Origin of the sequence: Streptomyces sp. 11-1-2 (assembly GCF_003595545.1) — a bacterium.
Taxonomy (GTDB): domain Bacteria; phylum Actinomycetota; class Actinomycetes; order Streptomycetales; family Streptomycetaceae; genus Streptomyces; species Streptomyces hygroscopicus_B.
In genome coordinates this window covers 5,156,320-5,213,990 of the sequence record NZ_CP022545.1, presented here as the reverse complement: position 1 = coordinate 5,213,990, position 57,671 = coordinate 5,156,320, and the positions used below count along the sequence as shown (strand labels likewise).

Annotated in this window: 45 protein-coding genes, 1 pseudogene and 1 riboswitch (2 of these 47 only partly in view); of the genes and pseudogenes, 36 read left to right on the top strand and 10 right to left on the bottom strand. The window is 72.0% G+C overall.

Features of this window, described 5'->3' with window-relative positions:
• The 5 genes from guaA to CGL27_RS21760 form a co-directional block, all read left to right on the top strand.
• On the top strand, positions 1 to 449 hold the 3' end of the coding sequence (guaA, locus tag CGL27_RS21780) for a glutamine-hydrolyzing GMP synthase (protein ID WP_119989450.1). The gene continues 1,138 nt to the left of window position 1, outside the view; 449 of the gene's 1,587 nt are visible here — the last part of the coding sequence; its start codon lies off the left edge, out of view; the stop codon is at positions 447 to 449.
• Between the two features lie 129 nt (positions 450 to 578).
• On the top strand, positions 579 to 1,181 hold the full coding sequence (locus CGL27_RS21775; RefSeq protein WP_119989448.1) for a Uma2 family endonuclease: 603 nt from the start codon (positions 579 to 581) through the stop codon (positions 1,179 to 1,181).
• A 65-nt stretch (positions 1,182 to 1,246) separates the two neighbouring features.
• Positions 1,247 to 2,044: a class II aldolase/adducin family protein gene (locus CGL27_RS21770; protein WP_119989446.1), complete on the top strand. Its 798-nt coding sequence runs from the start codon at positions 1,247 to 1,249 to the stop codon at positions 2,042 to 2,044.
• A gap of 105 nt (positions 2,045 to 2,149) precedes the next feature.
• Positions 2,150 to 3,445, top strand: a complete 1,296-nt coding sequence (locus CGL27_RS21765; RefSeq protein ID WP_119994486.1) for a hypothetical protein — start codon at positions 2,150 to 2,152, stop codon at positions 3,443 to 3,445.
• A 77-nt stretch (positions 3,446 to 3,522) separates the two neighbouring features.
• Positions 3,523 to 4,104: a DoxX family protein gene (locus tag CGL27_RS21760; protein ID WP_205587729.1), complete on the top strand. Its 582-nt coding sequence runs from the start codon at positions 3,523 to 3,525 to the stop codon at positions 4,102 to 4,104.
• A 108-nt stretch (positions 4,105 to 4,212) separates the two neighbouring features.
• Here CGL27_RS21760 and CGL27_RS21755 read toward each other — a convergent pair whose 3' ends face one another.
• A complete protein-coding gene (locus CGL27_RS21755; protein WP_162953041.1) occupies positions 4,213 to 4,905 on the bottom strand; it encodes a hypothetical protein in 693 nt (230 codons plus the stop codon).
• Between the two features lie 395 nt (positions 4,906 to 5,300).
• A pseudogene (locus CGL27_RS21750) lies at positions 5,301 to 6,101 on the bottom strand (serine/threonine-protein kinase); the annotation flags it as partial.
• Between the two features lie 123 nt (positions 6,102 to 6,224).
• Here CGL27_RS21750 and CGL27_RS21745 point away from each other — a divergent pair.
• From CGL27_RS21745 to CGL27_RS21730, 4 genes are all read left to right on the top strand, one after another.
• A complete protein-coding gene (locus CGL27_RS21745; RefSeq protein WP_240450591.1) occupies positions 6,225 to 7,544 on the top strand; it encodes a PspC domain-containing protein in 1,320 nt (439 codons plus the stop codon).
• Positions 7,541 to 7,825 carry a hypothetical protein gene (locus CGL27_RS21740; protein ID WP_240450590.1) on the top strand — a complete coding sequence of 95 codons (285 nt, stop codon included), beginning with the start codon at positions 7,541 to 7,543 and terminating at the stop codon, positions 7,823 to 7,825. Before CGL27_RS21745 ends, CGL27_RS21740 begins: the two co-directional genes overlap by 4 nt.
• A gap of 261 nt (positions 7,826 to 8,086) precedes the next feature.
• Positions 8,087 to 9,364 (top strand): ATP-binding protein, encoded by a 1,278-nt coding sequence (locus tag CGL27_RS21735; protein ID WP_078642022.1) that lies wholly within the window; start codon positions 8,087 to 8,089, stop codon positions 9,362 to 9,364.
• A gap of 473 nt (positions 9,365 to 9,837) precedes the next feature.
• A complete protein-coding gene (locus CGL27_RS21730; protein ID WP_119989438.1) occupies positions 9,838 to 10,638 on the top strand; it encodes a response regulator transcription factor in 801 nt (266 codons plus the stop codon).
• A gap of 117 nt (positions 10,639 to 10,755) precedes the next feature.
• Here the strand turns inward: CGL27_RS21730 and CGL27_RS21725 are convergent, their stop codons facing one another.
• Positions 10,756 to 11,718, bottom strand: a complete 963-nt coding sequence (locus CGL27_RS21725; RefSeq protein WP_119989436.1) for an SDR family NAD(P)-dependent oxidoreductase — start codon at positions 11,716 to 11,718, stop codon at positions 10,756 to 10,758.
• 237 nt (positions 11,719 to 11,955) lie between these two features.
• On the bottom strand, positions 11,956 to 12,984 hold the full coding sequence (locus tag CGL27_RS21720; RefSeq protein WP_119989434.1) for a C40 family peptidase: 1,029 nt from the start codon (positions 12,982 to 12,984) through the stop codon (positions 11,956 to 11,958).
• Positions 12,985 to 13,318: 334 nt separating this feature from the next.
• Between CGL27_RS21720 and CGL27_RS21715 the strand changes: the two genes are divergently transcribed.
• Together CGL27_RS21715 and CGL27_RS21710 are read left to right on the top strand one after the other, a co-directional pair.
• Entirely contained in the window at positions 13,319 to 13,672 is a 354-nt protein-coding gene (locus CGL27_RS21715; RefSeq protein WP_119989432.1) for a hypothetical protein, read from the top strand.
• A gap of 121 nt (positions 13,673 to 13,793) precedes the next feature.
• A complete protein-coding gene (locus tag CGL27_RS21710) occupies positions 13,794 to 14,579 on the top strand; it encodes a L,D-transpeptidase (protein WP_119989430.1) in 786 nt (261 codons plus the stop codon).
• Positions 14,580 to 14,669: 90 nt separating this feature from the next.
• Here the strand turns inward: CGL27_RS21710 and CGL27_RS21705 are convergent, their stop codons facing one another.
• Positions 14,670 to 15,830, bottom strand: coding sequence for an NlpC/P60 family protein (locus tag CGL27_RS21705; protein ID WP_119989428.1), 1,161 nt, complete (start codon positions 15,828 to 15,830; stop codon positions 14,670 to 14,672).
• Positions 15,831 to 15,836: 6 nt separating this feature from the next.
• A riboswitch (cyclic di-AMP (ydaO/yuaA leader) is annotated at positions 15,837 to 16,008 on the bottom strand.
• Between the two features lie 173 nt (positions 16,009 to 16,181).
• On the opposite strand from CGL27_RS21705, the gene pcrA reads away from it, so the two are divergent.
• The gene (gene pcrA, locus CGL27_RS21700) at positions 16,182 to 18,656 is read left to right on the top strand and encodes a DNA helicase PcrA (RefSeq protein ID WP_119989426.1); all 2,475 of its coding nucleotides are present in this window, start codon (positions 16,182 to 16,184) and stop codon (positions 18,654 to 18,656) included.
• An 86-nt stretch (positions 18,657 to 18,742) separates the two neighbouring features.
• On the opposite strand, the gene CGL27_RS21695 is transcribed toward pcrA, so the two are convergent.
• Positions 18,743 to 20,497, bottom strand: coding sequence for a M23 family metallopeptidase (locus tag CGL27_RS21695; protein WP_162953040.1), 1,755 nt, complete (start codon positions 20,495 to 20,497; stop codon positions 18,743 to 18,745).
• 240 nt (positions 20,498 to 20,737) lie between these two features.
• Positions 20,738 to 21,532 (bottom strand): alpha/beta fold hydrolase, encoded by a 795-nt coding sequence (locus tag CGL27_RS21690; protein WP_078642014.1) that lies wholly within the window; start codon positions 21,530 to 21,532, stop codon positions 20,738 to 20,740.
• A gap of 518 nt (positions 21,533 to 22,050) precedes the next feature.
• Between CGL27_RS21690 and CGL27_RS21685 the strand changes: the two genes are divergently transcribed.
• Positions 22,051 to 22,461: a cobalamin B12-binding domain-containing protein gene (locus CGL27_RS21685; RefSeq protein WP_014061419.1), complete on the top strand. Its 411-nt coding sequence runs from the start codon at positions 22,051 to 22,053 to the stop codon at positions 22,459 to 22,461.
• Between the two features lie 533 nt (positions 22,462 to 22,994).
• Here the strand turns inward: CGL27_RS21685 and CGL27_RS21680 are convergent.
• Positions 22,995 to 24,686: a DUF5691 domain-containing protein gene (locus CGL27_RS21680; RefSeq protein WP_119989422.1), complete on the bottom strand. Its 1,692-nt coding sequence runs from the start codon at positions 24,684 to 24,686 to the stop codon at positions 22,995 to 22,997.
• The gene (locus CGL27_RS21675; RefSeq protein WP_162953039.1) at positions 24,683 to 26,122 is read right to left on the bottom strand and encodes an SWIM zinc finger family protein; all 1,440 of its coding nucleotides are present in this window, start codon (positions 26,120 to 26,122) and stop codon (positions 24,683 to 24,685) included. The genes CGL27_RS21680 and CGL27_RS21675 overlap by 4 nt, the downstream gene beginning before the upstream one ends.
• A gap of 137 nt (positions 26,123 to 26,259) precedes the next feature.
• On the opposite strand from CGL27_RS21675, the gene CGL27_RS21670 reads away from it, so the two are divergent.
• The 8 genes from CGL27_RS21670 to CGL27_RS53190 all read left to right on the top strand — a co-directional run bounded on the left by CGL27_RS21670 (position 26,260) and on the right by CGL27_RS53190 (position 38,502).
• On the top strand, positions 26,260 to 27,414 hold the full coding sequence (locus CGL27_RS21670; RefSeq protein ID WP_107439083.1) for an AAA family ATPase: 1,155 nt from the start codon (positions 26,260 to 26,262) through the stop codon (positions 27,412 to 27,414).
• On the top strand, positions 27,411 to 30,089 hold the full coding sequence (locus CGL27_RS21665) for a DUF5682 family protein (protein WP_119989418.1): 2,679 nt from the start codon (positions 27,411 to 27,413) through the stop codon (positions 30,087 to 30,089). Before CGL27_RS21670 ends, CGL27_RS21665 begins: the two co-directional genes overlap by 4 nt.
• Positions 30,086 to 31,378 (top strand): VWA domain-containing protein, encoded by a 1,293-nt coding sequence (locus CGL27_RS21660; protein WP_240450589.1) that lies wholly within the window; start codon positions 30,086 to 30,088, stop codon positions 31,376 to 31,378. Before CGL27_RS21665 ends, CGL27_RS21660 begins: the two co-directional genes overlap by 4 nt.
• A gap of 183 nt (positions 31,379 to 31,561) precedes the next feature.
• Positions 31,562 to 32,437 (top strand): hypothetical protein, encoded by an 876-nt coding sequence (locus CGL27_RS21655; RefSeq protein WP_119989416.1) that lies wholly within the window; start codon positions 31,562 to 31,564, stop codon positions 32,435 to 32,437.
• Between the two features lie 97 nt (positions 32,438 to 32,534).
• Positions 32,535 to 33,953, top strand: coding sequence for a hypothetical protein (locus CGL27_RS21650; protein ID WP_119989414.1), 1,419 nt, complete (start codon positions 32,535 to 32,537; stop codon positions 33,951 to 33,953).
• Between the two features lie 338 nt (positions 33,954 to 34,291).
• Complete coding sequence (sucC, locus tag CGL27_RS21645; protein ID WP_078642006.1) at positions 34,292 to 35,464, top strand: ADP-forming succinate--CoA ligase subunit beta; 1,173 nt, start codon at positions 34,292 to 34,294, stop codon at positions 35,462 to 35,464.
• A 21-nt stretch (positions 35,465 to 35,485) separates the two neighbouring features.
• Positions 35,486 to 36,370, top strand: coding sequence for a succinate--CoA ligase subunit alpha (sucD, locus tag CGL27_RS21640; protein ID WP_078642005.1), 885 nt, complete (start codon positions 35,486 to 35,488; stop codon positions 36,368 to 36,370).
• A 209-nt stretch (positions 36,371 to 36,579) separates the two neighbouring features.
• Positions 36,580 to 38,502, top strand: a complete 1,923-nt coding sequence (locus CGL27_RS53190) for a DUF6350 family protein (protein WP_162953038.1) — start codon at positions 36,580 to 36,582, stop codon at positions 38,500 to 38,502.
• Positions 38,503 to 38,527: 25 nt separating this feature from the next.
• On the opposite strand, the gene CGL27_RS21630 is transcribed toward CGL27_RS53190, so the two are convergent.
• The gene (locus CGL27_RS21630) at positions 38,528 to 39,298 is read right to left on the bottom strand and encodes a hypothetical protein (RefSeq protein ID WP_119989410.1); all 771 of its coding nucleotides are present in this window, start codon (positions 39,296 to 39,298) and stop codon (positions 38,528 to 38,530) included.
• A 342-nt stretch (positions 39,299 to 39,640) separates the two neighbouring features.
• Here CGL27_RS21630 and purN point away from each other — a divergent pair, with 342 nt between their 5' ends.
• The 15 genes from purN to CGL27_RS21555 form a co-directional block, all read left to right on the top strand.
• The gene (gene purN, locus CGL27_RS21625; protein ID WP_119989408.1) at positions 39,641 to 40,297 is read left to right on the top strand and encodes a phosphoribosylglycinamide formyltransferase; all 657 of its coding nucleotides are present in this window, start codon (positions 39,641 to 39,643) and stop codon (positions 40,295 to 40,297) included.
• Positions 40,294 to 41,883 (top strand): bifunctional phosphoribosylaminoimidazolecarboxamide formyltransferase/IMP cyclohydrolase, encoded by a 1,590-nt coding sequence (purH, locus tag CGL27_RS21620; RefSeq protein WP_119989406.1) that lies wholly within the window; start codon positions 40,294 to 40,296, stop codon positions 41,881 to 41,883. The genes purN and purH overlap by 4 nt, the downstream gene beginning before the upstream one ends.
• Positions 41,884 to 42,026: 143 nt before the next feature.
• On the top strand, positions 42,027 to 42,914 hold the full coding sequence (locus CGL27_RS21615) for a bifunctional methylenetetrahydrofolate dehydrogenase/methenyltetrahydrofolate cyclohydrolase (RefSeq protein WP_078642000.1): 888 nt from the start codon (positions 42,027 to 42,029) through the stop codon (positions 42,912 to 42,914).
• Complete coding sequence (locus tag CGL27_RS21610) at positions 42,904 to 43,374, top strand: DUF3017 domain-containing protein (RefSeq protein WP_240450588.1); 471 nt, start codon at positions 42,904 to 42,906, stop codon at positions 43,372 to 43,374. The genes CGL27_RS21615 and CGL27_RS21610 overlap by 11 nt, the downstream gene beginning before the upstream one ends.
• 403 nt (positions 43,375 to 43,777) lie before the next feature.
• On the top strand, positions 43,778 to 44,866 hold the full coding sequence (locus CGL27_RS21605) for an XRE family transcriptional regulator (protein ID WP_119989404.1): 1,089 nt from the start codon (positions 43,778 to 43,780) through the stop codon (positions 44,864 to 44,866).
• A 281-nt stretch (positions 44,867 to 45,147) separates the two neighbouring features.
• A complete protein-coding gene (locus CGL27_RS21600; protein WP_119989402.1) occupies positions 45,148 to 46,137 on the top strand; it encodes a malate dehydrogenase in 990 nt (329 codons plus the stop codon).
• Positions 46,138 to 46,272: 135 nt separating this feature from the next.
• Positions 46,273 to 48,102 carry a hypothetical protein gene (locus CGL27_RS21595; protein WP_119989400.1) on the top strand — a complete coding sequence of 610 codons (1,830 nt, stop codon included), beginning with the start codon at positions 46,273 to 46,275 and terminating at the stop codon, positions 48,100 to 48,102.
• Positions 48,089 to 48,553 carry a hypothetical protein gene (locus CGL27_RS21590; RefSeq protein WP_119989398.1) on the top strand — a complete coding sequence of 155 codons (465 nt, stop codon included), beginning with the start codon at positions 48,089 to 48,091 and terminating at the stop codon, positions 48,551 to 48,553. Before CGL27_RS21595 ends, CGL27_RS21590 begins: the two co-directional genes overlap by 14 nt.
• A gap of 1 nt (position 48,554) precedes the next feature.
• Complete coding sequence (locus CGL27_RS21585; protein WP_240450587.1) at positions 48,555 to 49,349, top strand: hypothetical protein; 795 nt, start codon at positions 48,555 to 48,557, stop codon at positions 49,347 to 49,349.
• Between the two features lie 251 nt (positions 49,350 to 49,600).
• Positions 49,601 to 50,383, top strand: coding sequence for a serine/arginine repetitive matrix protein 2 (locus CGL27_RS21580; RefSeq protein ID WP_240450586.1), 783 nt, complete (start codon positions 49,601 to 49,603; stop codon positions 50,381 to 50,383).
• Positions 50,384 to 50,643: 260 nt separating this feature from the next.
• The gene (locus CGL27_RS21575) at positions 50,644 to 52,146 is read left to right on the top strand and encodes an aldehyde dehydrogenase family protein (protein WP_078641993.1); all 1,503 of its coding nucleotides are present in this window, start codon (positions 50,644 to 50,646) and stop codon (positions 52,144 to 52,146) included.
• Positions 52,147 to 52,352: 206 nt separating this feature from the next.
• Positions 52,353 to 53,939: a GMC oxidoreductase gene (locus tag CGL27_RS21570; RefSeq protein ID WP_119989392.1), complete on the top strand. Its 1,587-nt coding sequence runs from the start codon at positions 52,353 to 52,355 to the stop codon at positions 53,937 to 53,939.
• Positions 53,939 to 55,039: a glycine betaine/L-proline ABC transporter ATP-binding protein gene (locus CGL27_RS21565; RefSeq protein ID WP_078641991.1), complete on the top strand. Its 1,101-nt coding sequence runs from the start codon at positions 53,939 to 53,941 to the stop codon at positions 55,037 to 55,039. Before CGL27_RS21570 ends, CGL27_RS21565 begins: the two co-directional genes overlap by 1 nt.
• A 46-nt stretch (positions 55,040 to 55,085) precedes the next feature.
• The gene (locus CGL27_RS21560) at positions 55,086 to 57,107 is read left to right on the top strand and encodes an ABC transporter permease subunit (protein ID WP_119989391.1); all 2,022 of its coding nucleotides are present in this window, start codon (positions 55,086 to 55,088) and stop codon (positions 57,105 to 57,107) included.
• Between the two features lies 1 nt (position 57,108).
• Positions 57,109 to 57,671, top strand: the 5' portion of a protein-coding gene (locus tag CGL27_RS21555) for an ABC transporter substrate-binding protein (protein ID WP_119989389.1). Its footprint extends 415 nt past the window's final position; only the first 563 of its 978 coding nucleotides appear in the window; its start codon is at positions 57,109 to 57,111; the stop codon falls past the right edge of the window.

Below are 57,671 nucleotides of genomic sequence, written 5' to 3'. Positions count from 1 at the left end.
GGCTGTTCAAGGACGAGGTGCGGATGGTCGGCCAGGAGCTCGGCCTCCCGGACGAGATCGTCCACCGCCAGCCCTTCCCGGGCCCGGGCCTGGGCATCCGCATCGTCGGCGAGGTCAACAAGGAGCGCCTGGACCTGCTGCGCGAGGCCGACGCCATCGCCCGCGAGGAGCTGACCGCCGCCGGCCTGGACCGCGACATCTGGCAGTGCCCGGTGGTCCTGCTCGCCGACGTCCGCTCGGTCGGCGTCCAGGGCGACGGCCGCACCTACGGCCACCCGATCGTGCTGCGCCCGGTCTCCTCGGAGGACGCGATGACGGCCGACTGGTCGCGGCTGCCGTACGACGTGCTGTCGCGGATCTCGACCCGCATCACGAACGAGGTCGACCAGATCAACCGGGTGGTGCTGGACATCACCAGCAAGCCGCCCGGCACCATCGAATGGGAGTGACCGCCCTCCCGCTGATCATCATCTGATCGTCAACGCCGACGCCGTCGCTCATTCGTTTGAGCGGCGGCGCTGGTGTTTGCGCTGGGTACTCTGTGCGCAGAGGCGAGACTCCGTCCCATGGGAGCAATCATGAGCGCCGCACACGAGTACGGGCTGGACGAGCAGTACGAGTGGGCCCGTCCGCCGGAGGGCGGCTGGACGGCGGACGATCTCGACCGGCTTCCGAATCTTCCTCCGCACACGGAGCTGATCGACGGGAGTCTCGTCCTCGTGAGTCCGCAGACCGCATTCCACTCACGTGCCATGCGACTGTTCGAGTTCGTCCTGCTGGACCAGGCACCGGATGCCTTGGACGTCATGCGGGAGATGACGGTCAAGCTGGACGACAAGAACCGCTTGGAACCCGATGTGCTGGTCCTTCGGGCCGGAGCGGACGCCGGGCCCCTCAACACCTGGTACAGGCCGGAGGACGTCGTGCTGGCCATCGAAGTGATGTCAGCGGACTCCAAGGAGCGCGACCGCGAGGTCAAGCCACGCAAATACGCGGGCGCCGGCATCCCGTATTTCTGGCGGGTGGAGGAGGACGGCGGCCTTCCCGTCGTCTACGTCTACGAACTCGACCCCGCCGTGAAGGCGTACCAACCCACTGGCATCTACCACGACAAGCTCACCCTGACCGTTCCGTTCCCCATCGAGATCGACCTCACCGCGATCAATCGCCGTAGGCCCTGACTCTGGCCTCCTGCGATACCCAGAGGTAGCTTCCGCTTCAGCACCCCCGAGGAGCGGAGCTGCCGATGACGAACCAGCCGCAGACCCCCACCCCGATACCGACCGATCAGCTGCGGTTCACCATGCCCCCGCAGCACACCTCCCCCCACGACGAGCGCCGCTATCGCAAGGAGCGGCTGGCGGCGGCGCTGCGCCTGTTCGGGCGGTTCGGGTATGAGGAGGGGGTCGCGGGGCACATCACCGTGCGGGATCCGGAATTCACCGACTGCTACTGGGTGAACCCTTTCGGCGTGCCCTTCGGTCATATCACCGTGAGCGATCTGCTCCTCGTCAATCAGGCGGGCCAGGTGGTGGAGGGGCGCTCCCACGTCAACCAGGCGGCCTTTGTCGTTCACTCTTCCGTGCATCAGGCGCGGCCGGACGTCGTGGCCGTCGCGCACAGCCGCTCGGTGCACGGCCGCGCGCTGGCCGCGCTCGGCGAGCCGCTGGAGCCGATCACCCAGGAGGTCTGCGCGTTCTTCGAGGACCACGCGGTCTACGGGGGCACCACGGGCGTCGTCGTGGACGAGGAGGAGGGGCGCGCGATCGCCGCCGCGCTCGGCGGGTACAAGGCCCTCATCCTGCGCAATCGCGGTCTGCTGACGGTCGGGGACTCGGTCGACGCGGCCGCGTGGTGGTTCATCACGATGGAGCGGGCCGCCCAGGTGCAGCTGACCGCGAAGGCTTCGGGCAGGCCGGTGCCCATCGACTACGGCGACGCGATGCGGACGCGCGAGCAACTGGGAAACGATCTTGTGGCGTGGATCAACTATCAACCTCTGTATCTGCAGATCACCCGCGATGAGCCGGACCTGCTGAGCTGACACCCTCCGCGGTGCGGCACAATCCCCTGTCAATACCTGTCAGTTGAGCGGTGCCGCGCGAACCCGCGGTCCCGTACGGAACGAGTGAACGACGGAGCGACCCGCGTGGCGGTGGAGACGGCGGAGAACGCCACGACGGCAGAAGGACAGCACCCCCATGGGCATCCCCACGGCCACACGGGCTGTGAATGCCCTCAGGGGGCCCGTGACGGCCATCGGCGGGCCGTGGCCGCGTTCGTGGCCCTGCGGGAGCGTTTCGCGGCCGGAGAGGGCCTTCCAGCGGCCCTCGTCCACTCGGCGGGGGCGTCCCGGCAGTGGGTCTCGGACGAGCTGTCCCAGGCGGCCCGTTCGGTCGCCGACAGCGGCCGGGCCGAGAACTCGGCATGGCGGTACCGGGTGTGGCGGCGCACCGTGTTCGTGGTGTGGGGCGCGATCGGGGTGCTGCTGATCGGCCAGTTGGCCACGGCGATCGGCACGGGTTGGTCGGTCGCGCGGACGGCCGGGCTCACCGCCGCCGTGGTCACCGCCGCGCTGCTGACCCTCACCGCCCGGCTGCACCTCGCGGACGGCGGCCCGCTCGCCCCGCTCGTCGGTGAGGACAACCGCCTCTCCACCTCCCGCGCCGTCGCCGCCGCCTGGCTGCTGATCGCGGTCTTCGCGGTGCTGGTGCTCGGCGTCGAGCTGGCCGTGGCCCCCGGCGACCGGCAGCGGCTGACCGACGGGCTGGCCCTGGACCATGCCGCCGGGCTCCTTACGGTCGCCGCGTTGACGTGTGTGACCGCGGTGCTGGCACGGCTCGTCGTGGCGGCCCGGGTTCGGGCGCAGCGGCTGCAGAAGGTGCGGGCCGTGCGCCCGCGCGCCGCCGATCTGCTGACCGACGACGCGGGCCGCGGCAGCTTCGCCGATGTGCAGTACATCGTCGTCCACACCGCGGCCCTCGCCTTCACCGCCGTCCGCCTCGGCCGCGAGCCGTGGCGGCTGCCCGACGTGCCGTGGGGCCTGGCGCTGCTGGCGGTCGTATCGGTGGTGATGTACCTGACCGGGAAGTACGCGGAGGGCGGCCGGCCGACCGTGCTGTCCGTCGTACGGGTCCGCCCCGAGGAGGGCGCCATCGACCGGGACGCCCCGATCCGCACCGGCGACGACATCGAGATCCGCGGCAGCGGCTTCGTCCCGCCGGGCGCCCAGGGCCCGGACCGGCTGGCCAAGTTGGTCGTCCGCATCGGCACGGTGCACGTCCATGTGCCGCTGGTTCCGGTCGCCGGAGGCTTCAGCAGCCCGACGGACACCGCACTCACGGTGCCGGTCCCGGTGGACGTGGAGCCGGGCCGGGTGGATGTACAGGTCGTGACGGCCTCGGGCGCGGAGACCAACCCCTATCCCATCGATGTTATGGACTGAGTCGTTCCGGCCTGCCGCTCCGTATGGTTTTGTCGAACGCGCAACGAAATAGCGGCGCGACGGGAGAGGCGGGCGGCATGAGACACGCGGATCGTATGGCCGGTTCGGGCACGGCGGGCAGCGGCGGCAGCGTGCACGGCGTGAGCAGCGTGAACGGCATAGGCGGGCAGCAGCCCGTGGGAGTTCGGGCCACGGCCGCCCGTTACGCGCTGCTGCCCCTGCGGATCTTCCTCGGCGTCACCTTCGTCTACGCCGGGATCGACAAACTCACCGACTCGGCCTTCCTGTCCGACTCGGGCACCGGCTCGATCGGCGAGCTGATGCGTCAGGTGCGGGACACCTCGGCCCTGCCGTGGATGGTCGACCAGGCGCTCAAGGACCCCACCGCCTTCGGCTACGTCATGGCCTACGGCGAACTGGCCGTCGGCCTCGGCATCCTGGTGGGCCTCCTCTCCCGCCTGGCCGCCTTCGGCGGCGCGCTGATCTCGCTGAGCCTGTGGCTCACGGTCAGCTGGCAGTCGGACCCCTACTACTACGGCAACGACCTGGCCTATCTGATGGCGTGGCTGCCGCTGGTGCTGGCGGGGGCGCCGTATCTCTCCCTGGACGTCGTCATCTCCAAGCGCCGGCGCAGGCAGGGCTCGCAGCTTTTCACGTAGGACGTGACTCTTCGCGCAGGATGTGACGCTTTACGCAGGACGTGCAGGACGTGCAGGACGTGTGACGCGTCGCGCAGGGCGTGGCCGGGGGCCCCGGGCCCCGGCCCGTCAGCTGAGGATGCGGAAGCCGTTCCGGACCTCGTCGAAGATCGGCCGGTAGGTGCCCCAGTCCGCGTCCGGGCCGCTCAGGTAGATCGCGTATTCCTTCTCGCCCTCCTTGCCGAAGCCGAGGTCGATCGCGCGGTACATCCGGACCTCGCCGCGGAACTTGAACTCCCAGATGGCGGCGGGCAAGCCCTGGTACTTCGTCTCCTGCAGCCGCAACCGCTCGTAGATCGGGTACGCCTTCTTGTCCTTGAACCCGACCTCGAGGTCCTCGAAGTGCTGGACCTGGTCACCGGAGGCGAAGTCCAGGACGTTGATCCTCAGACCGACCAGCCCGTTGGGGGCGAGGTAGCGGACCTCCTGGGTGCGGTCGACCGTGTTGCCGTCGGGGTCGGACTGCTCCTGGCGGGACCAGCCGTCGGGGATGGGGAGGGAGAAGCCGAACTTCTTCTCGGTGACGATGTGGTAGCCGGACGGCGGGGTGTACGGCTTGTTCGCGGGGGCCGACGGCTTGTCCGTGGCGGAGGACTGCCCTCCGCCGTTCTTCTGGCCGTTGTCGTGGTCGAAGCCGAACAGATAGACGCCGCCCGCCACGGTCACGACCGCCAGGGAAGCCGCCACGGCCGTCCGCACCGCCTTACGGCTCTTGCGCACCGGAGCGGGGGCGGGCGGGGACGCCGGTGTCTGCGTCGTCATGGACGGCGTCGACGCGGTGAACGGCGTGGACGTGGGCGGGGTGTGCTGCTGCCCGGGGATGTTCCCGGTGCCCGGCGTGTTCCCGGTGCCCGGCGTGTTCCCGGTGCGCGGGGTGTTCCCCGTGCCCGGGGGTGGTGCGGAAGCCGTGGGTCCGACGGGTACGGAGTGCTCGGTGTGTGCTGGGCGTTCGGCGCGCTCGGTGTGTGCGGCGTGCTCGGTGTGTGGGCCGTGTGGGAATACGGGGTCGATGTCGTGGGCGGGTTCGGCGAGGCGTTGGATGTGGTGCTCGTGGTCCCGCCGGTGGCCGCGCCGGGCTCCCGTCGCGTCGACAGATTCATGGTCGCGTCGAGCGGCGGCGTCGACAGCGATGTCGTCTCGGCCTCCGCCGCGGGCAGCCGCAGCGCCCGTTCGGTTTCCTCCGCCGAGGGCCGCAGCTCCGGCTCCTTCGCCAGCAGGCGCTCGATCAGCGGACCCAGCGCCCCCGCCTGTTGGGGCGGGTCCAGCGGATCGACGGCGATCGCGTAACCCGTCTCGATCGCCGTGGCCTTGCGGAACGGCGGCCGCCCCTCGACCGCCTGGTAGAGCGTCGCCCCCAGCGCCCAGAGGTCCGACGCGGGGCCGGGTTTGCGGCCCCTGACCCGCTCGGGCGCGATGTAGTCGATGGAGCCGACGACCTCGCCGGTCTTGGTCAGCGTCGAGGTGCCGGTGGCCATCGCGATGCCGAAGTCCGTGAGCACGACCCGGCCTTCGGGGCCGAGCAGCACATTGCCGGGCTTGACGTCCCGGTGCAGCACCCCGGCCGCGTGCGCGGCGCGCAGGGCGGCGATCATGCCGCGGCCGATGCGGGCGGCCTCGTCGGGGGCGACCCGTGCGCCGTTCTTCAGCAGGTCGGCGAGGGTCGTGGAGGGCACGTACTCCATGACGATGCACGGCAGTCCGTAGTGGTCCACCACGTCATGGACCACGACCACGTTGGGGTGGGTGATACGGGCCGCGCTGCGCGCCTCGCGGCGGGTGCGTTCATGCAGCGTCGTCAGCTCGTCCTCGGCGAGGTGCGGAGAGACGTAGAGCTGCTTGACCGCCACCTGGCGGCCCAGCAGTTCGTCCTCCGCGCGCCACACCGTGCCCATGCCGCCACGGCCGATCTTCTCGACCAGGCGGTAACGTCCGGCTATCAGGTGGCCTTCGTCCGACACCGCTGTCCCCTCCCACACGTTCGATGCGACACGATAGCCGCCGTGACCCTTGGGGAGATCTCAGGGAAGACCTAGGGGGCATGCCGGATGTCGCGGGTACGGCCCTGTTGTCACCATGGAGGTATGACCGAAGCACCCACCGTGGCGGACGAGGCCGAGACCGCGTCCGGTTCCTGCCTGTCACAGACGCCGCTGCGGCGCAGTCGTGACCATAAGGTGATCTCGGGGGTGTGCGGGGGGCTCGGCCGCTACTGCGATCTGGACCCGGTGATCTTCCGGGTGGTGCTGTCGGTGCTGGGCGTAGCGGGCGGCCTCGGCCTGATCGTGTACGGCTTCTGCTGGCTGCTGATCCCGTTCCACGGCGAGGACGAGAACGAGGGGCGCAGGCTGCTCTCGGGGCGGGTCGAGGGCCCGGGGCTGACGGCGGTGCTGGTGGCGCTGGTGGGCTGTGGGCTGTTCCTGTCGATGCTCAACAACGGCGGCGTCATGTACTTCTCGTTCATGCTCGCCCTCGCGGCGGCCGGGGCGGGCTACTGGTCGCACCACCGCCGCCAGGCGGTGAGCGTGGGCGCGGTGGACCAGGCCACGGCCCAGGCGGTCGCCGACGCGCCGCCCGAGACCAAGGCCCCGCCCACGCGCGGCGGCCCCGCCCCGTCCTGGTGGCGCGACCCGATCGTCAAGGACGGTACGACCGGGCCGCTCGGGTTCGCCTCGGGGGCCGGCGCCGGGTCGCCGCGTACCGGCTATCTGTGGGGGCCGGACGACGGCCCGTACGACAAGGCGGAGGCGAAGGCGGAGCGGGCCCGCCGGGTGCGGGACCGGGCGTCGATCGGCGGCTGGGCCTTCCTGGTGGCGGTCGCCGCCGCCGTGGTGGGGGCGCGGGCGGGGTGGTCCTCGCAGCCGCTGGGCACCAGCCTCGAGATCGGGTTCGCCTGCGCGCTGGGCGTCTTCGGGCTGGCCCTCGTCATCAGCTCCCGCTGGGGCCGCGCCGGCGGCGGCACGGTGTTCCTCGCGCTCCTTACGAGCGTGCTGCTGGCGGGCGCGGCGGCCCTCCCCGATTCCGTCACCCCCGACTGGGCCCGCCGCACCTGGGCCCCGACCTCCGTGAACTCCCTGCGCGGCGGCTATGAGCTGGGCGGCGGCGTCGCCGAGTTGAAGCTGGACCGCCTGCCCCTGAAAGCGGGCAGCACCGTCTCCAGCCGGGTGGAGATGGGCGCGGGCAAGCTGGCCGTGACGGTCCCGCGCGACGCCCGGGTGAAGCTGGACATCGAGGTCGGGATCGGCGACATCTGGCTTCCGGGCGAGAAGACGAACAACGTCGACATCGGGCCGGGCCGGGAGCGCAGGCTCACCCTGGGCCCGGCGGGCGGCGGCAAGGCCGGGCGGACGGTCTCGCTGAAGCTGGAGCTGGGGCTGGGCACCGTGGAGGTGAAGCGATCATGAGGCGCCATTCATTCGGTCATTCGTTCGACCACTCGCTCGGTCACTCGGCCCCCGACCGGACCCGTCATGCGTTCGAGCCGGGCAAGCTGGTGGCCGGCCTGGTCATCCTGGGCGTGGCCGCCGCGTACGGGATGGACGCGGCCGGAGAGTGGGACGTCCGCCCGGAGATCGTCCTCCCGGCGCTCCTGGGCGGCCTGTGCGTGGCGGCCCTGACCTCGGCCCTCACCTACGCCGTCCGCCGCCGGTCGCGGCGTGCGACCCCTGAGGAGGGCGAGGGCTGAGGGCCAGGACTGAGGGCGGGGGCCGAGGGCGGGGGCCTGAGCGCGCCTGTGGGGCGGTGGCCGGGTGCGTGTGTGGGTGTGTGGGTGTGTGGGGATGTGTGCGGGTGCATGGGGTGTGTGTGGATTTCTTGAGGGGGCTGCGGGGTGGGACCTCGGGCGGCGGGGTCGGGGACCCGGGGAGGGACCCGGGGGCGCCGGGTCGGGGAACGATCAGGGGCGACCCTGATGCCCACTGTCGGCCGGACGTGTGACGATCGAGCCATGACCGCCGCCGTGCCCCCTACGACCCCCGAGCCACCCCCGCGCAAGCTCTACCGCAGTGCCGAAGGCCGCCTCCTCGGCGGTGTGGCGCGAGGGCTCGCGGGGCATCTCGGGCTTCCGGTCCTGTGGGTGCGGATCGTCTTCGTCGCGTTGTTCATGGCGGAGGGGTTCGGCGCGCTCGTCTACGCGCTCTTCTGGTTCATCGTCCCGCTCGGCGTCGGCGGCGTGGAGACGATGGCCACCCGCCCGCTCACCACGGTGGGCCCCGACGGCCGCCGCCGGATCCTGGCCCGCAGGCCGGAGCGGGGCCAGATCATCGCGCTGGTCGCCCTCTGCGTCGGCATGGGCATCTTCATCCAGGGCTTCCACCTCGGCCGCGCCAACACCTACATCTGGCCGCTCCTCCTCATCGGCGCGGGCGTCGCCCTCTTCTGGCGCCAGGCGGACAACGCGCGCCGCGCCCAGTGGGTCGAGCTCAGCCGCAGCAAGCGGGTCCTGCCGCTGGCCCGTGGCGCCACGGGGGTCGTGCTGGTGGCGGCCGGGGTGTCCGGGATCGTCGTCCTGCAGGGTTCGGCCAAGCACCTGGGGGCCGTGCTGCAGGCGGCCCTGGCCGTTCTCGTCGGCATCGCGCTGCTGGTGGGTCCGTATGTGGTGCGGATGACGCAGGACCTCTCGGAGGAACGGCTGATGCGCATCCGCGCGCAGGAGCGGGCGGAGGTGGCGGCCCACGTCCATGACTCCGTGCTGCACACCCTGACCCTGATCCAGCGGAACGCGGAGGAGCCTCGCGAGGTGGCCCGGCTCGCCCGCGCCCAGGAGCGGGAGCTGCGCGCGTGGCTCTACCGGCCGGAGGGCACGGGCAAGGACGAGGCCGAGGAGCCGGACACCCTCGCGGAGGCGGTGAAGAAGACGGCGGCGGAGGTCGAGGACCACCACGGCGTCCCGATCGAGGTGGTGGTGGTCGGCGACTGCCCGCTGGACGAGAAACTGAGCGCACAGATACAGGCGGCGCGCGAGGCGATGGTCAACGCGGCCAAGTACGGTGGCGACGGCGGGGCCGTCCAGGTCTTCGCCGAGGTCGAGGGGGCGACGGTGTTCATCTCCGTGCGCGACCGCGGCCCCGGCTTCGACGTGGACGCGGTGCCGGAGGACCGGATGGGCGTACGCGAGTCGATCATCGGCCGGATGCAGCGGAACGGCGGCACGGCCCGGCTGAGATCAGCGCCGGACGGGGGCACGGAAGTGGAGCTGGAAATGGAGAGGGCGGCGACGACATGACCGACGCGTATGGCCTGCCGGCCGGTAACCCAGGCGGCGAGGGGGGCCCCGCCGCACCAGGCGGCCTCCCGGCCTTCGGGGGCAGCACCCCTGCCTTCGGTGGCCCGTCGGCCTTCGGCGGCGGCACCTCGGCCTTCGGCGGACCGCGTGCGATGGCGGCCCAGGGGGCCCGGGGCGGCGTGCCCATGGCGGGCGGTGTCCCCACGGGGGGTGACGCTTCCGCGGCGGGCGGGTCGCGCGTGTCGGGCGGCTCTCGGGCATCGGGTGGCGCCGCTGCGGCGGGTCGCTCTCGCGTAACTGGTGGCGCCTCCGCGGCCGGTGGCTCTCGGGCGCCGGGTGGCTCCGGCCGCGCCTCCGCGCTTGGCGGCACGGCTGCGGTCAGCGGGACCCCCGCCTCCAGCGGCCCGGGCGCGTTGGGCGGCACGGGCGTGTCGGGCGGCCCGGGCAAGGCGGGCGGCCCGGCTGGTACGGGCATGGCAGGCACGGGCGCGTCGGGCAGCACGGGCGGCCTGGGCACGGCAGGCGGCACGGGCGCATCAGGTCCGGCCGGTGGTGTTCCCGCGCCCGGTCCGGCCGGGGCCGGAGGCGCCGGGGCCGACGACGCCGCCGTGCCGCGCCGCGTGCGCGTCGTGCTCGTCGACGACCACCGCATGTTCCGTACCGGAGTGCAGGCCGAGATCGGGGAGACGGCCCGGACCGGCGTCGAGGTGGTCGGCGAGGCCGCCGACGTCGACCAGGCCGTGACCGTGATCACCGCGACCCGTCCCGAGGTCGTACTGCTCGACGTCCACCTCCCCGGCGGGGGCGGAGTCGAGGTGCTGCGCCGCAGCGCCTCGCTGATGGCCGACCAGGAGCGCCCGGTGCGCTTCCTCGCGCTCTCCGTCTCGGACGCCGCCGAGGACGTCATCGGGGTCATCCGCGGCGGCGCCCGCGGCTATGTGACCAAGACCATCACCGGCACCGACCTCGTCGACGCGATCTTCCGGGTCTCCGAGGGCGACGCGGTCTTCTCGCCGCGCCTCGCCGGTTTCGTCCTCGACGCCTTCGCCTCCACCGACGCCCCGCCCGTGGACGAGGACCTGGACCGGCTCACCCAGCGCGAGCGCGAGGTGCTGCGCCTCATCGCGCGCGGTTACGCCTACAAGGAGATCGCCAAGCAGCTGTTCATCTCGGTGAAGACGGTCGAGAGCCATGTCTCGGCGGTGCTGCGCAAGCTCCAGCTCTCCAACCGCCATGAGCTGACCCGCTGGGCGACGGCCCGCCGCCTGGTCTGAGCTGGAAACGGGGCGGACCGCGGCCGCTCAGCCCGGCATCTCCATGCGCTGCGTGCCCATCATCGACAGCAGCCGCAGGGCCCCCTCGGACGGGCTACGCGCCGTGACCGATGGGCCTCACCCGAGGCCGAACTCCGGCTCGACCCCCGTCAGGTCGCGGCTCGCCGACCACAGGTGGGCCGCGACCTCCGCATCCGCCAGATGACCTCGGACGGGCCGTCGGCGGGGGGTGCCGCGGAGGCCGAAGACCCTCGGGGCCCACAGTTCGCCGCCGCTGACGGACGGGTCGAGGACCGCCCGTACGGCGCTCCAGGCGGCCGCCTCCTTGCCCTGGACGAGGATTCCGGCGGGCAGCCCGCGCAGCCGTTCGCCGGTCGTGGGGGCGTGGAGGGGCGGGCGGGGCGGGGTGAGAGCGTCGAGCGCGCCACCGGGGTGGGTGACCACGCTCCGCACCGTGCTGTCGGCCGTCCTCAGACGGCGGTCGAGTTCGAAACCGAAGAGCATCTGGGCCAGTTTCGACCGTCCATAGGTGCGGTCCGGCCGGTAGTCCCGGGTGCTCTCGAGGTCGTCCAGGTCCAGCCGCTCGGACGTGGCCGCGAAGCTGCCCGCGGTGACGACCCGGCCCTCGGGGGCGGCCGCCAGCAGCGGTGCCAGCCAGTGGGTCAGCGCGAAGTGCCCGAGGTGGTTGATCCCGAACATCGCCTCATGGCCGTCCCCGGTCTCACGGCGGGGCGGCTCGTCGAACTTCACCCCGGCGTTGTGGACGACCGCGTCCAGACGGTCCGACCGCAGGGCTTCCGCGGAGGCTTTGAGCGAGGCGAGGTCGGCGAGGTCCAGCCGGATATGCCGCACCCGGGCTTCGGGGACCCGGGAGCGGATCGAGGCCGTGGCGGCGTCCGCCTTGTCCGCGTCCCGGCTGCCGAGGACGACGGTGGCTCCCGTACCAGCGAGCTGTTCGGCGACGAAGTACCCGATCCCCGCGTTGCCTCCGGTCACCAGAAAGGTCTTACCTTCGGCGCGCGGCAGCCGATGGACGTCCCATGGCGCGGTAGAGGCTTCGGACGAGTCGGTGGAAGGCATGGGGGCTCCTGGCGTTCGTGAGGGCGGACCGGTGACCGAATGTGGCTGACGCGGTCACATGTCAGCCTTACGGCCGCGACCGACGACCCACCGACAGAGCGCCGTCATCCGGTGGCGCCCGCCGACAGACCCCCGTCAGCCGCCGTCCCCCCGCCGACAGGTCCCCGTCAGCCGCCGTCCCCCTCCCCTCCCGGCCGACAGATCCCCGTCCGGCCCCGGGGGACCGGCCCGGTACACCTACGCCGGGCGGGCCGCTCCCGCGAAGGGCATGTCGGCGACGGAGGCCACCCGGACGGGGGCGCCCGGGCGCGGGGCGTGGATGATGCGGCCGTCGCCGATGTAGAGGCCCACATGGCTGACGCCGGAGTAGAAGAAGACCAGGTCGCCGGGGGCCAGTTGGTCGCGGGTGACGCGCCGGCCGGCGTTGATCTGGGTGTAGGTGGTGCGGGGCAGGGCGACCCCGGCGGCGCGCCAGGCGGCCTGTGTGAGCCCGGAGCAGTCGTAGCCGTGGGGGCCGGTGGCGCCCCAGACGTACGGCTTGCCGAGGGCCGCGTACGCGTAGGAGACGGCGCGGGCGGCGCGGCCCGCGGTGGGGGAGGCGGTGCCGTCGGCACCGGCCTTGTCGCCGTCCTGGGCCGCCAGCAGGCGCTGCCGCTGCTCGAGGGTCAGCCGGTCGAGGAGGCGATCGGCGGCGGCGAGCCTTTGCCGGACGGTCCGCTTGTGGTGGGCGGCCGCCGTCTGGGAGGCGCGCAGAGCGGCGAGGCGGTCGGCCGCCTCGCCGCGGACCTGGCGTAATTTCCGCTCCTGACGGCCGACGGAGGCGATCAGGGCGGCCTGGCGGTTCCCCGCGCGCTCGGCGAGTGAGGCGCGCTGAAGGTACTGACCGGGGGAGGAGGACAGGGCGAGCTGGAGGGCCGGGGCGATCGTGCCCGAGCGGTACTGGGCGGTGGCGAAGGCGCCGAGGGCGTTGCGCGCGGCGTTGAGCCGGGTGGTGCGGCGGGCGGCCTGGTCGCGCAGCGCGTCCAGCGCCGCACGGGCCTTGTCGGCTTTGTCCTTCGCGCCGTTGTACCTCTCGGTGGCCTCCTCGGCCTGCCGCTGGTACTGATCGACCTTCGCCTTCACCTGCGCGGGGGTGAGGCGGTTCTCGGCGTGCCCGGTGCCGTCGAGGAGGGTGGCGGACGCGGCGCCGGTGAGGGCGAGGAGTGCGGCCGCGCGGGCGGTGCTGCTGGTGAGCGAGCGCTGCTTGGGCTTCCTGTGCGACGCCACTGCGGCGGTTCACCTGGTCTTTCTTGGGCATTCCAGGACATTCCGCTGATCCTGGACCCTCATGGGGGGCGGACGGACAGGTGGCAGTCCGCCGTGAGGCGGGGACCCTCAGTTGACGGGAAGCGGACTGCCACCTGGAGGAGGAAGTTAGGCCGGAAACCGGGGGTCGTGCGGGGGATTGAACGGGAGTGCACAGATTTCGTCGCTCCCGTGACGGCGGCTGATCGCCCGGCGAGTGGGGTGGTCGGGAGTGTGGGGCTGCCGTGACCGAAGCGCCGATAGGGGCCCACCCGAGTGCCGGGTGATGATATGCGCGCGGTTAGTCTCCGGAACCATGGACGTACTCATTCACGTGTTCGTCGGCCTGCATATCGTCGGCATCGGCGCGCTGCTCGGCGGCTTCCTCTCGCAGTTGAAGGCGATGGGCGCGGGCGAGGCCCGGATGACCCCGGCGATGCTGCACGGCGCGCTGACCATGCTGGTCACCGGCGCGGCGCTGGTCGGGCTCAATCAGGCCGACGACAACAGTGTCAACAACATCAAGATCGGTGTGAAGCTGGCGCTGCTGATCGTGGTCCTCGGCCTGGTGTATGTGAAGCGCGACGAGGAGAAGGTAGAGTCTGCCGCCTTCGGCGCGGTAGGTGCCTTGACAACGGCAAACATCTTCATCGCCGTGCTGTGGACCTGACGAGCTGATCATCTGAGGCAATCCCGAGACAATTCCGACACCTTTTCGACACGATCCTGAGGCAACCGTTTGCACTCGCGAGCTGTCTGGGTAAAGAGCGAGGCAGTCGAGAGGAGTGGCCATGGGGGCAGTGGGGGCAGTCAGAAGCAGGCATGGCCGGCGCGCGGGACTCGTGCTGGGGCTGGCGGGGATGACGGTGCCGCTCGCGGTCGCCGTCGCCGGTCCGGCGCAGGCTCAGGCGCGGCCGGCCCAGGCACGGCCGCTGGGCAGGTCGGCCGGATCGGTGACACCGGCGACCATGGCCGCGTCGTCGTGCACGACCAGCGTGGGGCCGTATCAGAAGCAGGCCGAGCGGTTCCTGGGCCGCCCCGTGGACGGGCGGCAGTCGCGGACGGACTGTCTCGCGATCCAGAAGTTCCAGGTCAACCACGGCATCAGCCCGACGATCGGCTACGCGGGCCCGATCACCTCGGGCGTGATGAGCCTGATCAACGCTCAGAAGGCCGCCGGACACAACCCGAACGCGGCGAAGAAGTGCCCGACCAACAAGGGCCGCATCGCCTGCGTCGACCTCACCCGGCAGCTCAGCTGGATCCAGGACGGCTCCCGGCTGGTCTACGGGCCGGTGCCGGTGCGGTCCGGGCGGAACGGCTTCGAGACCCGCACCGGGCTGAAGAAGATCTACTGGCGGAACATCGACCACTGGTCGACGCTCTACAAGGTCGCCATGCCCTACAGCCAGTTCTTCGACGGCGGTCAGGCGTTCCACTCGATCGCCGGGAGCGTATGGTCCCCGCCCGGCTCCCACGGCTGCGTCAACATGCGCACGGGCGAGGCCAAGAAGTACTGGAGCCTGCTGAAGAACGGCGACGATGTGTACGTCTACGGGCGCAAGCCCGGCACGTGAACGGCACATGAGCCGATGACGTGACGATGCCGCTGCCCGGGGCTCCGGCCCCGGGCAGCGGCACGCCAAGGGCCTGTACGGCCCCGCGTCCTACGCGGGCCGCACGCTCCCGTAGATCGGCATCTCGGTGATCGGCGCCTTCTTCACCACATCGCCCGGCTTCGGCGCGTGGATCATCATCCCGTCGCCGATGTAGAGGCCGACATGGCTGATGTCGTCGTAGAAGAAGACCAGATCGCCCGGCTGGAGTTCGGACGTCGAGACGCGCGTACCGGCCTTCACCTGGTCCCAGGTGGTGCGCGGCAGCGAGATCCCGGCCGTCTTCCAGGCCGCCTGCGTCAGCCCTGAGCAGTCGAAGGAGCTGGGGCCGGTCGCGCCCCAGACATACGGCTTGCCGAGCTGCGACTTCGCGAAGGCGATGGCCTGGGCCGCCTTGGAGCTGTTGGCGGGGGTCGAGGGCGCCGTCGAACCGGAGCCGCTGTCTCCGTTCTGCTGCTCCTGCTGCTTCTTGCGCGCGGCCTCCTGCCGCTGCTTCTCGGCGAGCGCGGCCGCCTTACGGCGGGCCTCTTCCGCCTTCTTCTTCTCGATCGCCGCCAGCCGCGCCTTCTCCTTGGCGGTCAGATTCGCCAGCAGCCGCCGGGCCTCGGTCAGCTTGTCCTGGACGGTCTTCTTCTGGGTCTTCAGCTGCTTCTGCGACGCGGTCAGCGAGGCGAGGCTCTCGCTGGCCTTACCGCGCTCCTTGGCGGCGCTCGCCTGCTGCTTCTGGAAGTCGTCGACGGCCTGCTTCTGCCGACCGGTCAGCCGGTCGATCAGATGCGACTGGTCGAAGACGTCCTGCGGATCGTTGGAGAACAGCAGGGTCGCGGCGGAGCGGGCCATTCCGCCGTCGCGGTACTGGGCGGTGGCGTAGGCGCCGAGCGTGCGTCGCGCCTCGTTGAGCTTCTCGGTGCGCTGGGCGACGGAGTCCAGCAGCTTGTCGACCTTGCCCCGCTGCTGATCGGCGCGCTCCTTGGCGGCGTTGTAGCGCTGGGTGGCGCTCTCCGCCTGGTGATAGAGGGTGTCGACCTTCTCCTTGACCTTGTCGATCGACTGGGTGGCCGGTTTGGGGTCGTCGCCCGGCGCGGCGTTGGCCGTCTGGGAGAGGAGGGTGACGGATGCGAGGGCGGCCGTGGTGAACCCGACGGCCGTACGGCGGCCGTGACCGGTGAGCGGGGCCGGTATTCGGCTCCGCGGCTTGCGGTGCGACGCCAAGGGAGGCGCTCCTTCCGTGGACCGCCTACCGGGTTAGCTGTCGGGTTCGGGCGGTACGGAAGGTTGCCCTACGGCCGTGTCCGGGCGGCACTTCCGTGCCACGCCGCTTCGGGCCGATTCACCCCGGTGTCGCGTTGTCGGGTCCCCGGCTCCGGGCGCCTTACGGCGGTGCCGGACTCGGCGGAGGCCGCCCGTGCCGACGTGGTTCGCCGACGGATCTTCCGGGCCGCCTGACGCAGGACGGTAGTCAACACGTGGGGCTCCTGTGAAGACTGGTGACCGTTTTGCCCGAAACCGTTTCGTGATGTTCGGGCATCGGCTGTCAGTGGGGCGGCCTAGACTCGGGGAGCGATGAGCAGCCTCTTTGACGACAACTTCCTGGCGGACCTCGGGCTTCCTTCGAACGAGGAGCCACCACCGCCGCCCGAGGATTCGGCGCACCCCGGCCCCGATGGTGCCGAGGACGTGCCGCATCACCTCTTCAGCGGCGGCTTCGACGCGCCCGTGCCCCGGGAGGCCCACTACCGGGACGGCGCCGCGCGGCCCGTCGTGGACCCGTCCGCCCTGCTCGAGGGGTTGAACGAGCAGCAGAGAGCCGCCGTTGAGCACACCGGCTCGCCGCTGCTGATCGTCGCGGGTGCCGGCTCCGGCAAGACCCGGGTGCTCACCCACCGCATCGCCTATCTGCTCGGCGCCCGCGGCACGCACCCCGGCCAGATCCTCGCCATCACCTTCACCAACAAGGCGGCGGGCGAGATGAAGGAGCGGGTGGAGGAGCTCGTCGGCCCGCGGGCGAACGCCATGTGGGTCTCCACCTTCCACAGCGCCTGCGTCCGCATCTTGCGCCGCGAGTCGAAGAAGCTCGGCTTCACCTCGTCGTTCTCGATCTACGACGCCGCCGACTCCAAGCGGCTGATGTCGCTGGTCTGCCGGGATCTGGATCTCGACCCCAAGCGGTTCCCGCCGAAGTCCTTCAGCGCCAAGATCTCCAACCTGAAGAACGAGCTGATCGACGAGGAGACCTTCGCCGGACAGGCCACGGACGGTTTTGAGAAGACGCTGGCCGAGGCGTACGCGATGTACCAGGCGAGGCTGCGCGAGGCCAACGCACTGGACTTCGACGACATCATCATGACCACGGTCAATCTGCTCCAGGCGTTCCCGGAGGTGGCCGAGCACTACCGCCGCCGCTTCCGGCACGTCCTGGTGGACGAGTACCAGGACACCAACCACGCGCAGTACACCCTCGTGCGCGAGCTGGTGGGCACGGACACCGAGGAGACCGCGGCCGCCGAGCTGTGCGTGGTGGGCGACGCCGACCAGTCGATCTACGCCTTCCGGGGCGCCACGATCCGCAACATCCTCCAGTTCGAGGAGGACTACCCCACCGCGCGGACGATCCTCCTCGAGCAGAACTACCGCTCCACCCAGACCATCCTGAGCGCGGCCAACGCGGTCATCGAGCGCAATGAGAACCGCCGCCCGAAGAACCTGTGGACCGAGGCCGGCGCCGGGACCGAGATCACCGGCTATGTGGCCGACACCGAGCACGACGAGGCCCAGTTCGTCGCCGACGAGATCGACCGGCTCACGGACGCGGGCGACGCCAAGGCCGGTGACGTGGCGGTGTTCTACCGGACCAACGCCCAGTCCCGTGTCTTCGAAGAGATCTTCATCCGGGTCGGGCTGCCGTACAAGGTCGTCGGCGGCGTGCGCTTCTACGAGCGCAAGGAGGTCCGGGACGTCCTCGCCTATCTGCGGGTGCTGGCCAACCCCGAGGACTCCGTCCCGCTCCGCCGGATTCTGAACGTGCCCAAGCGCGGCATCGGGGAGCGCGCGGAGGCCATGATCGACGCGCTGGCGCTGCGCGAGAAGATCACCTTCCCGCAGGCGCTGCGCCGGGTCGACGACGCGTACGGCATGGCGGCCCGCTCGGCCAACGCCGTCAAGCGGTTCAACACGCTCATGGAGGAGCTGCACACCATCGTGGAGTCCGGGGCGGGCCCGGCGACCGTCCTGGAGGCGGTGCTGGAGCGCACCGGCTATCTGGCCGAGCTCCAGGCGTCCACCGATCCGCAGGACGAGACCCGGATCGAGAACCTGCAGGAGCTCGCCGCCGTGGCCCTGGAGTTCGAGCAGGACCGCGGCGAGGAGAACCCCGGCACCCTCGCGGACTTCCTGGAGCAGGTCGCGCTCGTCGCCGACTCCGACCAGATCCCCGACGAGGACACCGACGGCTCCGGCGTGATCACGCTGATGACCCTGCACACGGCGAAGGGCCTGGAATTCCCGGTCGTCTTCCTCAGCGGCATGGAGGACGGCGTCTTCCCGCATATGCGGGCGCTCGGCCAGACCAAGGAGCTGGAGGAGGAGCGGCGGCTGGCCTATGTGGGGATCACCCGGGCCCGCGAGCGGCTCTATCTGACCCGCTCGACGATGCGCAGCGCATGGGGCCAGCCCGCGTACAACCCGCCGTCCCGCTTCCTGGAGGAGATTCCGGACCAGTATGTGCGGTGGCGGCGCACCGGGCCCGCCACCCCGTCGGCGTCCATGGGCAGCATCGCCTCGACCCCGCCGTCGGGGCTGTCGTCCGGTCTGTCGTCGTCGCGTTCGCGCGCCGGGGGCAGCGGGTTCGCGACCCGGCGGGCCAAGGAGCGTCCGGTGGTCGCGCTGGCCATCGGCGACCGGGTCACCCATGACTCGTTCGGGCTCGGCACGGTGGTGGCGGTGAAGGGCAGCGGGGACAACGCGGAGGCGACGATCGACTTCGGCGAGGAGAAGCCGAAGCGGCTGCTGCTGCGGTACGCACCGGTGGAGAAGCTATAGATGTGGCTGTGGCGGCCGAAGCGCTGAGGCTGTAGCGCGCCGGTGGCGCGCTACAGCGAGCGGTCACGGGCCGGGGCCCGGGTCGGTCAGGTCGGGTCGAGGCCCTGGCCGCGCAGCCAGGGCAGCGGGTCGATGGCCGAGCCACCGCCGGGGTGGACCTCGAAGTGCAGATGCGGGCCGGTGGAGTTACCGGAGTTCCCGGAGTACGCGATGGTCTCCCCGGCCTTGACGGTGCCGGAGCGGATCTTGGCGCTGCTGAGGTGGCAGTACCAGGTCTCCGTGCCGTCCGGGCTGGTCAGGACGACCATGTTGCCGTAGGCGTCGTTCCACTGCGTCGTCACGGTGCCGTCGGTGGCGGCCATCACGGGCGTGCCGTAGCTCACCGGGAAGTCGATGCCGGTGTGCACGGACATCCAGTTGATACCGGCCTGGCCGAACATGGCGCTGAGGCCGTGCTGGGCGACGGGCAGCGCGAACTTCGGGCGCAGCGCCTCCTTGCGCGCCGCCTCGGCGGCCTTCCGCTTCTTCTCGGCGGCCTGGCGCGCCTGGAGGTCGATCCGCTCCTGGGTGCGGCTGGCGCGGTCGCGGAAGTCGTCGGCGCCCTCCCGGACCCCGGCGAGCTGGGAGTCCAGCTTGCTGTTGGCGACGGAGGGCTTCACGGGGGCCGCCGCGGTGTCGGGGGCGGCCTGAGTGGTGGACTCGTCCTTCTTGTCGCTTCCCACACCGCTGACCGAGGCGGCGGCCACGGCGGTGACGCCCAGGGCGCAGACGGAGGGGACGGCGACGGTGAGGAGCGCGGAGCGCTTGGGGCGGGGCGAGGGGGTACGGCGGCGACCGCGGCTCGCCTCCCGGCGGGGGGAGGGGGCGGATTCCCGCCCGGCCGCCGCCTCGGGTTCAGGTTCCGCTTCGGGGGCCGGGTCGTACGACTGGTCGGACTCGTGGACCGGGTCGAAGACGGCGGTGTGCTCGAAGGCGCCGGTCTGCTCGGTGACGGTGGCCTGCTCGAACGCGGCCGTCTCGTCGAACGCGGCCGTCTGCTCAAAGGCGTTGGGCTCGAAGGCGTTGGGCTGCTCGAAGGCGTTCGCCTCGAACACGGCCGTCTGCTCGAAGCTGTTCGGCTCGTGCTCGGGTTGGTGCTGGTGCTGGTCGAACCCTGTCTGGTCGAGCCCGGAGTGGTGGTCGAGCCCCTGCTGGTCGAAGCCCGAGTGGTCGAGCCCCGGCTGGGCCGGCCCCGAGTGGTCGTAGTGCTGCCCCTCGTCCACGGTCCCGTAGGCGGAGGTGTCCCAGAACTGGGTCTGGCCGGTATCCACGCCCGAGGTGTACGCCTCGGCCTCGTACCCTGCGCCCTGGTCCCACTGACCCGGCATCTCGGTGTGGCCGGTGGCGCCCGTGTCCCAGGCGCCGATGTCCCACTGGGCGCCGGTTTCGGCGTCCTGCTGGGCGGGGATGCCGGTCGGCAGGTGATAGCCGGCGGCGGCCCACATCGCGGTGGTGTCGTAGGAGCCGGAGTCGTAATGAGTCGTGTCGTACTGGGCCGCGTTGTAGTGGCCCGTGTCGTACGACCCGGTCTGATGCTGGTCGGCCGTGGCCCACTGCGAAGCGTCGTACTGACCGCTGTGGGCGCCCTGCCCGTCCTCGTACCCGCCCGGGAGCGTGCCGAAGAGCGGGTCGCCGTCACCGTAGGCCGTGGCCAGGTGGGCGAAGCTGCCGGTGGAATAGCCGTCGTACCCGGCGTAGCCGTGCGCTGTGTCCTGTCGCTGACCGTAAGCCTCGTCGTACGGATACGAGGCGTCAGGAGCGGGGACGGTCGGAGGGGCCCCCGACGGGTGACGGTCGTTCACCACCAACTTCTCTTTCGCCTCGGCTGCAGGAGAATTAGCGGCGACTGTACCCGGCGGTACGCGGCAGCGACAATCTTCCGTGAGTTTTGAGCACCACGGCAAAGGGCATTTGGCCGTCTTTCGGCTGACTGTACGCAGTTCCTTGGCCGGGTGTTCGATTGGCGTTCGGCAATTTCGGGCCTGCTGAACTATCGGGAGAGGGCCTTGTGTCGCCGTGCGGCAGTCCCTCGCCCCCTCGTCTCACGCCACCGAGACCGCGCCCGAGGCGTCCGTCGGCGCCTCGTCGGCGGCATCCAGGGCCTCGCGGATCCGTACGGCCACGGAGGAATGCACCGCCAGGGCGAGATGTCCGATTCCGTTGACGCGGATGTTCTGGGAGATCACATCCGGATGGTCTATCCGGGCCGTCTCCGCCGGGATCATCAACTGATCCACATCGCTCCAGAAAGCGATGAAACGCGTACGGCAATCAGGGGCAGGTTGCCGCAACTCCGTTATCACCTCGGAGTCCGGGCACATCTGGCGCACGAGTGGATGTGCGGACAACAAGGGCGCGATACGGGTGCCGCTGTGCGGAGTGCCGAGCGTCACCAGGGTGTGGACACGGGCGTCCCCGCCAAGACGCTGCACGTAGTAACGGGCGATCAGACCGCCCAGGCTGTGCCCGATGACATCCACCTGACCATGGCCGGTGCGGGCGCAGACCTCCTCGACATGGCGGCCGAGCAGCGCGGCGGCGGTGCGCAGATCGCAGAGCAGCGGCGAGTAGTTGAGCGCCTCGATGTGCAGTCGGCCATGGCGGCCGAGCGAGCGGCGCAGCGGTACGAAGACGGACCGGTTGTCGATGAAGCCGTGGAGAAGCAGGACGGGCCGGTGGGCCCGGCCGTCCGTGGGCAGGCGCGCCGCCGCGCCGGGCGGCGGCGGAGCGGGCGGGCGCTCCTGGCGCAGCCCGGTCGGATAGAGCAGCAGATGCCCGGCGAGCAGCGCCAGGTCGAGGGCGATGGCCCGGAGCTGTTGGATCTGTACGAGGCCCATGGCGGCCGACCTCCCGCAATGCGGCGCACAGGAGGCGGCTGGAGGCTCCCCCGTATGCCCTCATGGGCAGCCGGTCGCTTCGGGCGTGGTCATGAGCCCCGGTCATGAGCCCGGGGCAGGGCGCCGGTCAGGGCGCTTGGTCAGGGCGACTTCGGCCGTGCGGTGGCCCGATGTCCTCCGGCACCGCATGGGGAAGGCGCGCTGTGACCGCATGACGCAGGACCGCCCGTCGCACCGCGGCGCCATGCGGCTCTCGACGGCGCTGGGCGGTGCGACGGTCCCCGCTGCGGCTCCCCTGGTGTGGCCGGCCCGAAGCGTATGCGGCGTCCGCGCGGTGGATGCGCGGCGTGCGCGGATGCGGATGCGGGTACGGGCGCGGCCTTCAGTGAACGTGTCCCACGTGTGATTTCCCCCTCGCGGCGTGCCGCGAAACTGCCGGGTAGGGGATGCTGGAGATAACGTTCGTTCACGTCGATGCGGGCGATGGCTCGAAGGGCTTGAAGAGCTTGGAGGCTGCGATGGGTGTGACCGGTCCGATCCGTGTGGTGGTGGCCAAGCCGGGACTGGACGGCCATGACCGTGGGGCGAAGGTGATCGCGCGGGCACTGCGCGACGCGGGCATGGAGGTCATCTACACCGGGCTCCATCAGACACCCGAGCAGATCGTCGACACCGCGATCCAGGAGGACGCCGATGCCATCGGGCTGTCCATCCTGTCCGGTGCCCATATGACCCTGTTCGCCAAGGTGCTGGAGCTGCTGCGGGAGCGCGAGGCGGAGGACATCAAGGTCTTCGGCGGCGGGATCATCCCCGAGGCGGACATCCGCCCGCTCAAGGAGCAGGGCGTCGCGGAGATCTTCACCCCGGGCGCGACGACGACGTCCATCGTGGAGTGGGTGCGCGAAAACGTCCGCCCGGTAGCCGCCTGACCTGCCGGTCCGGCGTGGGGCGTACGGCATCGGGCTCTACGGTGCCGGGCCGTACGGCGCTGGGCCGTTCCGCGTCGGCCGTACGGCGCCACGTTGCGCCCCGGTGACGCCTGGCCTCCGTGGGGTGGACACCCTCTCCCAGCTCCCCAGCTCCCCAGCTCCCAGCTCCCAGCCCGCAGCCCGATGCCTGGGCCAGCCTCCGTGCCCGACGCCCGGGCCCGAGTCCGAGGCTGATGCCCGGGCTCGCCCCGGAGGCTGAGGCCCGAGCCCGCCCCGGAACCCGACCGGGCCCGGAGCTCGACTGACGCCGCCCCACCCTCGGAGGCAGGACCGGGTCCCGGAGCCCGACTGGATCCCCTGGACACGGCCGGATCCCCGAGCACCCCCGGCGCGGGCGCGCACGCGGGCCGCGGAGCATTACCGGCTCGGGCACGGCAGGGGCCCGGAGCACGACGGGAGGTCAGGGCATCCGCGGGCCCCCGCGCACGACCGGAGGTCAGGGCATCCGCGGGCCCCCGGGCCCGCTTCGCCGATCACGCTGGTTCGAGCTCGGCTTGTATGGCCGCCCTCAGCCGGAGCGTGCCCACCAGCCGCTGGAACGCCTCCGCCCAATAGCCCCCGGCCCCCGGCGCCGCCCCCTCCGACTCGTCCGGTATCGCCGTCAGCACCTCGAGCCGATCCGCCTGCGCCGGGTCCAGACAGCGCTCGGCCAGGCCCATGACCCCGCTGAAGCTCCAGGGGTAGCTGCCCGCGTCCCGTGCGATGTCCAGCGCGTCGACGACGGCCCGGCCCAGCGGCTCGGCCCAGGGCACCGTGCACACCCCGAGCAGCCGGAAGGCGTCGGACAGGCCGTGGGACGCGATGAACTCGGCCACCCACTCCGCCCGCTCCCGGGCGGGCAGCGCGGACAGCAGCTTCGCCGGGTCCCGCCAGGCGGCGGGGGCCGCCTCCCCGGCGGTGACCGGCGCCACCGCCGGGGTGCCGAGCAGCGCGCGGCACCACTCCGCGCTGCGCTGCCGCACCGCGGCCCGGCACCAGGCCGCGTGCAGATCCGCCTGCCAGCCGTCCGCTACGGGCAGCGCCACGATCTCGGCGACGCCGCGTCCGCCGAACCACGCGCTCCAGCGGTCCAGCGGGGTCGCCTCCACCAACTGGCCCAACCACCACGACCGTTCCCCCCGGCCGGAGGGCGGCTTGGGCACTATGCCGTCGCGCTGCATTCCGCTGTCGCACTCGTCCGGCGGCCGGACGGTTATCCATTCGGCGGCGGTCGGCTTGTCAGCGGTCAGCTTGCCGGTGGCCGCCTCACCACCGGTGAGCTCACCACCGGTCACCTCGTCGGTGGTCAGCGAGACGCAGCCCCGCGACCGCTCGGCCATGCGCGCGGCGAGCGCGGAGCCGGGGAGCGCGGAGAGCAGCTCGGCGGCGGTCGCCCGGACGTTCCGGCTGCGGTCGGACAGCGCCTGTTCGAGGAACGGCTCATCGGACGGGGAGAGATCGTCGCGCAGCGAGTCCAGGAACATCAGCCGGTCCTCGGCCCGCTCGGTCGACCAGGTGCCGCTGAGCAGGGCCAGCCCCGCCGCCGGGTCGCGGTGGCGCGCCGCCGCCAGCAGCGACACCCGCTCGGCGAACAACCCCTCCTCCCACAGCCGCTGTTCATCATCCGGGCAGGTGGCCGCCCCGGACGGCTCCGGGAGCGCTGTGGGAGCCCGGCCCGCCGTGCCCCGCAGCGCGAACTTCCAGTCCGGGTTGAGCCGGGCCAGCCACAGCGCGCGCGGCCCGCCGAGCGTCAGTGCCTCGGGCCGCAGATCGGTACGGGCACGCGCCGCGTCGAGAAGGGCCGGGAGCAGCGCGTCGGGCACGCGATAGCCATGGTGATTGGCCAGGGCGAGCCACTGCGGCAGCAGCTCGGCGAGGTCGGGCGCGGAGCGCGGACCGCCGCGCCCCGGCGCCGAGCGGTCGGCGAGCAGCATCGCCAGCCTGCTGCGGGCGGCCGTGGGCAGCGCCGGACGCGGATCCTCGGGCGCCCGGCCGGGCCCCGGCCGGGCGGGCGCGGGCCGCAGCCCGGCCCGCCGCCGCACGGTGCTGAGCGCGGCCGCGTCCAGCAGGGCGGACGGCGCGTCCTGCCCGGGGCGCGGCGCGACGGGCGGGGTGCGCCGCTCGGTGCCGAGCAGCGCGGCCGCGACAAGATCGTCCCAGGGCGCGGTGGGGGTCGTAGTGGTCAACGGGTGCCTCCCTGCGCTGCCGTGTCGATGAGTGAGACGGGGGTCGGGTCCCAGGCCGTGAGGGGAGAGAAGCCGCGGTGGCCGCACTCCCCGAAGACGGTGACCGGGCCACCGCCGGATATGGCCATCAGCTGCCACAGATCGGTGCGCCCCGCACACCGCGGATCGACGGGCAGCGCAGAGCCGCTCCGCTCATCCGCAAGCTGCCAGCCGCCGTCCCCCGGGACCGGCACCACATCGGCGAGCACGACCGGCCAGCCGTCCAGCCACGGATCCTCCCCGAGCGCCGCCCCATAGGCCGCGAGCGCGGTGTCGACCTCGCACCCCTCGGGGGCCGACGGCGACGTGGGAGATGGGGCGGGCGGCAACTCCCCGTGCCGGGTGCCGATCGCGGCACGCAGGGGCCGGGCCGCCGGGTAGTACGTGAGGTCGGCGTCGAGGACCAGGCCGATGGGCAGGGCGAGCTCCGGGGACTGGCCGGGGGCGCTGAACGAGAGCAGCAGCGCCATACGGTGCGTGCGCTCGCCCCGCAGCCAGATCCTGCGGGTGGTCAGCCTGCCGTCCATGCCGTCCTGGCGGCCCAGGACCAGCCAGCGGTCCCGGATCGGCTCCCCGGTCGCCAGCAGCTCGGCCACCGGCGTCGTAAGGCCCACGCGGGTGCGCGTGGTGGCGGCCAGCTCCTCCGGGAGGCGGTCCAGGTGGAGGAAGCCTTGGTTGAGGAGGTGGGCCAGCGCGCACTCCTCCAGCAGCCGGGCGGGCCACCCCGGACCGGACGACGGAATCGCGGCCAGCTCCCGCACCCGCGTCTCGAGACCCGGAGCCTGGGCGTCGACCATCCGCGCGGCCGTCTCGTCCCACGCCCCGTACCCGGCACGGTCGGCGGCGGCCAGACCGTCGCGGAGCAGATCGGCGAGCCGCCGCTCCAACTCCGTGGCGCCCGCGGCGATGCGCTGGGCCCGCCGCTCGGCGCGGCGGCGGGCCGCCTCCGGATCGGCCGCGCCTCCGCTCTCCCCTCGCCCCGCGCCGTCCCCCGTCTCGCCGTCGCGGCCCGGGCCCCCAACCCGGGCCGCGGCGGCGAGCTTCTCGGCCCGCTCCCGCCGGTCGCCGAGCCACTGCTCGGCCCACTCCGGCGGCTCCCCGCCCCCGGGCACGCCCCCCTCGCCGGACGTCCACAGCAGCAGCAGGCCCAGCGCGTGCTTGCACGGGAACTTCCGGCTCGGACAACTGCACCGATAACCGGGCCCGTTCAGATCGACGACCGTCTGGTACGGCTTGCTGCCGCTGCCCGAGCACAGCCCCCACACCGCCTGTCCGTGCGCGCCCGCGCCCGACCACTTGCCGGCCGCGGCGAGCCTGCCGCCCGCCGTGCGTGACGTGGCGTCAGGAGCCAGGGCCAGCACCTGCTCCGCCGTCCAGCGTTCCCCCTGCGGATTCATGTCTGCGACGGTACGGGCACCCACTGACAATTGCCCTGACCTGGGCGTTCGTTGACCAGGGCCGGGTTGTCAGTGGGGTGGTGCAGGGTGGTTCACACGTCCGGAAACGGAACGAGGAAACAAGTCGTGGGGGAGCTGTGACCGTCACTGTGCCCGGAACCGAGTCCACCGACACCAGCGCAGCGGCAGGGCCCACCGAGGCCGCCGGAGCCGCGGAAGCGCTGCGTCCACACGCGGAGGACGCCTTCGCCGACGAGCTGAGCGCGCTCGCCGCCGCCGACGACCGTCCGCGCCCCGCGCGGTGGCGGCTGTCGCCGTGGGCGGTCGCCACCTATCTGCTCGGCGGCACGCTGCCCGACGGCACCGTGATCACACCCAAGTACGTGGGCCCGCGCCGCATCGTCGAGGTCGCCGTCACCACCCTCGCGACCGACCGCGCCCTGCTGTTGCTCGGCGTGCCCGGCACCGCCAAGACGTGGGTCTCGGAGCATCTGGCGGCCGCGGTCAGCGGCGACTCGACCCTGCTGGTCCAGGGCACCGCCGGGACGCCCGAGGAGGCCATCCGGTACGGATGGAACTATGCCCAGCTCCTCGCCCACGGCCCGAGCCGCGACGCGCTCGTGCCGAGCCCGGTGATGCGCGCCATGACGGACGGCATGACCGCGCGCGTGGAGGAGCTGACGCGCATCCCGGCCGATGTGCAGGACACGCTGATCACCATCCTGTCCGAGAAGACGCTGCCGATCCCGGAGCTGGGGGAGGAGGCCCAGGCGGTCCGCGGATTCAACCTGATCGCAACCGCCAACGACCGCGACCGCGGGGTCAACGAACTCTCCAGCGCCCTGCGCCGCCGCTTCAACACGGTCGTGCTGCCGCTGCCCGCGACCCCGGAGGACGAGGTCGACATCGTCTCCCGCCGCGTCGCCCAGATCGGCCGCTCGCTGGAGCTCCCGGAGCTCCCGGAGGGTGTCGAGGAGATCCGCCGGGTGGTCACGGTCTTCCGCGAGCTGCGCGAGGGAGTCACCGGCGACGGCCGTACGAAGCTGAAGTCGCCCTCGGGCACGCTGTCGACGGCCGAGGCCATCTCCGTGGTCACGGGCGGCCTCGCCCTCGCCGCCCACTTCGGCGACGGCGTGCTGAGGGCGGGCGATGTGGCCGCGGGCATCCTGGGCGCGGTCGTCCGCGACCCGGCGGCCGACCGCGTCATCTGGCAGGAGTACCTGGAGACCGTGGTCCGCGAGCGCGACGGCTGGAAGGACTTCTACCGCTCGTGCCGAGAGGTGACCGCATGACGGGCGCCCCGCGGGCGCGGGCCGCCGGCCCGCTGCTGCTGGGCGTGCGCCATCACGGGCCCGGGTCGGCGCGGGCGGTGCGGGCGGCGCTGGAGGCGTGCGCACCGCGTGTGGTGCTGATCGAGGGGCCGCCGGAGGCGGACGCGATCGTGGGGCTCGCCGCCGAGAAGGACATGCGTCCGCCCGTCGCACTGCTCGCCCATGCCGCGGACGACCCGGGGCGCGCCGGATTCTGGCCGCTGGCCGGGTTCTCCCCGGAGTGGGCGGCCATCCAGTGGGCGCTGGCCCACGAGGTCCCCGTACGGTTCATCGATCTCCCGGCGGCCAACTCGCTGGCCATGTCGGCGAAGCAGACCCCGGCGGCCACGCCCGCTCCGGCGGGGCCGCCCGTCCCGGCGGCCACGCCCGACCCGGCCGGTTCGCCCACTTCGGACGGTCCGTCCACACCGGCCGCTCCGCTCGACCCGGGCGATCCGCTCGACCCGGGCGATCCAGCGGGCCCGGGCGACCAGGCCGCTCCGGGCTGCGCCGGCTCCGCCGAGCGGCTGCGCGTCGATCCGCTGTCCGTCCTCGCCGAGGCGGCCGGATACGACGACCCGGAGCGCTGGTGGGAGGACGTCATCGAGCACCGCGGCACCGGCGGCGCGGAGGCGTTCGCGGCCGTGGCGGAGGCCATGGAGGCGCTGCGCGCCGAGTACGGGCACGGCGGGCACGAGGACGACGCCGTGCGCGAGGCCCATATGCGGCTGCGGCTGCGCGAGGCGCGGCGGGAGTTCGGGGACGAGGTCGCCGTCGTCTGCGGGGCCTGGCACGTACCGGCGCTGGGGGAGCGGACCACCGCGACCGCCGACCGGAAGCTCCTCAAGGGGCTGCCCAAGGTCAAGACCGAGATCAGCTGGGTGCCCTGGACACACCGGCGGCTGGCCCGGCACAGCGGATACGGGGCGGGTATCACCTCGCCGGGCTGGTACGACCATCTCTTCCACGCCCCGGACCGGCCCGTTGAGCGCTGGCTCACCAAGGTCGCCGGGCTGCTCCGGGACGAGGACTTCGCGGTGTCCTCGGCCCATGTCATCGAGGCCGTAAGGCTCGCCGAAACGCTGGCCGCGATGCGCGGACGTCCGCTCGCCGGGCTCGCCGAGACCCTCGACGCCGTAAGGGCGGTGATGTGCGAGGGCTCCGATGTGCCGATGGCGCTGGTGTGGGACCGGCTGGTGGTCGGCGACGTCCTGGGCGAAGTGCCCGAGTCGGCTCCGGCGGCGCCGTTCCAGCGCGACCTGACGCGCACCCAGCGCTCGCTGCGGCTCAAGCCCGAGGCGCTGGAGCGCGAGCTGGAGCTGGACCTGCGCAAGGAGACCGACGCCGGGCGCAGCCGCCTGCTGCATCGGCTGCGGCTGCTCGGAGTCGACTGGGGCAGCCCGGCCGTCTCCCGAGGCAGCACCGGCACCTTCAGGGAGACCTGGCGGCTGCGGTGGGAGCCGGAGCTGTCGGTGCGGGTCGCCGAAGCGGGGGTGTGGGGCACCACGGTGCTGTCGGCGGCCAGCGCCAAGGCGGAGACAGAGGCCCGGAGCGCGAAGGGGCTCGCCGAGGTGACCGAGCTGGCCGAGCGCTGTCTGCTCGGCGCGCTCTCCGGGGCCCTTCCCGTCGTGATGCGCTCGCTCGCCGACCGGGCCGCGCTCGACGCGGACGTCGGCCATCTCGCCCAGGCCCTGCCCGCTTTGGTGCGCTCGGTGCGCTATGGGGATGTACGGGGCACCGACACCGCCGCGCTCGGCGCGGTCGCGGTGGGGTTGGCCGAGCGCATCCTGGTCGGGCTGCCGCCCGCCTGCGTCGGCCTCGACGCCGACGGCGCCGCCGAGATGCGCGGCCATATGGAGGCCGCGCACCGGGCGATCGGACTGCTGTCGGAGACGGAGGCAGAGCCTGAGACCGGGATAGAGCCTGAGACCGGGATAGGGCCTGAGCCGGGGACCGGGACAGAGCCCGGGACCGGGACACGGCCAGAGCCCGGGACCGGGACAGAGCCGGAGACCTGGCCGGCGGCAGAGACGCGGACGCAGCCGCGGACCCACACGCCCACGGCGGAGGCGCGAGCGGCCGGGGCCGGCGCCGCCGACGGCCTGCGGGGGCGCTGGGCGGCCATGCTGCGCTCGCTCGCCGGGCGGGACGGCACCCCCGCCACCCCCGGGCTGATCCGGGGCCGCGCCGCGCGGCTGCTGCTGGACGATGCCCGGCTCGCCGAGGACGAGGCGGCCCGGCTGATGGGGCTCGCGCTCTCGCCCGGCACCGAGCCGCCCGAAGCGGCCTCCTGGATCGAGGGGTTCATCGGCGGCGGTGCGGGCGGCGGCATGCTGCTCGTCCACGACGAGCGGCTGCTCGGCCTGGTCGACCGCTGGCTGATCTCCGTTCCCGCCGAGGCGTTCACCGACGTCCTGCCCCTGCTGCGGCGCACCTTCTCCGCGTACGACACCGGCGTGCGCCGCACCCTGGGCGAGCTGGTCCGCCGGGGCCCCGCGGCCGAGGGGCACTCCGGCGGTCAAGGCGCCCCCGCCGCACCCGGCTTCGGCCCCGGGTTGGACGCGCACCGCGCGGCGGCCGTCGTCCCGACGGTGCGCCTGCTGCTGGGCCTCGATCCCGCACCGTACGGCAACGACACCATGGAGGCAGCCCGATGACACACGGTGACCCTCGCGGCGACGCCGACCTTCGCGGCGACGCCGACCCTCACGGCGGCGTCGACCACAACCACGGTCGCGGCCAGGGCGATCAGGAACGGCTGCGGCGCTGGCGGCTGGTGCTCGGCGGCCAGGGCGCCGACGGCACCGGCTGCTCGCTCAGCGGGACCGACGCCGCCATGGACCGCACCCTCGAAGCCCTCTACGGCTCCGGGGGCGGTGACGGCCACGGCGGCGGTGGCACGGTCGCCGGGCGCAGTGGCGGCCCCCAGGGCGCGGTGAGCGGTGCGCGCTCCGGCGGGCTCGGCGGCTCCGCGCCCCAAGTGGCCCGTTGGCTCGGCGACATCCGTACGTACTTCCCCACCTCCGTCGTCCAGGTCATGCAGCGCGACGCCATCGACCGGCTGGGGCTCTCCGCCCTGCTGCTGGAGCCGGAGATGCTGGAGGCCGTGGAAGCGGACGTCCATCTCGTCGGCACCCTGCTGTCCCTCAACAAGGCGATGCCGGAGACGACCAAGAACACCGCTCGGGCCGTCGTCCGTAAGGTCGTCGAGGATCTGGAGAAGCGGCTGGCGACGCGCACCCGCGCCACCCTCACCGGTGCGCTCGACCGCTCCACCCGGATCAGCCGCCCGCGCCACCGGGACATCGACTGGGACCGCACCATCCGGGCCAACCTCAAGAACTACCTGCCCGAGCACCGGACGGTCGTCCCCGAGCGGCTCATCGGATACGGGCGGGCGGCGCGCGGGGTGAAGAAGGACGTGGTGCTGTGCGTCGACCAGTCGGGGTCGATGGCCGCGTCCGTGGTCTACGCCTCGGTTTTCGGCGCCGTGCTCGCCTCGATGCGTTCCCTCGCCACCCGGCTGGTCGTCTTCGACACCTCCGTGGTCGACCTGACCGACGAGCTCGACGATCCGGTGGACGTCCTCTTCGGCACCCAACTCGGCGGCGGCACCGACATCAACCGCGCGCTGGCCTACTGTCAGTCGAAGATCACCCGGCCCGTCGACACCGTCGTCGTCCTCATCAGCGACCTCTACGAGGGCGGTATACGCGAGGAGATGCTGGGGCGGGTCGCCGCGATGAAGGCGTCCGGGGTGCAGTTCGTGACGCTGCTCGCGCTGTCCGACGAGGGGGCGCCGAGTTACGACCGCGAGCACGCGGCGGCGCTCGCCGCGCTGGGCGCGCCCGCCTTCGCCTGCACCCCCGATCTCTTCCCGGAGGTGATGGCGGCGGCCATCGAACGACGCCAACTGCCTATACCGGACATGGCGATCCATCAGTGATCCGGGGCTTGCGCCGACCCCTGTGGGTCGTGCAAGGATCAACCCCGTCGCCCAGGACGTGAATCCAGCCATCCGGTTGCCGATGTCGTCCTGCTCAGTGCGGCCTCAAAGCCATATCGCCACGCTTATGTGTCCGTCGTACGCCTCGTAGGTACGGCCTCGTACTCAGGGAAGGCCCCGCTCGTGTCTGTTGTGTCCGCCACGCCTGTCACCGTGCGCCTGCCGCGCACGGTGGCCGCGCGGCGGGCGCTGCTGGCGGCGCTCTTCCTCGGCGGCTTCCTGGCTTTGGCGTTCCTCTTCGGCGGCAGCGCTCACGCCGCCGAGCGGAGCGAACAGGGCGCCGCCACTGGCGCGTCGGCCGGCCGTTCCGCCGTCACCGGGCTGCTCGACCCCTCGGGTGTCGAGCGGGCGCGGCAGCAGGTGGAGCGGCACGCACGGCCCGTGGTGGGGCGTACCACTCACACGGCACAGGACGTCGTACGGGAGACCGTGCGGCCCATCCAGGAGCCGGTCGAGCGGGAAGCACAGAAGATCACCAAGCCGATCGACGATCTGGTCGGCGACGCCACGAGCGGCGAGCTGCCGGTGCGGCTGCCCGACGTCGGCATCGGTGACACGATCGGCCTGGGCTCCTCCGGCTCCATGGCGGACCACGGCCCGGCCGCCGAGCACAATGCGGCCAAGGCCGAGCCGGTGACGGTGCACAAGGCGGCGCCCGCCGCCGCGGAGCCGATAGGGCCCGTGGCCCACACCCCGGCCGTCACCACGCACCACGACGCGGCCGCCTCCCACGCCGGGCACGGCCCCGTCGTCCGGGCGGCAGCCTCCGGCACCGGTCCGGACGGTGGCGCCCCGGCGCCGCTGCCCCTTCCGCGGTCCCCGCTCGGGGCCACCTCCCAGTGCACCGGCGACAGCGGCGCTTCCCGTGGTGGGAACACCCAGGCCGCTCTTCCGCCGTCCGCCACGGCGTCGTTCGGGCTGAAGCCCGGCACGGTCCGTGCGGAGAGCTCGGCGCCGACGCGCGAGCGGTTCAACGAAGTCCTCGAATTCCCCGGCTAGGGCAGACCTCACCCCCGTCTGTTGAGACCTGCCGCGCGGGGGCGGGTCAGGTCTGCCCGTCCGACACCCCTCTTGACTTCGAAGGACTTCCTCCACCATGCGCAACAACCTTCGCCGCTCCATCCTCGTAGCCGCTGCCGCCACCGGTATCTGGGCCCTCGGTTCCGCCGCCGCCAACGCCGCCGAGAACCCGGCCGTTCCCGCCACCGACGGTGTCACCAGCACCGTGGACGGCGTCACCAAGACGGTGAACAAGACCCTGCCGACCGACAACGTGACCAAGACGGTCGACGGCGTGACCGGTGGCGTGGCCGACACCTCCAAGGTCACCGACACCGCGAAGAAGACCGTGGACGGCGCCGCCTCCACCGTGGACGGCGTCACCGCCCCCGTGCGGGACCGCGTCCCCGGCGCCGCCAACCTGCCGCGGGTCTCGGACGTCACCAAGACCGTCGAGGGCACCACCGACGGCCTTACCGGCGACGCCGCCAAGCCGGACAAGGTCGTCAAGAAGGCCCACAAGGCCGTCAAGGGCCTTGAGAAGACCGTCAAGAAGACCACCGACCTCGACCTGCCCACCGGCGAGGTCCCCGGCGTGGTGCCCGGCCTCCCCGGCCTCGGCTCGCTGCCGACCCTGCCCGACAGCTCCACGCTGCCCACCGGCTCGCTGACGGACGTCAAGGGCGTCACGGGCAAGCTGCCCGCCCAGCTCCCCGCCACCCCGAAGCTGCCCGCCGCCCCGGGTTCGGCCAATGACCTGCTCGCCTGCCTCTCCGGCGCCGGTATCCGCCCGGAGGAGCTGACCGGCAAGGTCCAGGGTGTCGTCGGCACCACCAAGCCGGTCGTCGACGGTGTGGCCTCGGACGTGCTGCCGCCCGCCGTGCACCGCATCGTGGTCAAGGTCGTCCCGGTCGCGCAGCGGACCGTCGGTGACACCGGCGCGCTGGCCGACGACGCCGTGGCCCGCACCACCCCGTACGTCGGCGTCGTGACCGGCAGCGCCCAGGGCTTCGCGCTGGGCACCGTCTCCAACGTGGTTCCGGCCGCCCAGGACACCGTCGACCGCCTGGTGCCGGTCGTGGTGAGCGTGCCGTCCACCGCCGTCCCGTTCGCGCAGGACCTGGCGGGCACCACCGTGCCGTTCGCCCAGGACCTGGCCCTGGGCACGGTCGCGGACGCCCAGACCACCGTGGGGAACGTCAAGGACGGTGCGCTGAGCCTGCTCCCCGCGCTGCCCACCGACCTGACCGACGCGGCCAACATCCCGGCCCTCCCGGTCCTGCCGGGTGACCTGCCGACCGTTCCGGCGGACCTCCCGCAGCTCCCGGCGGAGCTGCCCACCGTTCCGGCCGACCTGCCGCAGGTTCCGGCGGACCTGCCGCAGCTCCCGGCGGAGCTGCCCACCGTTCCGGCCGACCTCTCGCAGCTCCCGGCCGAGCTCCCGCAGGTTCCGGTGGACCTGCCCTCGGTCCCGGCCCAGCTGCCGACCGTTCCGGGCACGCTCCCGACCGTCTGATCGCCCCGGCGGGCGTACGGCGGTCACGCTATGAAGGCCGGAAAACAGTAAAACCGTAAGGCGAGCGTCATCGACCGGGCAGCCCTCGTTGGGGAGGGGGCTGCCCGGTTGTCGTACGGAGATAGATGGAAACGGTCGCGATCTGTGACTGTAATCACCGCTCCAGTGTGATCTGCGATTTAGGGCCGCACGTCCTGCGGAGATAACCTGCGAGACGGACATGCCGCGTACCCGGCGAACGTGTGCCGCCCTCGTTATAGATCGCGTCCTCACGCTGCCCCCGCGGCACGCCCGCGCAGATAACGACCGCGATATCCATGGAAAAGGGACGGACGCGCGTGGACCTGTTCGAATACCAGGCGAGGGACCTCTTCGCCAAGCACGGTGTACCGGTGCTGGCCGGTGAAGTCATCGACACGCCTGAGGCGGCGCGCGAGGTGGCCGAGCGCTTGGGCGGCCGCGCGGTCGTCAAGGCGCAGGTGAAGGTCGGCGGCCGTGGCAAGGCCGGTGGCGTCAAGCTGGCCTCCGACCCGGCCGACGCCGTGGAGAAGGCCAACCAGATCCTGGGTATGGACATCAAGGGCCACACGGTCCACAAGGTGATGCTGGCCCAGACCGCGGACATCAAGGAGGAGTACTACGTCTCCTTCCTGCTGGACCGCACCAATCGCACCTTCCTCGCCATGGCCTCTGTCGAGGGCGGCGTGGAGATCGAGGTCGTCGCGGAGCAGAACCCCGAGGCGCTCGCCAAGATCCCGGTGGACGCCATCGAGGGCGTGACCCAGGAGAAGGCCGCCGAGATCGTCGCCGCCGCGAAGTTCCCGGCCGAGATCGCGGACCAGGTCGTCGAGGTCCTGCAGAAGCTGTGGGTCGTCTTCATCAAGGAAGACGCCCTGCTCGTCGAGGTCAACCCGCTGGTCAAGACCGACGACGGCAAGATCATCGCGCTGGACGGCAAGGTCTCCCTGGACGAGAACGCCGCCTTCCGTCAGCCGGAGCACGAGGCGCTCGAGGACAAGGCCGCGGCCAACCCCCTCGAGGCGGCCGCGAAGGCCAAGGGCCTCAACTACGTCAAGCTCGACGGCGAGGTCGGCATCATCGGCAACGGTGCGGGTCTGGTCATGTCGACCCTCGACGTCGTCGCCTACGCCGGTGAGAACCACGGCAATGTGAAGCCCGCCAACTTCCTCGACATCGGTGGTGGCGCCTCCGCCGAGGTGATGGCCAACGGCCTCGAGATCATCCTCGGCGACCCGGACGTCAAGTCGGTCTTCGTCAACGTCTTCGGTGGCATCACCGCCTGTGACGCTGTCGCCAACGGCATCGTCCAGGCCCTGGAGCTGCTGAAGTCCAAGGGCGAGGACGTCTCCAAGCCGCTGGTCGTGCGCCTCGACGGCAACAACGCGGAGCTGGGGCGCAAGATCCTCACCGACGCCAACCACCCGCTCGTTCAGCAGGTGGACACCATGGACGGCGCGGCCGAGCGTGCCGCCGAGCTGGCTGCGAAGTAAGGGACGAGGTCACCAGAAACCATGGCTATCTTCCTCACCAAGGAAAGCAAGGTCATCGTCCAGGGGATGACCGGGTCCGAGGGGCAGAAGCACACCCGTCGGATGCTTGCCTCGGGCACCAACATCGTCGGCGGTGTGAACCCCCGCAAGGCCGGCACCACCGTGGACTTCGACGGCGCCGAGATCCCGGTCTTCGGCTCCGTCAAGGAGGCCATCGACGCCACCGGCGCCGATGTCACGGTCATCTTCGTCCCGGAGAAGTTCACCAAGAGCGCGGTCATCGAGGCGATCGACGCCGAGATTCCGCTCGCCGTCGTGATCACCGAGGGCATCGCGGTCCACGACTCCGCCAACTTCTGGGCCTACGCGGGCAAGAAGGGCAACAAGACGCGCATCATCGGCCCGAACTGCCCGGGTCTGATCACGCCGGGTCAGTCGAACGCGGGCATCATCCCGGCCGACATCACCAAGCCCGGCCGGATCGGTCTGGTGTCGAAGTCCGGCACGCTGACCTACCAGATGATGTACGAGCTGCGGGACATCGGCTTCTCGTCCTGCGTGGGCATCGGCGGTGACCCGATCATCGGCACCACCCACATCGACGCCCTCGCCGCCTTCGAGGCCGACCCCGACACCGACCTGATCGTGATGATCGGCGAGATCGGCGGCGACGCCGAGGAGCGGGCCGCGGACTTCATCAAGGCCAGCGTCACCAAGCCGGTCGTCGGCTATGTGGCGGGCTTCACCGCTCCCGAGGGCAAGACGATGGGCCACGCGGGTGCCATCGTCTCCGGCTCCTCCGGCACCGCTCAGGCGAAGAAGGAGGCCCTCGAGGCCGCGGGCGTGAAGGTCGGCAAGACCCCGTCCGAGACCGCGCGCCTGGCGCGCGCCGCCCTGGTCGGCTGACGCCGCCACGGCTTGATGCCACGGGCCCGCACCACCCTGGGGTGGTGCGGGCCCGCGCCGTTCCCGGGCGACGGATACCCGGTGGCGGAATCGGCAAGCCCCCCATCCGTCCCACAGAGTCATAAAAGACGCATAAGCGGACTAGCCGCGACACGGCGACCAAACCCTTGATGTGGGGATGAAACGGCTGTTATTGGCAGCATGGTCACGTGACGCAAACGACCGATCGCAGCCCGTCGGTGTCCTCACGTGACCGTTCCGCGCCCCGGCGCTCCGCCGCCATCAGGGAGGCGTTCCTCGGCGGTGTGGTCGCCGCGGGGCTCGGCCTCGGCACGTTCGCCGTGGTCGTACTGCTGCTGTGGATCACCTCCTCGTCCCCCGACAGCAGCCCCGACGGGGCCCTGCATGTCGCCGCCGACCTGTGGCTGCTCGGCCATGGCGCCGACCTCGTGCGCACCGAGACGCTCTCCGGCCACATCGCGCCCGTCGGGCTGACCCCGCTGCTGCTCGGCATCGTGCCGTGCTGGCTGCTCTACCGGGCCGCCCAGCACGCCGTCTACCAGGCGGAGCCGGACGAGAGCGAGGGGCAGGAGGGGCAAGGGGTGCCCGCGGAGTCCGTTGTCGATTCCGACTCAGTCGTCGATCCGCGCACCGCCTTCGCCTGGGTGACCGGCGGCTATCTGATGGTCGGCACCGCGGCCGTGCTGTACGCCTCGGGCGGGCCGCTGCGTGTCGACCTGCTCAGCGCGCTGCTGCATCTGCCGGTCGCCGCCGCGGCCATCGCCGCCGTCGGCGTGTGGACGGCCGGCGGACGGTTCCCGCTCCGCCTGCCCGGACGGGTGAACGCCGGACTGCGGCGGCTCCCAGGCGTGGGCTGGACCGTGCGGATGGCCGCGTCCCTGGCCGTATTCCTGGCCGCGCGCAGCTGGTGCCGGCGCCACCGGCTGACCGCCGCGCTACGGGCCGGGACCAGCGGTCTCGTAGTCCTGCTCGGCAGTGGTGCGCTCCTTACGGCGACGTCGATGCTGAGCCACGCGGGCGCCGTACAGGTGACGTTCCTCAACCTCAGCGATGTGTGGTCGGGGCGGTTCGCGGTGCTGCTCGTGAGCCTGGCGCTGCTGCCGAACGCCATCGTCTGGGGCGCCGCGTACGGGGTCGGCGCGGGCTTCACGGTCGGCGGCGGCAGTGTGGTCGCGCCGCTGGGCATCACCTCCTACCCCCAGTTGCCGCACTTCCCTCTGGTCGCCGCGCTGCCCACGGACGGCTCCGGCGGGCCGCTGGTCTGGCTCACGGGGATCGCGGCCGGGGTCTCGGTGGCCTGGTTCATCGGGGTCGCGGCGGTGCGGCGACCCGGCAACGGCGAGCCCCGGCCCCCCTGGGGCTGGGGCGAGACGCTGGTGCTCGCCGGGCTGGCGGCGGGCGGCTGTGCGGCCGCGATGGCGCTGCTGGCCGGGGTCTCGGGCGGACCGCTGGGCATCGGCATCCTCGCCGACCTGGGTCCGAGCTGGTGGCGTACGGGCATGATCACGCTGGCCTGGACGGGAGTGATCGGGGTGCCCGGCGCGATGGTGCTGCGCTGGTACCGGTTGTGCGTTCCTACCAGGGCCTCCTGGCCGGAGTGGAAGGCGACGCGGGCGGCGCGGCGGGCGTCCCGCGCACAGGCACGTACGGAGGCGAAGGAGGCCCGTGCGGTGCGGGTCGCGGCCAAGGCGGAGGCCCGTGCGGTGCGGGCCGTGGCCAAGGCGGAGGAGGCGGAGGCCCGGGCGGCGATGCGGCCCGCGGTGGCCTCGCCCATGGAGTCCGCCGAGGTGCGCGAGGCGATGGCCGAGCCGTGGTGGCAGTGGCTGCGACCGTCGGGCACCCAGCGCAAACGGAACCGGGACCGGAAGCTGGAAGCCGGCGGCGGTGCGGAGACGGGTCGGGAGACGGGTGTGGGTGCGATGGCCGGGTTCGCGACCCCCGCGGGCATCCCGAACGCCGCCGGGACGGCGGACCGCCCACGCCGTTGGACGATGAACCGGAAGCACGCCCCCGAACCGCACCCGCAGCCGCCCGAGTCCCAGCCCGCGACCCCGAACCCCCTCCGCCCGGACCTCTCGCCCCCACCGGACGACACCCGCCGCGAACCGTAAGGCAGCCACAGGCGAGGGTGAGCCGTCAGTCCTGGGTGCTCAGCAAGGGGCGGAGCTGCTCGGGGAGCAAGGTTTCGCAGTCGTGGCGGGAGGTCTGGGTGAGGGCGTCGTCGACGCAGGTGTAGTAGTCGTTGTAGACGACCTGGAAGCTGAACGTCGCCGCGACGATGGCGAGCGCGAGCCCGCCCGTCACCAGGCCGCTGATCGCCGCCGTCGACTGCGGCTTCGCGGGGCCGCTGCCGGGGGCGGGCAGCGGCGCCGGGGTGGCGCCCGGGGGCGGGGGCGGGGCGTTCAGGGGCGCGGCGGCGGCCGGGGGCGGCGTTGTGCGGCGTGCCTTGGCCCGTAGCGAGCTGATGCCCCAGTACAGGGCCAGCGTCCCGAGCAGCAGTGCGATCTGCGGCAGGCTGAAGAGCGCGAAGAAGAACGCCCACATGCCCGCGAGCAGCGCGTACCGGGCGCGTCGCTGGGCCGGGTCGTTGGGGTCCCAGCGCGGGCCGCTGGGGCCGGAGGGGCGGTTGGAGCCGGGGCCGGCGCCGAAGCTGCCGCCCTGGCGGCTGGGCTGGCGGCTGCTCCACTGGCTGCCCCAGGCCGGAGGCTGCTGCGGTCGCCGACCGTTCTGATCGCCTTCGCCGCTCTGCCCGTCGGCCTCTTCCGGCCGGGGCTGCCACGGCTGGTCCGGCCTGCCCTCGGGCGGCGGGGCGAACGGATTGTCCCCGTGCTGGTCCCCGTTCTGCCCGCCGGGGGCCGAGGAGGACGGCGACTGCTGCTCCCGGAGCAGCGGCGTCGTACGCGACATGCGGGCGCGCCTCATCGCCGCCCCCCGGTCGTGGCGGGAGGCGGAGTGAGGTGATGAGCCGCGCGGCGGCGTCGGTCCGGCATGTGGAGTGTGTCTTCCCCTTGTGTCGTCGTCCTGCACGCCGGGGGCGTGTACGGCTTGAGGCGGTCGTTCCCACGGCGTCAGTTGGATGCGCAGTCCAGACGCTACCTCCCGTGCCCGCCCCCGTCCCCTGGGGGCCGCTTCGTGTGCCGGTATCGTTGCTGACGGTCGGCGGCTTCGTAGAGTTCCCCGGAATTGATGAGTCCGCGACCTTGTACGACCACACAAACGGCAGCACCGCCCGCGAGAAAGAGCCCCGCCGTGGCCTCCCCGCCTCCCCCCGTCAGCCCTGCCCGCCCCGGGCACCCGGTCCGCCTCGTCGTACTCGTCTCCGGCTCCGGTACGAATCTGCAGGCGCTGCTCGACGCCATCGCCGCCGAGGGCGTGGCCCGCTACGGCGCCGAGGTGGTGGCCGTGGGCGCCGACCGCGACGACATCGAGGGCCTGGCGCGCGCCGAGCGCGCCGGGATCCCCACGTTCGTGTGCCGGGTCAAGGACCACGCCGACCGCGCCGAGTGGGACGCGGCACTGGCGGAGGCCACCGCCGCCCATAAGCCGGACGTGGTCGTCTCGGCCGGGTTCATGAAGATCCTGGGGCCGGAGTTCCTCGCCCGGTTCGGCGGCCGCTGCGTCAACACCCACCCCGCGCTGCTCCCGAGCTTTCCCGGTGCCCATGGCGTACGCGACGCGCTCGCGCACGGTGTGAAGGTGACCGGATGCACCGTCCACTTCGTCGACGACGGGGTCGACACCGGACCGATCATCGCCCAGGGCGTGGTCGAGGTCCGGGACGAGGACGACGAGTCCGCTCTTCATGAGCGGATCAAGGAAGTCGAGCGTTCGCTGCTCGTCGAGGTCGTGGGGCGTCTGGCGCGTCACGGCTACCGCATAGAGGGACGAAAGGTAAGGATCCCGTGACCGCCGAAGGTACCAAGCGGCCCATCCGCCGCGCGCTGGTCAGCGTCTACGACAAGACGGGCCTCGAGGAGCTGGCCCGAGGGCTGCACGCGGCGGGTGTCCAGCTCGTCTCGACCGGCTCGACGGCCGCGAAGATCGCCGCCGCCGGCGTCCCGGTCACCAAGGTCGAGGAGCTGACCGGCTTCCCCGAGTGTCTCGACGGCCGCGTCAAGACGCTGCACCCGCGCGTCCACGCGGGCATCCTGGCCGACCTGCGGCTCGACTCGCACCGTGCCCAGCTCCAGGAGCTGGGCGTGGAGCCCTTCGAGCTGGTCGTGGTCAACCTCTATCCGTTCCGCGAGACGGTCGCCTCGGGCGCCTCGCCGGACGAGTGCGTCGAGCAGATCGACATCGGCGGCCCCTCCATGGTCCGCGCCGCCGCCAAGAATCACCCGTCCGTGGCCGTGGTCGTCAACCCCGAGCGGTACGACGACGTCCTCAAGGCCGCCGCGGACGGCGGTTTCGACCTGGAGGGGCGCAAGCGGCTGGCGGCCGAGGCGTTCCAGCACACGGCGGCGTACGACGTGGCGGTGGCCAACTGGTTCGCGGCCGCCCGCGGCGGAGCCGCTGACGGCCGCAGCGTGGCGGCGGACGACTCCGACTTCCCGGAGTTCCTGGGCGCGACCGTCACCCGTAAGAACGTGCTGCGCTACGGCGAGAACCCGCACCAGCCGGCCGCGCTCTACTCCGACGGCAGCGGTAAGGGGCTCGCGGAGGCCGAGCAGCTGCACGGCAAGGAGATGTCGTTCAACAACTACACCGACACCGAGGCCGCCCGCCGGGCCGCGTACGACCACACCGAGCCCTGTGTCGCGATCATCAAGCACGCCAACCCGTGCGGGATCGCGGTCGGGGCGGATGTCGCCGAGGCGCACCGTAAGGCGCACGCCTGCGACCCGCTGTCGGCCTTCGGCGGTGTGATCGCCGTCAACCGCCCGGTGTCGGTCGCCATGGCCGAGCAGGTCGCCGAGATCTTCACCGAGGTGATCGTCGCCCCGGCGTACGAGGACGGCGCGGTCGAGGTGCTGGCCCGTAAGAAGAACATCCGCGTGCTGCGCTGCGCGGACGGGCCGGCGGACGCCGCCGAGCAGCGCCCCATCGAAGGCGGTCTGCTGCTGCAGGCCAAGGACCGCCTCCAGGCCGAGGGCGACGACCCGGCCAACTGGACCCTCGCCACGGGCGCGGCGCTGGACGCCGACGGCCTCGCCGAGCTGGCCTTCGCCTGGCGCTCCTGCCGTGCGGTGAAGTCCAACGCGATCCTGCTCGCCAAGGACGGCGCCACGGTCGGCGTCGGCATGGGCCAGGTCAACCGCGTGGACTCGGCGAAGCTGGCCGTCGAGCGGGCCGGTGCCGAGCGGGCCGCCGGTGCGTACGCCGCCTCCGACGCCTTCTTCCCGTTCCCGGACGGCTTCGAGGTGCTGGCCGAGGCGGGCGTCACGGCCGTGGTGCAGCCGGGCGGCTCGGTCCGTGACGAGCAGGTGGTGGAGGCCGCCCAGAAGGCGGGCGTCACCATGTACTTCACGGGCACGCGCCACTTCTTCCACTGAGTGACCGCCTCTTCCACTGAGTGACCGCTGAGCGAGCACAGGAGGCCGCACCCCGACCGGATCACGGGGTGCGGCCTTCGCCGGTGCGGCACCGACCGGCCCCTGATTGGATCCGACGTCCCCGCATCCGGGAGGATGAAGTCATGACCGCCCAGATTCTCGATGGCAAGGCAACCGCAGCCGCGATCAAGTCCGATCTCGTCAGCCGCGTGGAGGCGCTCAAGGCCAAGGGCATCCATCCCGGCCTCGGCACGGTGCTGGTGGGCGAGGACCCCGGCAGCAAGTGGTACGTCGCGGGCAAGCACCGCGACTGTGCCGAGATCGGCATCGACTCCCTCCGGCGCGACCTGCCCGAGACCGCCACCCAGGAGGAGATCGAGGCGGCGGTGCGGGAGCTCAACGAGGACCCGGCCTGCACGGGCTACATCGTCCAGCTGCCGCTCCCCAAGGGCATCGACACCAACCGGGTGCTGGAGCTGATCGACCCGGCCAAGGACGCCGACGGGCTGCACCCGATGAACCTCGGCCGGCTGGTGCTCAACGAGAGCGGCCCGCTGCCGTGCACGCCCCAGGGCGTCATCCAGTTGCTGCGCCACCACGGTGTGGAGATCAACGGCGCGCATGTGGTGGTCGTCGGCCGGGGCATCACCGTCGGCCGGTCGATCGGGCTGCTGCTGACCCGCCGCTCCGAGAACGCCACGGTCACCCTCTGCCACACCGGCACCCGCGACCTGCCCGGGATCCTGCGCCAGGCCGACATCATCGTGGCGGCCGCCGGGGTGCGGCATCTGATCGGGCCGGATGACGTGAAGCCGGGCGCGGCGGTGCTCGACGTGGGCGTCAGCCGGGACGAGCACGGCAAGATCGCCGGCGATGTGCACCCCGGAGTGGCCGAGGTCGCGGGCTGGATCTCGCCGAACCCGGGCGGCGTCGGCCCGATGACCCGCGCCCAGCTGCTGGTCAACGTGGTGGAGGCCGCGGAGCGGAACGCGAAGGCGGACGCCGACGCCGGTGCCGGCCATGACGGCTGAGGCGAGCGAGCCGGCGGCCGGGGAGCAGCGGCAGCCGCCGCCCGCGCAGCCTTCGGGCCCCGCCCGGCTCATCCGTAAGTCGCGCCGCTTTCCGCTGATCACCCGGGACACCGCGCGTCCGGAGGGCGGCGGCCGGGCCGCGCCCGGTGCCGCTCCGGCGCCCGCTCGGCAGTGGCCGCTGCTCGCGGTGATGGGCGGTGTGGGCCTGGGGCTGCTGATCGTCGCCCTGGACGCGTTCCGGGCGGGCACGGTGGTGATCGGGCTGTCCCTGCTGGCGGGCGCCTTCATACGGTGGGCGCTGCCCGAGGTGGGGATGCTCGCGGTGCGGTCGCGCTTCACCGACATGCTGACCTACGGGCTGCTGGGCGCGGCGATCGTGCTGCTGTCCCTGATGGCCCAGCCGGATCCGTGGGTATCGATCCCGTTCCTGGACGACGTGGTGCATTTCACGGTGCGCTAGCCGACGGCGTGAAACGGCGGCCCGTCCTCTCCCCCGTGGAAGGACGGGCCGCCGTCGTTGTGGCCGGATCCGAACGGTCCGGCGGCGGTCCGCCCTCTCCCCCGAAGAAGGACGGACCGCCTGGTAATCAGGGTTGTGTGTGGACTGTGCCGGATCAATGACCGGCAGAATCCTGTGGCGCGGAAGTGACCGTTCCAGCACGAGGTCTCGGCTGTGCAACGACGAGCCGGGCGCGGCGGAGTACACACCGGTGCACGAAATGCTCCGATGCGCCCCCACCCGAGGAGCTGACATCCTGGGGCAAGGCGTCCCTTTGGGTAGTCAGTTCGGGGCCCGGAGGCGCCAACAGGGGCCGTAGCGCGGGAGATTGACACAGGCACGTGCGGGGGGACAGGGGGAGGCAATGCCTCGTTGGAGGGACCTGCCGGAGGGACTCGATCCGCAGGTACAGGAGTTCACCGGCCAGTTGCGCACGATCGTCGAGCGCAGCGGGCTGAGCGTCGTCGCCGTCGCCGACCGCACCGGCTACAGCAAGAGTTCATGGGAGCGCTATCTGGGCGGGCGGCTGCTGCCCCCGCAGGGCGCGGTGGAGGCCCTGGCCGAGGCCACGGGCGCCGATGTCCATCACCTCAGCACGCTGTGGGAGCTGGCGGAGCGGGCCTGGAGCCGCTCCGAGATGCGCCACGACGTCACGATGGAGGCCATCAGCGTCGCGCAGGCACGCGCCGCCATCGAGCAGTTCGACCCGGCGGCGCAGGGGGCGGGCGCCCGGAAGAACGGCCGTCATCCGGGGAAGGAGCGGTCGAGTGTCGAACCGCCGGAACCCGAGCAGCCGTTGGTCGCGACGGCTCCGGTGTTCTCGGCTCCCGCGGCGCCGCCGGCCGAGCGGGCAGCGGGCTCCTCCGAACCGCCGTCGCCCGCCTTGTCCGCTCCGTCACCGTCAACCTTCCCGTCGGGGCCGCCCTCGCCTTCCGGGACGGGGCGGAAGCGCGTCGCGCTGTTCGCCGGGGGGCTCGTCGGCGCGCTCTTACTCGTCGCCGGCGCCGTCCTGCTGATCGATGCGGGCGGCGACGGCGAGAAGCGCGGGGAGAAGCCGAGCACCGCACCGGCCACCAGCGCGCGTCAGCTGCCGGCGGGCGTGAAGTGCGCCGGGGAGGACTGCACCGGTCAGGATCCGCAGGCCATGGGGTGCGGCGCAGCCGCGACGACCACCGCGAACGTCACCGTCGGCACCGCGTATGTCGAGGTCCGCTACAGCAAGACCTGCCGGGCGGCCTGGGCCCGTATCACCCGGGCGGCTCCGGACGATGTGATCCAGATCAAGGGGCCGGGCGCGAGGGGCGGCGCGGCCCGCGCGCAGAACAGCAGGGTCGGCGCCGACGGCGACGCCTACACCAAGATGATCTCGGTGGACGCCACCGCGCGGACCACCGCGTGCGCCACTCTCACGGGCGGTACGCGCGCCTGCACGGCTCCCGGCGCCCAGGGGTGAGCGCGGGCGAGGGAAGCCCGTCCGGGGGAATTCGGAAACAGGGGGAATGAGCCAGGGGAATCGGGGCAGGCGCTGCCCGAGCCCCCCACGGGTGCGGCACTGGGCGGCCGCCTGCACTCCCCCTCCTGGCAGGCGGCCGCCAGAGTGCGCGAGGACGGAACGCGCGGTGAGCGGTTACACAGCGGCCCGAGAGAACCTGGGTCAGGTGCCGTCGGATAGCCTGACGCAGGTATCTCGACACCAAGAGATCTTGGACTGACAACACAGCGCAGGAGACCGCCATGACCCGCACTCCCGTCACCGTCACCGTCACCGGCGCGGCCGGCCAGATCGGCTACGCGCTGCTCTTCCGCATCGCCTCCGGTCAGCTCCTCGGCGCGGACGTGCCGGTCAAGCTGCGTCTCCTGGAGATCCCGCAGGGGTTGAAGGCTGCCGAGGGCACCGCGATGGAGCTCGACGACTGCGCCTTCCCGCTCCTCCAGGGCATCGACATCTCCGACGACCCGAACGTGGGCTTCGACGGTGCGAACGTCGCCCTGCTCGTCGGCGCCCGCCCGCGTACCAAGGGCATGGAGCGCGGCGATCTGCTGGAGGCCAACGGCGGCATCTTCAAGCCGCAGGGCAAGGCCATCAACGACCACGCCGCGGACGACATCAAGGTCCTGGTCGTGGGCAACCCGGCCAACACCAACGCGCTCATCGCGCAGGCCGCCGCGCCGGACGTACCGGCCGAGCGCTTCACCGCGATGACCCGGCTGGACCACAACCGCGCCCTGTCGCAGCTCTCGAAGAAGACCGGCGTCCCGGTCAGCGAGATCAAGAAGCTGACGATCTGGGGCAACCACTCCGCCACCCAGTACCCGGATGTCTTCCATGCCGAGGTGGCGGGCAAGAACGCCGCCGAGGTCGTCAACGACGAGCAGTGGCTGGCCGACACCTTCATCCCGACCGTCGCCAAGCGCGGTGCCGCGATCATCGAGGCGCGCGGCGCCTCCTCGGCCGCCTCCGCCGCCAACGCCGCCATCGACCACGTCCACACCTGGGTCAACGGCACCGACGCCGACAACTGGACCTCCGCCGGTGTGGTCTCCGACGGCTCGTACGGGGTGCCGGAGGGCCTGATTTCCTCGTTCCCGGTCACCGCCGCGAACGGGAAGTTCGAGATCGTCCAGGGCCTGGACGTCAACGAGTTCTCGCGGACCCGCATCGACGCGTCGGCGAAGGAGCTCGAGGAGGAGCGCGAGGCCGTGCGGGGTCTCGGCCTGATCTGACGGGCCGCATCGAGGCCATTTCCGAAGGGTCACATTCCGGTATTCACTCCGGAGTGTGACCCTTCGGCCATTCACTGTAATCGCGGGCCATCTTCCCCTAGCGTGGAGGTAGTTGCTACGGCCTCGGGGGGAAACATGGCCAACACGCGCGATGATCATTCTTTGGGCGGCCACTCGTCTCATCTGCCGCAGCCGCGGCCGGAGCCTTTACCTGGCGTCCCCTCTCCTCGCGCCGCCGACGATGCGTCCCCCTACGCCACCAGCGAGGCGACCCGGCTGCTGTGCGCGGGCACCTATCTGGACGACGACTTCCGGGACACGGTCCTGGACGAGCTGTATGTCCACGAGGAGCGGGCCGTGGCGCCCTCGCTGGGCATCGACGCGGCCCGGGTGCTCGCGCACGCGCTGCGCGCGCGCCGTCTGGAGGCATGCTGGACCGCGCTGCTGGTGTCCTTATGGGTGCTGGACTTTCTGCTGGCGCAGGGGTTCTTCTATCTGTTCCTGCTGTCCTGTGCGCTGCTTCTGCTGGCGGCCTGGGCCAGAGGCGGCGCCATGGGCCCCTTCCGCGCCGACTATCCCGGGGCCGACGGGGTCACCGTCACCCGGCGGCGGGCGGCCGCGGTGCTGCGGGTGCTCGGCTGCCTGATCCTGCTGTCCTATGCGGTCTCAGCCCTGACGCAGGCGTTCACGGGCGAGCCCGCTACGAGCGGGCTGCAGGGCTTCGCACCGGCCCTGGCGACCGGGTCGGACACCAGCGCCGCCTGGTTCGCGCTGGTGATCCCGGCCCTGATGGCCACCGCGGTCGCCCTGCACCGTGAGCATGTGGCCCGAGTGCTGGCCACCGACCTGGAGCCGGAGACCTTCGCCGACCCCGCCGCGGACCCCGCGGAGCGGTTCGAGGGCGGGCGCTTCCAGCGAGTGCGGGCCCTGATCCGCCGCGAGCAGCACTCACCGGTGATCCTCTACCACGATCGGCACCCCTTCCTCGGCGCGGGCGCCGCCCATGACACCTGGACCCTCGCCGTCGAGCTGCGGCCGCGCGAGGGCGGCGATCCGGCGCCGCTGGACAACCGCGTGATCCTGGAGCGGATCCGGCCGCTGGTCGAGAAGTTGCGCACCTCCTCGACTCAGGGCGCCTCCTCCGTCCAAGGCGCCTCCTCCGCCCAGGGCACCGCCTCCGTCCAAGGCACCGTCCGGCCCGCCGCCGCCAGCCGCGACCGGCTGCGCGGCCTGGAGCTCGACGAATGTGTCTTCCTCAAGGTCACCGGATTGCGGAGCCGCTCCTTCGTGCCGTATGGCGAGGCGGACTTCGCGCGGGAGCGGGCGGAGGCCGTCGAGGAGGGCGGAGAGGTCCGCCGGCACTTTCTGCGCATCCGCGTCGGCGCATGGCGGGAAGAGGTGGTCACCACCGTCTTCGTGCGGGTGCATACGCAAGGCGGCATGCTGATGCTGGAGTTCGCCCCCCATGTGCTGCGCCCGATCCGCCCGGACTTCCAGGCGGTCGACCGGCTCTCCGACTCCCACCGTCGTGGCGGACTGCCGGGCAAGGCGGTCTGGGCGCTCGGGCGGACGCCGACGGCGGCGGGCCAGGCGGTCATCCACGCCTTCCGCTCGGCCGCCTTCGTCTGGCGGATGTACGCGGGGGGTTATGAGGCGGCCATCCCCGACGGGCCCTGGATCTCGGTGCGGGAGCTGGGCAGCGACGCAGGCGCATCGCTCTTCCAGGAGATGGATGTCAGCCGCTATCTGAAAAGCGTCGAGGACCGGGTGGCCAACGGCGTGCGAAGGGCGCTCGACGAAGCCGGCTGGGAGACCGGCGAGTTCGAGCAGAAGGTCATCAATGTGAGCGGCGGCGGGGTCTTCATCGAGTCCGCGACGAACAGCGCCTTCGGCTTCGGTGACCACAACACCGTCAGCAACACCACCGGAACCAACGGAGCGGGAGGCGGCCATGGCGATGGCTGACACGGAGGACGGCAGCGGCGTGGGCGGCGGCGGTGCGGACCACACGGCCGGCGCGAGCGGTGGCGGCGCGGGGCCGGCGGGCGGCGGCGGGCGCACATTCGGCGACATCCGGTTCGGCAAGGTGAGCGGCAGCGCCGTCGGCATCGGCGACCACAACCACATTGTGAACGGACGGCAGGGGGAGGCCCCTTGCGACCCCGCCTATCAGGAGCTGCTGGAGGCCGTTCGACAGCTCGCCGACGATCTGCGGCGGGTGGTCCCGAGCCCGGAGGTCGGCGCGCTCTCCGATGAACTGGACCAGGCCCAGGACGAGATCCAGCGCACCGGCCGGGCCGGGGCCGGCCGACTTGCCAGGATCCGGGTGATGTTGCAGGACGCCAGCGCCAGCGTCGGCATGCTCGCCTCCGGCGTCGCCGTCGGACAGGCGGTCGGCGCGCTCCTGGGCGGCTGAGATGAGCACACCGGGCGGCGAGGGGGGCCGTCGATGGAACGAGGAGGCCCAGCGTTGGGTGGGCGAGGGCGCGGAGTCGCCGGCCCCGGGCCGAAGACCACCCAATCCGCATCTGGGCACGGTGCTTCTGGCGGTACTCGCCGTGGTGCTGGTCGGCGGGATCGGCGTCGGCGCCTGGAAGTTGGTGTCGGGCGGCGGGGATGACAAGCCCGGGGCGGACGGCGGCTCGCCCTCGGCCTCGTCCTGGTCACCGTCGACCGAGCAGCCCTCGGCGATGCCGTCGGGGCCGTTCTCGGAGACGACCTCGGCGCCGCCGTCGGTGTCCACGGACAGCACGCAGGAGCCGCCGGCGGACTATGTGCGCACCACCGACGCGGAGGGGTTCCGGCTGGATGTGCCCAGGGGCTGGCAGCGGGTCAAGCGTGATACCGGGGTGTTCTACGAGTCGTCCGACGCGAGCAGCCTGATCCAGGTCTTCGCGCTGACCGAGCCCGACGTCACCCCGTACGAGGCGCTGCGCCAGGCGGAGACGGGGCTCAAGAAGAACCCCGACTACCAGCGGTACGAGCTGAAGCGGCTCGGCCCCGGCGATGACGCGGACGCGGAGCTGGAGTACGGCTACCGCAGCGCCAAGTACGGCCCGCGCCGAATACTCGACCGTGCCTTCACCGGCCCGGACCAGGTGCAGTACGCGGTGCTGGTCGCGGGCCCGGCCGACGACTGGCCGCAGCAGCGGGAGCGGCAGCGCATCGTGCTGGCTTCCTTCTGCCCCACCGCCTACTGCCCAGCCACCTGACCGGGGGCAGGGGGCGGCGGGCAGGATCTGTGGCAGCCGGCGCGGGCACGACCGGCGGCAGGCAGTGGCAGGCACAGGACGGCACGGTTAAGGCGACATATCCGTATCGGTGGGGTGACGGAGGGTGGGGCGGCCCTCGAACCGGGTACACCGATGTCGGTCGGCGCGGCTTGTCGGCTTAGGGGAGCAGAGTTCCACTATCGGGGGGATAGATGAGCATGCATGACGGGGGAGGGCCGGGAGGGCCGGGAGTGCCTGGGCAGGACGCCCGGCGGGCACTGCGGGCGTTGGCGGTGACGATCTTCCTGGTCGGGGGGATCGCGTTTTCCGGATGGGTGGCCTTCGGCGGCGACGGCACCTCCCGCCATCAGGCGGGGCCGCTGCCCTGGGACCAAGAGAGCCCCACGGCCACGCCGAGCGCGGAGGCCTCCCAGCCGAGCGATCTCTATCCCTCGCCCGGTCCCGAGACCGGTGGGCCCACCGGTCTTCCGACCGATCTCCCCACGGACCCGCCGACCGGGGCGTCCCCGTCCGCGACGCCCTTCGGTACCCCGTCCTCCCCGTCCCTGACCGGCGCCGCCCCGCCCGCGGGCTACAGCACCCAGGAAGACCCCGCCGGATACCACCTCGCGGTCCCGGACGGATGGCGGCGGACGACCGAGGGCCCCAGCGTCTACTACGCCTCGCCCGACGACAGCACCGTGATCCAGGTCTTCGAGCTGCACGGCCCCGAGTCGACGCCGTACGAGTCCGCCCAGGAGGCCGAGCGGATCGCCTCCACCCACCGCGACTACGAGCAGATCGCCCTCACCCGGCTGGGCTCGGCCGCCACGGACCCGGCACAGCTCGAATACACGTACCAGTCCAAGAGCGACGGCCACCGCCGGATACTCGACCGCCGCTTCGCCGCCCCCGACGGCACGATGTACGCGGTGCTGGTGATCGGCCCCTCCGGGGACCGGGCGGAGGAGCGGGAGGTCCACCAGGCGGCGGTGGACACCTTCTGCCCGACCGCCTACTGCACGGCTTCCTGACACCGGCTGCCTACCGCACGGCCTCCCACACCGGGACCGCCTACCGCGGGCTCCTGGCAGCCTCCTGACACCGATCGACGTGCACCAGCTCTTGACAGATCGGCCGATCCTGACCGGGGAGGCCGGTTCCGCCTTCGGATCACGTGAGCCGGCCCACTTTCTCTTGCGAATCGCGCATAGGTTCCCGCCTTCCGGTTAGGGGTCCATGTTGCTGGCTTGGACCAGCGGCAAAGTTCGCAGAACCGGAAGGCAGAATTCACGTGGCGGCAGTCGAGACCATTCATGTGGACGGGGTGTGGCAGGCAGCCGCGTCCGGGGCGCAGCGGGAGGTTCTCGACCCCGCGGACGCCAAGACCCTCGCCGTCGTCGCCGAGGGTGGCCTCGAGGACACCGACGCGGCGGTCGCGGCAGCGCGTCGCGCCTTCGACCAGGGCCCCTGGCCCGGGACGCCGGTGGCCGAGCGGGCGGCGCTGCTGCGCCGCGTCGCCGAGCTGCTGCAGCGCGACCGCGAGACGATCGCGCTCATCGAGAGCCGTGACACCGGCAAGACCCTGGAGGAGGGGCGGGTCGACGTCGACGACGTGACCAATGCCTTCCGCTACTTCGCCGACCTGGCCGCGGGCGAGTCCGCCGGGCGGGTCATCGACGCGGGCACCCCCGATGTGCACAGCGTCGTGGTCCATGAGCCGGTCGGCGTCTGCGCGATGATCACCCCCTGGAACTATCCGCTGCTCCAGGCCAGCTGGAAGATCGCCCCGGCGCTGGTCGCCGGGAACACCTTTGTGATCAAGCCCAGCGAGGTGACCCCGCTGTCCACCGTCCATCTGGTGCGGCTGCTGGCCGAGGCCGGGCTGCCGGCCGGGGTGGCCAACCTGGTCACCGGCACGGGCGACCCCGTGGGCGCCCGGCTGTCCGAGCACCCCGATGTGGACCTGGTCTCCTTCACCGGCGGGCTGATCAGCGGCACCAAGGTCGCCCAGGCCGCCGCGCCGACGGTCAAGAAGGTCGCGCTGGAGCTCGGCGGCAAGAACCCCAATGTGGTCTTCGCCGACGCCTGCGCCACCGCCGAGGGCTTTGACACCGCCGTCGACCAGGCCCTGAACGCCGCCTTCATCCACAGCGGTCAGGTCTGCTCCGCCGGTGCCCGGCTGATCATCGAGGAGTCGGTGCGCGAGCGGTTCGTGGCCGAGCTGGCCCGCCGCGCGGAGAAGATCAAGCTGGGCCGCGGCACCGAGGACGGTGTCGAATGCGGTCCGCTGGTCTCGGCCCAGCAGTTGGACAAGACCGAGGCGTATGTGGCGTCCGCCCTGGAGGAGGGCGCCCTGCTGCGGTGCGGCGGCAAGCAGCCGGAGCCCAACGAGGTCCGCCCGGCCACCGGTTACTTCTATCTCCCGACCGTGCTCGACCAGTGTCACCGCGAGATGCGGGTGGTGCGGGAGGAAACGTTTGGGCCGATTCTGACCGTCGAGTCCTTCCAAACCGAGGACGAGGCCGTCACACTCGCCAATGACACGGAGTACGGACTGGCCGGCGCCGTCTGGTCCGCCGACACCGCGCGGGCGCGCCGCGTCGCCGCCCGGCTGCGGCACGGCACCGTGTGGATCAACGACTACCACCCCTACCTTCCGCAGGCCGAATGGGGCGGTTTCGGCAAGTCCGGGGTCGGGCGCGAGCTCGGTCCCGCGGGCCTTGACGAATACCGCGAGACCAAGCACGTCTACGAGAACCTGCGACCGAGCCCGGTGCGCTGGTTCGCCGGCTGACGCCCCACCGCCGGCCCCGCCCGGGGCTCGGCCGGGCCCGGACTCGTCCCCCGGGGCCCGGGCCCGGCCGCACCCCATCATGGCGACCGGCGGGGATCAGCCCGTGGACACCGAGGCGCCCAGCAACACCCCCACCCCCAGGGGCGGCAGCCCCCGTCCCGCACCGGCGCGAGCCGTTTGGGTAAGACCCCGAGGAGTAACCCCACATGTCCGTACCTGTCGTATACGACTATGTCGTCATCGGCGGCGGCACCGCAGGATCGGTGATCGCTTCCCGGCTCACCGAGGACCCGGACATCCGTGTCGCCGTCATCGAGGGCGGACCGTCCGATGTCGACCGCCCCGATGTGCTGACCCTGCGCCGTTGGCTCGGGCTGCTCGGCGGGGACTTGGACTACGACTACCCCACCACCGAGCAGCCACGCGGAAACTCGCATATCCGGCACAGTCGGGCGCGAGTGCTCGGGGGGTGCTCCTCGCACAACACCCTGATCTCCTTCAAGCCGCTGCCGGGCGACTGGGACGAGTGGGCCGAGGCCGGCGCCGAGGGCTGGGACGCGCAGTCCATGGACCCGTACTTCCAGCGGCTGCGCAACAACGTTGTCCCGGTGGACGAGAAGGACCGGAACGCGATCGCGCGGGACTTCGTCGAGGCCGCCCAGGCCGCCGCCGGGGTGCCGCGGGTCGAGGGGTTCAACAAGAAGCCGTTCCATGAGGGCGTCGGCTTCTTCGACCTCGCGTACCACCCGGAGAACAACAAGCGTTCCTCGGCGTCGGTCGCCTATCTGCACCCGTTCCTGGACCGGCCCAACCTCCATCTGATGCTGGAGACCTGGGCGTACAAGCTGGAGCTGGACGACACCGGCCGGATCACCGGCGTCCATGTCCGCACCAAGGACGGCGAGGAAATCGTCGTCCGGGCCGAGACCGAGGTCCTGGTCTGCGCGGGCGCCGTGGACACCCCGCGGCTGCTGATGCACTCCGGTATCGGGCCCAAGTCGGATCTGGAGGCGCTGGGCATTCCCGTCGTCCACGATCTGCCGGGCGTCGGCGAGAATCTGCTCGACCACCCCGAGTCGGTCATCGTGTGGGAGACGGACGGCCCGATCCCGGACAACTCCGCGATGGACTCCGACGCGGGCCTGTTCATCCGGCGGGACCCCGAATCCCGGGGCCCGGACCTGATGTTCCACTTCTACCAGATCCCGTTCACCGACAATCCGGAGCGGCTGGGCTACGAAAGGCCCGAGCACGGCGTGTCGATGACCCCCAACATCCCCAAGCCGCGCAGCCGCGGCCGGCTCTACCTCACCAGCGCCGATCCGTCCGTCAAGCCCGCCCTCGACTTCCGGTACTTCACGGACGAGGAGGACTACGACGGCCGCACGCTGGTCGACGGCATCCGGGTCGCGCGTGAGATCGCCAAGACCGAACCGCTGGCGAGCTGGCTCAAGCGCGAGGTGTGCCCGGGCCCGGAGATCACCTCGGACGAGGAGATCAGCGAGTACGCCCGCAAGGTCGCGCACACCGTGTACCACCCGGCGGGCACCTGTCGTATGGGTGCCTCGTCGGACCAACTCGCCGTGGTCGGCCCGGATCTGCGGATCCGGGGTCTGAACGGCGTCCGTATCGCCGACGCGTCCGTCTTCCCGACGATGCCGGCCGTGAACCCGATGATCGGAGTCCTGATGGTGGGCGAGAAGTGCGCTGAGCTGCTGTTCGAGGATCGCGACCGGGAACGGCACAGGCCCGATGACCGGGCTGCCACGCTCGCGCCGGGAGGTGAGGCGTGATGGCCACGACCCTGGTCCCCGAGACGCCCGACACCCCCAAGATCCCCGAAAGCGGCGAGCGCGCCCCGGTGTTCTCGGTCCGCGACCTGTGGAAGGTCTTCGGCCCCAAGGCCGAGCGCATCCCCGGTTCCGCCGAGGCGGAGCTGCCCGCCGGCGAGCTGCGCGCCCGCACCGGCTGCACCGCCGCCGTCCGCGAGGTCTCCTTCGACGTCCAGCCGGGCGAGGTCTTCGTGGTCATGGGGCTGTCCGGCTCCGGCAAGTCCACTCTCGTCCGCTGCCTCACCCGGCTGATCGAGCCCACCTCCGGGACCCTGAAGATCGACGGCGAGGACGTCCTGGCCATGGACAAGGCCCGGCTGCGCGATCTGCGCCGGCACCGCGCCGCCATGGTCTTCCAGCACTTCGGGCTGCTGCCGCACCGCTCCGTCATCGACAACGTCGCCTACGGCCTGGAGATCCAGGGTGTGGGCAAGGCCGAGCGCCGCGCCAAGGCCGCCGAAGTGGTGGAGAAGGTCGGTCTCACCGGTCTCGAGCGCCGCCGTCCCGGACAGCTCTCCGGTGGTCAGCAGCAGCGCGTGGGCCTGGCCAGGGCGCTCGCCGTCGACCCCGAGGTGCTGCTCTTCGACGAGCCGTTCAGCGCGCTCGACCCGCTGATCCGCCGCGATATGCAGGAGGAGGTCATCCGCCTGCACCACGACGAGGGCCGGACGATGGTCTTCATCACCCATGACCTCAGCGAGGCGCTGCGGCTCGGCGACCGCATCATGCTGATGCGCGACGGCGGGATCGTGCAGCTCGGCACCCCCGAGGAGATCGTCGGCTCCCCGGCGGACGACTACGTACGGGACTTCGTCCGTGACGTTCCGCGGGAGCAGGTGCTGACCGTGCGCCGCGCCATGCGCCCCGCGAAGTCCGACGAGCAGGACGGCGGGCCGGCGCTGGCCCCGAGCACCACGGTCGCCGACGCGATCGAGGCCGTGGCCCGCACCGGCGGCCCCGCGCGCGTCGTGGACGACGGCCGCTGCCTGGGCGTCGTCGACCACGCGTGTCTGCTCAGCGTCGTCGCGGGCCTGGACGGCAAGGGGGTGGCCGCGGCATGAGCACCGCCTCGACCCTCTCTCCGCCGGGCCGCACCGGGGGGCGCGTATGAGTGCCACGGCCACCCGCCCCTCGACCGACCCCGCCACCGACCCGGCCGCCACCGGGACGGCGGCGGCCGAACCGCGCCCGTCCCTGCTGAGCTCCGCCGTCCGCAGCCCCGCCGCGCGCAAGCTGGCGGCGCTCGTAGTGATCGCCGCCGTGCTCGTACCGCTCGCGCACGCCAAGTGGGCGAGCGGCAGCTGGCCGCACGCGCTGACCGTCGATGTGTCCGGACCGCTCGGCGATGCCAGCGACTGGATCCTCGACAACCGCGACAGTCACTGGATCTTTCTCTACTTCTTCGGCCACATCAGCAACGTCATCATCATTGGTGTCCGCGCCGTCTACGTCGCCCTGCTCGCCCTCGGCTGGGCCGGTGTCACCGCCGGGCTGACCCTGATCGCCTGGCGGGTCGCCGGGGTGCGGATCGCGGTCACGACCCTGGTGTCCTTCGCCATCTGCGGACTGCTGGGCATGTGGGTGCCGACGATGCAGACGCTCGCGCTGATGGCCATCGCCGTCACCGCCTCCGTCGTCATCGGCGGACTGCTGGGCCTGGCCGGCGGCCTCTCGGAATGGGCGTTCCGGGTGCTACGGCCGGTGCTCGACACCATGCAGGTGCTGCCCGCGTTCGCGTATCTGCTCCCCGTCGTGATGATCTTCGGCAACGGCGTGCCCGGCGCGGTGCTGGCCACCGTGATCTACGCGGCTCCGCCCATGGCCCGGCTCACCGCCCTCGGCCTGCGCGGCGCGGACGCCGGGGTGCTGGAAGCGGTGACCTCGCTCGGCGCGACCTGGCGGCAGCGGCTGCTGTCCGCCCGGCTGCCGCTGGCCCGCAAGGAGCTGCTGCTGGGCATCAACCAGACGATCATGATGGCGCTGTCCATGGCCGTCATCGCCTCCGTGATCGGCGGCGGCGGTCTCGGTGACCGCGTCTACCAGGCGCTGTCCAGCGTGGACGTCGGCAAGGCGCTCGCCGCCGGCCTCCCGATCGTGCTCCTCGCCGTCGTGATGGACCGCACCATCGGATCGGCGGGCGAGCGGCTCGGCGAGCCCCCGGCCGAGGGCGGGCCCCGGCTGCTGCGCGGCTGGCCCGCGTGGGCGGGGGTCGCGGTGGTCACCGCTGTCATCACCGTCGTGGGACGGCTGACCGGCTCCCAGACCTGGCCGACGGGCTGGACCGTCGCCATCGAGGAGCCCGTCAACCAGTTCAAGGAGTGGATGGTCGACCACCTCTACACCGGAGTACCGGTCGTCGGCGGCACCGCCGACTGGGCCGCGCACTACGTCAAGTGGATCCTCGACCCGCTGCGCGAGGGGCTGCAGGGCCTCCCGTGGTACGCGGTGCTGCTGATCGTCGCGGCGCTGGCCTGGCTGATCGGCACCTGGGCCACCGCGCTGACCGCCACCGCCGCCATGGCCGCGATCGGTGTGCTCGGAGTGTGGGAGCCGTCCATGGACACCCTCTCCCAGGTGCTGGCGGCCGTCTTCGTCACGCTGGTCCTCGGTTTCGCGATCGGCATCTGGGCCGCGCGCAGCACCCGGCTGGAACGGATGATGCGACCGGTGCTGGACATGTTCCAGACCATGCCGCAATTCGTGTACCTGATCCCCGTGGTCGCGCTGTTCGGCGTCGGCCGCGCCCCCGCGGCGGCAGCGGCCATCGTCTACGCGCTGCCCGCCGTCATCCGCATCACCACCCAGGGGATCCGGAACGTCGACCCGGCCGCGCTGGAGTCCGCGCGTTCGCTCGGCGCCACCCAGGGACAGCAGTTGCGCCAGGTCCAGCTCCCGCTGGCCCGCCCGGCGCTGCTGCTCGCCGTCAACCAGGGCGTGGTGCTGGTGCTGGCCGTGGTCGTCATCGGCGGTCTGGTCGGCTCGGGCGCGCTCGGCTACGACGTGCTGTTCGGCCTGGCGCAGGGCGATCTGGCGACCGGTCTGGTGGCGGGCACGGCGATCGTCTGCCTGGGGCTGATGCTCGACCGCGTGACCCAGCCGACCTCGCGCCGCGACAGGAAGGGGGCTTGAGATGGCTCGCACCCGCATTCAACTGCTGATGGCCGTCGCCGGGATCGCGGCCGTGTTCACCGCGACCGGCTGCGGCGCGGCGGACATGACCAAGCAGTCCTCGCCGTACGCCAATGTGGGCGGGGCGAAGAGCGTCACGCTCTCGGTCCAGTCGTGGGTCGGTGCCCAGGCCAATGTCGCGGTCGCCCAGTATCTGCTGGAGCATGAGCTGGGCTACCGCGTCGACACCGTCCAGGTGGACGAGATTCCGGCGTGGGACGCGCTCAGCCAGGGCCGGGTGGACGCGATCCTGGAGGACTGGGGCCACCCGGAGCAGGAACAGCGCTACGTCAAGGACAAGAAGCTGATCGTGCCGGGCGGCGGGCTCGGCGTCACCGGCCATATCGGCTGGTGGGTGCCGAAGTACTTCGCCGACAAGCATCCGGACGTGCTGAACTGGAAGAACCTCAACAAGTACGCCAAGACCTTCAAGACCGCGGAGAGCGGCGGAAAGGGCCAGCTACTGGACGGGTCCCCGTCCTATGTCACCAATGACAAGGCGCTGGTGAAGAACCTGAAGCTGAA

What these genes read in the sequence shown, in the direction of transcription:
- CGL27_RS21755 (WP_162953041.1), bottom strand. Translation starts at nt 4,905, where the DNA reads ATGACGACGCAGACACCGGCGTCCCCGCCCGCCCCCGCTCCGGTGCGC.
- CGL27_RS21735 (WP_078642022.1), top strand. Translation starts at nt 8,087, where the DNA reads ATGACCGCCGCCGTGCCCCCTACGACCCCCGAGCCACCCCCGCGCAAG.
- CGL27_RS21730 (WP_119989438.1), top strand. Translation starts at nt 9,838, where the DNA reads ATGGCAGGCACGGGCGCGTCGGGCAGCACGGGCGGCCTGGGCACGGCA.
- CGL27_RS21715 (WP_119989432.1), top strand. Translation starts at nt 13,319, where the DNA reads ATGGACGTACTCATTCACGTGTTCGTCGGCCTGCATATCGTCGGCATC.
- CGL27_RS21675 (WP_162953039.1), bottom strand. Translation starts at nt 26,122, where the DNA reads ATGAATCCGCAGGGGGAACGCTGGACGGCGGAGCAGGTGCTGGCCCTG.
- CGL27_RS21650 (WP_119989414.1), top strand. Translation starts at nt 32,535, where the DNA reads ATGCGCAACAACCTTCGCCGCTCCATCCTCGTAGCCGCTGCCGCCACC.
- CGL27_RS21630 (WP_119989410.1), bottom strand. Translation starts at nt 39,298, where the DNA reads ATGTCGCGTACGACGCCGCTGCTCCGGGAGCAGCAGTCGCCGTCCTCC.
- CGL27_RS21690 (WP_078642014.1), bottom strand. Translation starts at nt 21,532, where the DNA reads ATGGGCCTCGTACAGATCCAACAGCTCCGGGCCATCGCCCTCGACCTG.
- CGL27_RS21725 (WP_119989436.1), bottom strand. Translation starts at nt 11,718, where the DNA reads ATGCCTTCCACCGACTCGTCCGAAGCCTCTACCGCGCCATGGGACGTC.
- CGL27_RS21660 (WP_240450589.1), top strand. Translation starts at nt 30,086, where the DNA reads ATGACACACGGTGACCCTCGCGGCGACGCCGACCTTCGCGGCGACGCC.
- CGL27_RS21590 (WP_119989398.1), top strand. Translation starts at nt 48,089, where the DNA reads ATGGCGATGGCTGACACGGAGGACGGCAGCGGCGTGGGCGGCGGCGGT.
- CGL27_RS21615 (WP_078642000.1), top strand. Translation starts at nt 42,027, where the DNA reads ATGACCGCCCAGATTCTCGATGGCAAGGCAACCGCAGCCGCGATCAAG.
- CGL27_RS21665 (WP_119989418.1), top strand. Translation starts at nt 27,411, where the DNA reads ATGACGGGCGCCCCGCGGGCGCGGGCCGCCGGCCCGCTGCTGCTGGGC.
- CGL27_RS21745 (WP_240450591.1), top strand. Translation starts at nt 6,225, where the DNA reads ATGACCGAAGCACCCACCGTGGCGGACGAGGCCGAGACCGCGTCCGGT.
- CGL27_RS21605 (WP_119989404.1), top strand. Translation starts at nt 43,778, where the DNA reads ATGCCTCGTTGGAGGGACCTGCCGGAGGGACTCGATCCGCAGGTACAG.
- CGL27_RS21775 (WP_119989448.1), top strand. Translation starts at nt 579, where the DNA reads ATGAGCGCCGCACACGAGTACGGGCTGGACGAGCAGTACGAGTGGGCC.
- pcrA (WP_119989426.1), top strand. Translation starts at nt 16,182, where the DNA reads ATGAGCAGCCTCTTTGACGACAACTTCCTGGCGGACCTCGGGCTTCCT.
- CGL27_RS21610 (WP_240450588.1), top strand. Translation starts at nt 42,904, where the DNA reads ATGACGGCTGAGGCGAGCGAGCCGGCGGCCGGGGAGCAGCGGCAGCCG.
- CGL27_RS21685 (WP_014061419.1), top strand. Translation starts at nt 22,051, where the DNA reads ATGGGTGTGACCGGTCCGATCCGTGTGGTGGTGGCCAAGCCGGGACTG.
- CGL27_RS21600 (WP_119989402.1), top strand. Translation starts at nt 45,148, where the DNA reads ATGACCCGCACTCCCGTCACCGTCACCGTCACCGGCGCGGCCGGCCAG.
- CGL27_RS21585 (WP_240450587.1), top strand. Translation starts at nt 48,555, where the DNA reads ATGAGCACACCGGGCGGCGAGGGGGGCCGTCGATGGAACGAGGAGGCC.
- CGL27_RS21710 (WP_119989430.1), top strand. Translation starts at nt 13,794, where the DNA reads ATGGGGGCAGTGGGGGCAGTCAGAAGCAGGCATGGCCGGCGCGCGGGA.
- CGL27_RS21770 (WP_119989446.1), top strand. Translation starts at nt 1,247, where the DNA reads ATGACGAACCAGCCGCAGACCCCCACCCCGATACCGACCGATCAGCTG.
- CGL27_RS21760 (WP_205587729.1), top strand. Translation starts at nt 3,523, where the DNA reads ATGAGACACGCGGATCGTATGGCCGGTTCGGGCACGGCGGGCAGCGGC.
- CGL27_RS21740 (WP_240450590.1), top strand. Translation starts at nt 7,541, where the DNA reads ATGAGGCGCCATTCATTCGGTCATTCGTTCGACCACTCGCTCGGTCAC.
- CGL27_RS21595 (WP_119989400.1), top strand. Translation starts at nt 46,273, where the DNA reads ATGGCCAACACGCGCGATGATCATTCTTTGGGCGGCCACTCGTCTCAT.
- CGL27_RS21560 (WP_119989391.1), top strand. Translation starts at nt 55,086, where the DNA reads ATGAGTGCCACGGCCACCCGCCCCTCGACCGACCCCGCCACCGACCCG.
- sucD (WP_078642005.1), top strand. Translation starts at nt 35,486, where the DNA reads ATGGCTATCTTCCTCACCAAGGAAAGCAAGGTCATCGTCCAGGGGATG.
- CGL27_RS21565 (WP_078641991.1), top strand. Translation starts at nt 53,939, where the DNA reads ATGGCCACGACCCTGGTCCCCGAGACGCCCGACACCCCCAAGATCCCC.
- CGL27_RS21570 (WP_119989392.1), top strand. Translation starts at nt 52,353, where the DNA reads ATGTCCGTACCTGTCGTATACGACTATGTCGTCATCGGCGGCGGCACC.